At 37.4% G+C, this 57,671-nt stretch carries 60 protein-coding genes, 1 pseudogene and 1 riboswitch (2 of these 62 running past the window's edge); of the genes and pseudogenes, 12 read left to right on the top strand and 49 right to left on the bottom strand.

What is annotated here, in order from left to right; all coding sequences use genetic code 11:
• Positions 1–3,193: the 5' portion of a transcription-repair coupling factor gene (gene mfd / locus ACVWNY_RS01140; protein WP_438718967.1), read on the bottom strand. 320 nt of this gene lie to the left of the window's left edge; the window shows 3,193 of its 3,513 coding nt (coding positions 1–3,193); its start codon is at positions 3,191–3,193; the stop codon falls past the left edge of the window.
• Positions 3,194–3,205: 12 nt separating this feature from the next.
• A complete protein-coding gene (pth, locus tag ACVWNY_RS01135) occupies positions 3,206–3,763 on the bottom strand; it encodes an aminoacyl-tRNA hydrolase (RefSeq protein ID WP_218326964.1) in 558 nt (185 codons plus the stop codon).
• Between the two features lie 305 nt (positions 3,764–4,068).
• Here pth and ACVWNY_RS01130 point away from each other — a divergent pair, with 305 nt between their 5' ends.
• A complete protein-coding gene (locus ACVWNY_RS01130) occupies positions 4,069–5,049 on the top strand; it encodes an L-lactate dehydrogenase (RefSeq protein ID WP_218326965.1) in 981 nt (326 codons plus the stop codon).
• Positions 5,050–5,192: 143 nt separating this feature from the next.
• Entirely contained in the window at positions 5,193–6,605 is a 1,413-nt protein-coding gene (locus tag ACVWNY_RS01125) for a L,D-transpeptidase family protein (protein WP_438718969.1), read from the top strand.
• A gap of 92 nt (positions 6,606–6,697) precedes the next feature.
• Here the strand turns inward: ACVWNY_RS01125 and ACVWNY_RS01120 are convergent, their stop codons facing one another.
• From ACVWNY_RS01120 to ACVWNY_RS01025, 20 genes and pseudogenes are all read right to left on the bottom strand, one after another.
• On the bottom strand, positions 6,698–7,420 hold the full coding sequence (locus ACVWNY_RS01120; RefSeq protein ID WP_454071558.1) for a YebC/PmpR family DNA-binding transcriptional regulator: 723 nt from the start codon (positions 7,418–7,420) through the stop codon (positions 6,698–6,700).
• Between the two features lie 68 nt (positions 7,421–7,488).
• Positions 7,489–7,992 carry a VanZ family protein gene (locus ACVWNY_RS01115; protein WP_218327157.1) on the bottom strand — a complete coding sequence of 168 codons (504 nt, stop codon included), beginning with the start codon at positions 7,990–7,992 and terminating at the stop codon, positions 7,489–7,491.
• A gap of 83 nt (positions 7,993–8,075) precedes the next feature.
• On the bottom strand, positions 8,076–9,422 hold the full coding sequence (locus tag ACVWNY_RS01110) for a C40 family peptidase (protein ID WP_218326968.1): 1,347 nt from the start codon (positions 9,420–9,422) through the stop codon (positions 8,076–8,078).
• Between the two features lie 228 nt (positions 9,423–9,650).
• Positions 9,651–10,178 carry a rod shape-determining protein MreD gene (gene mreD, locus ACVWNY_RS01105; RefSeq protein ID WP_218326969.1) on the bottom strand — a complete coding sequence of 176 codons (528 nt, stop codon included), beginning with the start codon at positions 10,176–10,178 and terminating at the stop codon, positions 9,651–9,653.
• A complete protein-coding gene (gene mreC, locus ACVWNY_RS01100) occupies positions 10,175–11,035 on the bottom strand; it encodes a rod shape-determining protein MreC (RefSeq protein ID WP_218326970.1) in 861 nt (286 codons plus the stop codon). Before mreC ends, mreD begins: the two co-directional genes overlap by 4 nt.
• A gap of 135 nt (positions 11,036–11,170) precedes the next feature.
• On the bottom strand, positions 11,171–11,812 hold the full coding sequence (locus ACVWNY_RS01095) for a thiamine diphosphokinase (RefSeq protein ID WP_218326971.1): 642 nt from the start codon (positions 11,810–11,812) through the stop codon (positions 11,171–11,173).
• Complete coding sequence (gene rpe, locus ACVWNY_RS01090; RefSeq protein ID WP_218326972.1) at positions 11,812–12,462, bottom strand: ribulose-phosphate 3-epimerase; 651 nt, start codon at positions 12,460–12,462, stop codon at positions 11,812–11,814. Before rpe ends, ACVWNY_RS01095 begins: the two co-directional genes overlap by 1 nt.
• Before the next feature lie 5 nt (positions 12,463–12,467).
• Positions 12,468–13,346 carry a ribosome small subunit-dependent GTPase A gene (gene rsgA / locus ACVWNY_RS01085; protein WP_343214732.1) on the bottom strand — a complete coding sequence of 293 codons (879 nt, stop codon included), beginning with the start codon at positions 13,344–13,346 and terminating at the stop codon, positions 12,468–12,470.
• 120 nt (positions 13,347–13,466) lie between these two features.
• The gene (pknB, locus tag ACVWNY_RS01080; RefSeq protein WP_218326973.1) at positions 13,467–15,581 is read right to left on the bottom strand and encodes a Stk1 family PASTA domain-containing Ser/Thr kinase; all 2,115 of its coding nucleotides are present in this window, start codon (positions 15,579–15,581) and stop codon (positions 13,467–13,469) included.
• Positions 15,578–16,321 carry a Stp1/IreP family PP2C-type Ser/Thr phosphatase gene (locus ACVWNY_RS01075; RefSeq protein WP_246601552.1) on the bottom strand — a complete coding sequence of 248 codons (744 nt, stop codon included), beginning with the start codon at positions 16,319–16,321 and terminating at the stop codon, positions 15,578–15,580. The genes pknB and ACVWNY_RS01075 overlap by 4 nt, the downstream gene beginning before the upstream one ends.
• A 21-nt stretch (positions 16,322–16,342) precedes the next feature.
• Positions 16,343–17,692, bottom strand: a pseudogene (gene rsmB / locus ACVWNY_RS01070) (16S rRNA (cytosine(967)-C(5))-methyltransferase RsmB); the annotation flags it as partial.
• Entirely contained in the window at positions 17,692–18,633 is a 942-nt protein-coding gene (fmt, locus tag ACVWNY_RS01065; protein WP_218326975.1) for a methionyl-tRNA formyltransferase, read from the bottom strand. The pseudogene rsmB and the gene fmt, both read right to left, overlap by 1 nt.
• Positions 18,626–19,117 (bottom strand): peptide deformylase, encoded by a 492-nt coding sequence (def, locus tag ACVWNY_RS01060; protein WP_218326976.1) that lies wholly within the window; start codon positions 19,115–19,117, stop codon positions 18,626–18,628. Before def ends, fmt begins: the two co-directional genes overlap by 8 nt.
• 10 nt (positions 19,118–19,127) lie before the next feature.
• Positions 19,128–21,527, bottom strand: a complete 2,400-nt coding sequence (gene priA, locus ACVWNY_RS01055; RefSeq protein ID WP_218326977.1) for a primosomal protein N' — start codon at positions 21,525–21,527, stop codon at positions 19,128–19,130.
• A gap of 124 nt (positions 21,528–21,651) precedes the next feature.
• Positions 21,652–21,951, bottom strand: a complete 300-nt coding sequence (rpoZ, locus tag ACVWNY_RS01050; protein ID WP_218326978.1) for a DNA-directed RNA polymerase subunit omega — start codon at positions 21,949–21,951, stop codon at positions 21,652–21,654.
• A 5-nt stretch (positions 21,952–21,956) separates the two neighbouring features.
• Complete coding sequence (gmk, locus tag ACVWNY_RS01045; RefSeq protein ID WP_218326979.1) at positions 21,957–22,571, bottom strand: guanylate kinase; 615 nt, start codon at positions 22,569–22,571, stop codon at positions 21,957–21,959.
• Positions 22,572–22,674: 103 nt separating this feature from the next.
• Positions 22,675–23,556 carry a YicC/YloC family endoribonuclease gene (locus tag ACVWNY_RS01040; RefSeq protein WP_454071557.1) on the bottom strand — a complete coding sequence of 294 codons (882 nt, stop codon included), beginning with the start codon at positions 23,554–23,556 and terminating at the stop codon, positions 22,675–22,677.
• A 12-nt stretch (positions 23,557–23,568) separates the two neighbouring features.
• A complete protein-coding gene (locus tag ACVWNY_RS01035; protein WP_218326981.1) occupies positions 23,569–23,784 on the bottom strand; it encodes a YdbC family protein in 216 nt (71 codons plus the stop codon).
• Between the two features lie 24 nt (positions 23,785–23,808).
• Positions 23,809–25,305 carry a patatin-like phospholipase family protein gene (locus tag ACVWNY_RS01030; RefSeq protein WP_454071556.1) on the bottom strand — a complete coding sequence of 499 codons (1,497 nt, stop codon included), beginning with the start codon at positions 25,303–25,305 and terminating at the stop codon, positions 23,809–23,811.
• A gap of 72 nt (positions 25,306–25,377) precedes the next feature.
• The gene (locus ACVWNY_RS01025) at positions 25,378–26,094 is read right to left on the bottom strand and encodes a class A sortase (RefSeq protein WP_438718974.1); all 717 of its coding nucleotides are present in this window, start codon (positions 26,092–26,094) and stop codon (positions 25,378–25,380) included.
• Positions 26,095–26,362: 268 nt separating this feature from the next.
• Between ACVWNY_RS01025 and ACVWNY_RS01020 the strand changes: the two genes are divergently transcribed.
• Positions 26,363–27,133 carry a hypothetical protein gene (locus tag ACVWNY_RS01020; protein WP_218326984.1) on the top strand — a complete coding sequence of 257 codons (771 nt, stop codon included), beginning with the start codon at positions 26,363–26,365 and terminating at the stop codon, positions 27,131–27,133.
• A gap of 72 nt (positions 27,134–27,205) precedes the next feature.
• Here the strand turns inward: ACVWNY_RS01020 and thiT are convergent, their stop codons facing one another.
• The 3 genes from thiT to ACVWNY_RS01005 form a co-directional block, all read right to left on the bottom strand.
• Positions 27,206–27,793, bottom strand: coding sequence for an energy-coupled thiamine transporter ThiT (thiT, locus tag ACVWNY_RS01015; RefSeq protein ID WP_438718975.1), 588 nt, complete (start codon positions 27,791–27,793; stop codon positions 27,206–27,208).
• Positions 27,794–27,844: 51 nt separating this feature from the next.
• A riboswitch (TPP riboswitch) is annotated at positions 27,845–27,943 on the bottom strand.
• 62 nt (positions 27,944–28,005) lie between these two features.
• Positions 28,006–28,362, bottom strand: a complete 357-nt coding sequence (locus tag ACVWNY_RS01010; RefSeq protein WP_218326986.1) for an SAM domain-containing protein — start codon at positions 28,360–28,362, stop codon at positions 28,006–28,008.
• A gap of 65 nt (positions 28,363–28,427) precedes the next feature.
• A complete protein-coding gene (locus ACVWNY_RS01005) occupies positions 28,428–28,889 on the bottom strand; it encodes a low molecular weight protein-tyrosine-phosphatase (RefSeq protein ID WP_218326987.1) in 462 nt (153 codons plus the stop codon).
• A 66-nt stretch (positions 28,890–28,955) separates the two neighbouring features.
• Between ACVWNY_RS01005 and ACVWNY_RS01000 the strand changes: the two genes are divergently transcribed.
• Complete coding sequence (locus tag ACVWNY_RS01000) at positions 28,956–29,924, top strand: 2-hydroxyacid dehydrogenase family protein (protein WP_218326988.1); 969 nt, start codon at positions 28,956–28,958, stop codon at positions 29,922–29,924.
• Between the two features lie 26 nt (positions 29,925–29,950).
• Here ACVWNY_RS01000 and ACVWNY_RS00995 read toward each other — a convergent pair whose 3' ends face one another.
• From ACVWNY_RS00995 to ACVWNY_RS00950, 10 genes are all read right to left on the bottom strand, one after another.
• Entirely contained in the window at positions 29,951–30,529 is a 579-nt protein-coding gene (locus tag ACVWNY_RS00995; RefSeq protein WP_218326989.1) for a TetR/AcrR family transcriptional regulator, read from the bottom strand.
• Positions 30,530–30,541: 12 nt separating this feature from the next.
• Complete coding sequence (ruvB, locus tag ACVWNY_RS00990) at positions 30,542–31,543, bottom strand: Holliday junction branch migration DNA helicase RuvB (RefSeq protein ID WP_438718976.1); 1,002 nt, start codon at positions 31,541–31,543, stop codon at positions 30,542–30,544.
• Between the two features lie 18 nt (positions 31,544–31,561).
• Positions 31,562–32,149, bottom strand: a complete 588-nt coding sequence (gene ruvA, locus ACVWNY_RS00985; RefSeq protein ID WP_438718977.1) for a Holliday junction branch migration protein RuvA — start codon at positions 32,147–32,149, stop codon at positions 31,562–31,564.
• Between the two features lie 88 nt (positions 32,150–32,237).
• Positions 32,238–32,666 (bottom strand): peptide-methionine (R)-S-oxide reductase MsrB, encoded by a 429-nt coding sequence (gene msrB / locus ACVWNY_RS00980; RefSeq protein WP_218326992.1) that lies wholly within the window; start codon positions 32,664–32,666, stop codon positions 32,238–32,240.
• A 61-nt stretch (positions 32,667–32,727) separates the two neighbouring features.
• Complete coding sequence (locus tag ACVWNY_RS00975; RefSeq protein WP_454071555.1) at positions 32,728–33,282, bottom strand: Maf family protein; 555 nt, start codon at positions 33,280–33,282, stop codon at positions 32,728–32,730.
• A 16-nt stretch (positions 33,283–33,298) separates the two neighbouring features.
• Positions 33,299–35,263, bottom strand: coding sequence for a DNA mismatch repair endonuclease MutL (gene mutL, locus ACVWNY_RS00970; RefSeq protein ID WP_454071554.1), 1,965 nt, complete (start codon positions 35,261–35,263; stop codon positions 33,299–33,301).
• Positions 35,264–35,280: 17 nt separating this feature from the next.
• On the bottom strand, positions 35,281–37,833 hold the full coding sequence (gene mutS, locus ACVWNY_RS00965; protein ID WP_454071553.1) for a DNA mismatch repair protein MutS: 2,553 nt from the start codon (positions 37,831–37,833) through the stop codon (positions 35,281–35,283).
• Positions 37,833–38,198 (bottom strand): YlbF family regulator, encoded by a 366-nt coding sequence (locus ACVWNY_RS00960; RefSeq protein WP_454071552.1) that lies wholly within the window; start codon positions 38,196–38,198, stop codon positions 37,833–37,835. Before ACVWNY_RS00960 ends, mutS begins: the two co-directional genes overlap by 1 nt.
• A gap of 3 nt (positions 38,199–38,201) precedes the next feature.
• A complete protein-coding gene (locus ACVWNY_RS00955) occupies positions 38,202–38,996 on the bottom strand; it encodes a TIGR00282 family metallophosphoesterase (RefSeq protein WP_454071551.1) in 795 nt (264 codons plus the stop codon).
• A gap of 115 nt (positions 38,997–39,111) precedes the next feature.
• The gene (locus ACVWNY_RS00950) at positions 39,112–39,888 is read right to left on the bottom strand and encodes an HAD family hydrolase (RefSeq protein ID WP_438718983.1); all 777 of its coding nucleotides are present in this window, start codon (positions 39,886–39,888) and stop codon (positions 39,112–39,114) included.
• 340 nt (positions 39,889–40,228) lie between these two features.
• Between ACVWNY_RS00950 and rpsD the strand changes: the two genes are divergently transcribed.
• From rpsD to ACVWNY_RS00930, 4 genes are all read left to right on the top strand, one after another.
• A complete protein-coding gene (gene rpsD / locus ACVWNY_RS00945) occupies positions 40,229–40,840 on the top strand; it encodes a 30S ribosomal protein S4 (protein WP_218326999.1) in 612 nt (203 codons plus the stop codon).
• Positions 40,841–41,003: 163 nt separating this feature from the next.
• The gene (locus ACVWNY_RS00940; RefSeq protein ID WP_218327005.1) at positions 41,004–41,489 is read left to right on the top strand and encodes a nucleoside deaminase; all 486 of its coding nucleotides are present in this window, start codon (positions 41,004–41,006) and stop codon (positions 41,487–41,489) included.
• 134 nt (positions 41,490–41,623) lie between these two features.
• Positions 41,624–42,166, top strand: coding sequence for a biotin transporter BioY (locus ACVWNY_RS00935; RefSeq protein ID WP_438718984.1), 543 nt, complete (start codon positions 41,624–41,626; stop codon positions 42,164–42,166).
• Positions 42,167–42,229: 63 nt separating this feature from the next.
• A complete protein-coding gene (locus ACVWNY_RS00930) occupies positions 42,230–42,961 on the top strand; it encodes a TraX family protein (protein ID WP_454071550.1) in 732 nt (243 codons plus the stop codon).
• 11 nt (positions 42,962–42,972) lie between these two features.
• Here the strand turns inward: ACVWNY_RS00930 and ACVWNY_RS00925 are convergent, their stop codons facing one another.
• From ACVWNY_RS00925 to ACVWNY_RS00915, 3 genes are read right to left on the bottom strand one after another with little or no spacing between them, the layout of a single operon-like run.
• Positions 42,973–43,461 carry a hypothetical protein gene (locus ACVWNY_RS00925; protein WP_454071549.1) on the bottom strand — a complete coding sequence of 163 codons (489 nt, stop codon included), beginning with the start codon at positions 43,459–43,461 and terminating at the stop codon, positions 42,973–42,975.
• 6 nt (positions 43,462–43,467) lie between these two features.
• Positions 43,468–44,079 (bottom strand): DUF1054 domain-containing protein, encoded by a 612-nt coding sequence (locus tag ACVWNY_RS00920; protein WP_438718988.1) that lies wholly within the window; start codon positions 44,077–44,079, stop codon positions 43,468–43,470.
• Between the two features lie 17 nt (positions 44,080–44,096).
• Positions 44,097–44,306: a hypothetical protein gene (locus ACVWNY_RS00915; protein WP_218327010.1), complete on the bottom strand. Its 210-nt coding sequence runs from the start codon at positions 44,304–44,306 to the stop codon at positions 44,097–44,099.
• A 264-nt stretch (positions 44,307–44,570) separates the two neighbouring features.
• Here ACVWNY_RS00915 and ACVWNY_RS00910 point away from each other — a divergent pair, with 264 nt between their 5' ends.
• Both ACVWNY_RS00910 and ACVWNY_RS00905 read left to right on the top strand, forming a co-directional pair.
• Positions 44,571–45,302, top strand: coding sequence for an MIP/aquaporin family protein (locus ACVWNY_RS00910; RefSeq protein WP_218327011.1), 732 nt, complete (start codon positions 44,571–44,573; stop codon positions 45,300–45,302).
• 74 nt (positions 45,303–45,376) lie between these two features.
• Positions 45,377–46,084 carry a demethylmenaquinone methyltransferase gene (locus ACVWNY_RS00905; RefSeq protein ID WP_438718990.1) on the top strand — a complete coding sequence of 236 codons (708 nt, stop codon included), beginning with the start codon at positions 45,377–45,379 and terminating at the stop codon, positions 46,082–46,084.
• Positions 46,085–46,287: 203 nt separating this feature from the next.
• Here the strand turns inward: ACVWNY_RS00905 and ACVWNY_RS00900 are convergent, their stop codons facing one another.
• Both ACVWNY_RS00900 and ACVWNY_RS00895 read right to left on the bottom strand, forming a co-directional pair.
• The gene (locus tag ACVWNY_RS00900; RefSeq protein ID WP_438718991.1) at positions 46,288–46,881 is read right to left on the bottom strand and encodes a VTT domain-containing protein; all 594 of its coding nucleotides are present in this window, start codon (positions 46,879–46,881) and stop codon (positions 46,288–46,290) included.
• Between the two features lie 3 nt (positions 46,882–46,884).
• Positions 46,885–47,772, bottom strand: a complete 888-nt coding sequence (locus ACVWNY_RS00895; RefSeq protein ID WP_218327014.1) for an alpha/beta hydrolase fold domain-containing protein — start codon at positions 47,770–47,772, stop codon at positions 46,885–46,887.
• Positions 47,773–47,837: 65 nt separating this feature from the next.
• Here ACVWNY_RS00895 and ACVWNY_RS00890 point away from each other — a divergent pair, with 65 nt between their 5' ends.
• On the top strand, positions 47,838–48,878 hold the full coding sequence (locus ACVWNY_RS00890; RefSeq protein WP_454071548.1) for an acyltransferase family protein: 1,041 nt from the start codon (positions 47,838–47,840) through the stop codon (positions 48,876–48,878).
• A 30-nt stretch (positions 48,879–48,908) separates the two neighbouring features.
• Here ACVWNY_RS00890 and ACVWNY_RS00885 read toward each other — a convergent pair whose 3' ends face one another.
• From ACVWNY_RS00885 to ACVWNY_RS00860, 6 genes are all read right to left on the bottom strand, one after another.
• Positions 48,909–50,108: an ABC transporter permease gene (locus tag ACVWNY_RS00885; protein WP_218327016.1), complete on the bottom strand. Its 1,200-nt coding sequence runs from the start codon at positions 50,106–50,108 to the stop codon at positions 48,909–48,911.
• Positions 50,105–50,791, bottom strand: a complete 687-nt coding sequence (locus ACVWNY_RS00880; RefSeq protein WP_454071547.1) for an ABC transporter ATP-binding protein — start codon at positions 50,789–50,791, stop codon at positions 50,105–50,107. Before ACVWNY_RS00880 ends, ACVWNY_RS00885 begins: the two co-directional genes overlap by 4 nt.
• Before the next feature lies 1 nt (position 50,792).
• On the bottom strand, positions 50,793–51,998 hold the full coding sequence (locus tag ACVWNY_RS00875; protein ID WP_454071546.1) for an efflux RND transporter periplasmic adaptor subunit: 1,206 nt from the start codon (positions 51,996–51,998) through the stop codon (positions 50,793–50,795).
• A 3-nt stretch (positions 51,999–52,001) separates the two neighbouring features.
• Complete coding sequence (locus ACVWNY_RS00870) at positions 52,002–52,484, bottom strand: hypothetical protein (RefSeq protein ID WP_218327019.1); 483 nt, start codon at positions 52,482–52,484, stop codon at positions 52,002–52,004.
• Positions 52,485–52,624: 140 nt separating this feature from the next.
• Positions 52,625–53,812, bottom strand: coding sequence for an iron-containing alcohol dehydrogenase (locus tag ACVWNY_RS00865; RefSeq protein WP_454071545.1), 1,188 nt, complete (start codon positions 53,810–53,812; stop codon positions 52,625–52,627).
• 83 nt (positions 53,813–53,895) lie between these two features.
• Positions 53,896–54,636, bottom strand: a complete 741-nt coding sequence (locus tag ACVWNY_RS00860; protein WP_454071544.1) for an alpha/beta fold hydrolase — start codon at positions 54,634–54,636, stop codon at positions 53,896–53,898.
• A 118-nt stretch (positions 54,637–54,754) separates the two neighbouring features.
• Here ACVWNY_RS00860 and ACVWNY_RS00855 point away from each other — a divergent pair, with 118 nt between their 5' ends.
• Positions 54,755–55,663, top strand: coding sequence for a magnesium transporter CorA family protein (locus ACVWNY_RS00855; RefSeq protein ID WP_454071543.1), 909 nt, complete (start codon positions 54,755–54,757; stop codon positions 55,661–55,663).
• A 10-nt stretch (positions 55,664–55,673) separates the two neighbouring features.
• Here the strand turns inward: ACVWNY_RS00855 and ACVWNY_RS00850 are convergent, their stop codons facing one another.
• The 3 genes from ACVWNY_RS00850 to alsE all read right to left on the bottom strand — a co-directional run.
• Entirely contained in the window at positions 55,674–56,426 is a 753-nt protein-coding gene (locus tag ACVWNY_RS00850) for a helix-turn-helix domain-containing protein (protein WP_454071542.1), read from the bottom strand.
• Positions 56,427–56,501: 75 nt separating this feature from the next.
• Entirely contained in the window at positions 56,502–57,257 is a 756-nt protein-coding gene (locus ACVWNY_RS00845) for a helix-turn-helix domain-containing protein (protein ID WP_454071541.1), read from the bottom strand.
• 98 nt (positions 57,258–57,355) lie between these two features.
• Positions 57,356–57,671, bottom strand: the 3' end of a protein-coding gene (gene alsE, locus ACVWNY_RS00840; RefSeq protein WP_454071540.1) for a D-allulose 6-phosphate 3-epimerase. It continues 374 nt past the right edge of the window; the window shows 316 of its 690 coding nt (coding positions 375–690); the start codon falls outside the window, past its right edge; its stop codon occupies positions 57,356–57,358.

Raw genomic sequence — 57,671 nt, 5'->3', positions numbered from 1 at the left:
AACGATCAATCATATCTTCTTCTACTTCATTTAGCATATCGCTACTTTCCAATTCACGAATCCGTTTGTAGATTTCAATTTTTTGTCGTTCGTCTTCAATATAGTCACCAGGAATATACGCATCAATGCCCAAATTAATTTCAACTGAAGTCTTTTCAATTTGAACATTTTTTCCTTGTTTACGACTGACTGCTTCACTGAGCATTTGTGAATACATATCAAAACCAACGGCATCAATAAATCCATGCTGTTGTGCGCCTAATAAATTCCCAGCGCCACGAATCGATAAATCCCGCATGGCGATTTTAAAACCAGAGCCCAACTCAGTAAAGTCTTTAATCGCTTGTAGTCGTTTTTCACTGACTTCATTTAAGACTTTTTGCTGTTCATACATGAAGTAAGCATAAGCTACTCGATTACTCCGTCCTACACGACCACGTAATTGATACAAAGTAGATAAGCCCATATAGTCGGCGTTTTCAACAAACAAGGTATTCACATTAGGGATATCCACACCCGTTTCAATAATCGTCGTCGTCACCAAAATATCATATTGGCCATCGATAAAATCAAGCAAGGTATTTTCTAACTGAACTTCCGTCATCTGTCCATGGGCAAAACTAATTCTGGCATCAGGAACCAACATTTGCAGCTCTTCGACTTTTCGTTCAATTGTTTCCACCCGATTATATAGATAGAATACTTGACCACCACGTGCCAACTCCCGTTCAATCGCTTCTCGAATCGCCCCCGGGTTAAATTCCATTACATATGTTTGGATCGGATAACGATTTTCTGGTGGCGTTTCAATGACAGATAAATCTCTCACACCTAGCATAGACATATGCAAAGTTCGGGGAATTGGCGTAGCTGTTAAAGTTAAAACATCGACTTGAGAGCGTAATTGTTTTAAACGTTCTTTATGTTTTACACCAAAACGTTGCTCCTCATCGACGATTAGTAAGCCTAAATCGGCAAACTGGATATCTTGTGACAACAAACGATGGGTACCAACCACAATATCAATTTGACCTGTGCGTAGTTTTTCAATCGTTTCATTTTGTTGTTTTTTTGTGCGGAACCGACTTAATACAGCAACATTCACTGGGAAATTCTCAAAACGTTCCAGCATGGTTTCATAATGTTGCTGCGCCAAAATCGTTGTGGGCACTAAAAAGGCTACCTGTTTATTTTCTTTGATGGCTTTAAATGCTCCCCGCAAGGCCACCTCAGTTTTACCAAAGCCGACATCTCCTACTAACAAGCGATCCATTGGTCGTTTCTTCTCCATGTCGTGCTTAATTTCGGCACTAGAGCGTAATTGGTCATCGGTTTCGGTATAAGGAAAAGCATCTTCGAATTCCTTTTGATATTCATCATCTGGACCAAAAGCATAGCCAACTTCAGCCTCACGTTTGGCATACAATTCGATTAAATCATCGGCAATATCTTCAATTCGAGCAGAAACCTTACTTTTGGTTTTGCCCCATTCACTGCCACCAAGTTTATTAACTTTTGGCGGTTTTGCTTCAGAAGAAACATATTTTTGGATCAAGTTTAACTGAGTAACTGGAATAAACAATTTATCATCTTTTTGGTAAAGAATCGTCATGTAATCTTGGTGAACGCCATCGATTTCAATTGTCTCCATACCGATATACTTACCAATCCCATGATTAGCATGAACAACAAAATCTCCGGCTTTTAACTCATTATAACTTTTCAAACGCTCTGCATTAGAAATTGTCTGACGGCGTGCCCGTTTTTTTGTTACCTTTTGGAAAATTTCTCTTTCTGTTACGACCACCAGTTTTTCTTGAGGTAATTCAAAACCACTTAAAACAGTTCCTTGCATGATTTGAGTCTGTTCAACTAACAAATCATCTGGTGTCGTTTGAAGGGCTTTGATTTCAACATCATGAAATTCTTGGGTTAATTTTTCTTTACGTTCATCATCGGAAACATAGAAAATTACCGTTTGGCCTTGTTTTTGCCAACGGTCTACCTCAGTTTTTAGTAAGTGCATTTGTCCAAAAAACTGTTGCATCGAACGATATTGAAAATGATGCAATCCTTCAAAACGCAGATTGCCCATTCCTTTTTGAAAGAGTGAGAAGAAAGTGGTCGTCAAGTTTGTTTGCTTTAATAAATCAAGTAAATTCTCACCAAAAACTTGTTCTGAAAACACACGCAATTCAGCAATTTTTTGGGTTTGCCATTCAGCTTCTTCTCGTTCGATTTCACGATTGGTTTCCAATAAGCGGGTATAATCATCCACATAAAGGAAACTTTCTGAATTAAAATAGTCCAATAATGAATTTTTCTTACTATATAATAGGTCAGTATAGAAACGTGCATTTTCTGTTGGAATCCCGTCTTGCCAGCTAGCGATCAGTTGACCATAATAATCACTTAAAAAATCCTTATCATTTTGATCTTTCGTAACTACTAAGCGGTTCGATAACAACTGATTAACTTTTTCAGCGCCTTGCTTCAAATCTTCATCTGAAAAAACCAATTCCGTTGTCGGTGCAATCAAGACTTCTTGTAAATTCTCCACTGAACGTTGTGTATCAGCTTCAAAATATCTCAAGGAATCTATTTCCACATCAAATAACTCAACACGAACAGGGTATTCGGTAGTTAACGGGTAAATATCAATAATACTTCCCCGCATACTGAATTCACCGGGTTTTCCAACCATACTTTGACGTTCGTAACCCATTAAAACCAATTTTTGCGGTAAATTTTCTAAGTCAATTTCACTACCAATTTCCCATTTAAGCTGGCTAGCTTGCCAAGTTTCTGGGGTGGGTAAATATTTCCGCAAGGCAGCAGCTGGCACAATATAAATACCCTTTTCTTGCTGACTTAATGCCGTTAGGGTTGCCACCCTTTCACTTCGAGCTTCTGGTGAAGCAAAAGCCATCTCAGCTGACAACACTTCATCCACTGGGAAAACATGAACATCCTCAGTCAATTGGCGTAATTCTTCCGCCAATTGACCGCTGTAATACAAGTTAGGCACAACAATTATTATTTGATTTTGGAAAGTTTGAAAACTTCCTGCCATTACTAAAGCTTTAGCTGAACCAGACAATCCAGTGACTAATTGACGTTTGGCTTTTGCGGCTAATTGTTGTTGCCACTCTTTAACCAAAGAACTTTGATTAATAAATTCTACTATATTCATAAAAGGACTCTCCTAGTTAAAACGATTCATCGTTTGGACGAAGTCGTCAGTCTCTATGTAATCTTCAATTGCTTCTTTAGCCCGCATAACTGTATCAGTGATAATAGCTGTTTCTTCATTATTAAAAGAGCTTAATACATGATTGACAACTGTCTTATTATTCGACCGTCCAATTCCAATTTTCACTCGATCAAAAACAGATGTCCCTAAATGAGAAATTATACTTTTTAAACCATTATGTCCACCGGCACTACCTTTTTGACGCAAGCGTAATTTTCCTAAAGCCAAATCCAAGTCATCTGATACAACCACCAACTCTTCTGGATAAACACCAAAGTACGTCATCAACGGTCCCACCGCACGACCAGATTCATTCATAAAGGTTTGCGGCTTCACCAATAAAATCTTTTCACCATTAATAAAAAAGTCAGCTACTTCTGCTTCAAAAGTATTCTTTTTAAAAGTTGCACCATGAGATTTAGCTAATTCATCTACCACCATAAAACCCACATTGTGTTTGGTATTTTCATATTTCCTACCAGGATTTCCTAATCCAACAATCATTTTCATTTATTTTTCCTCACTATCTTAAACATGACAAAAGGCTGGATAATCAAAATGATTATCCAGTCGACTGGTTCATTATAGCACAAACTGCCACTTTTTGACGGTAAACGCTCCTGCTAAAATAGGTTTTTTTTACTAGATTTTCCAAAAACTTTATAATTCTTCTATCCCTTTTAATCGATACTAAAACGGTTTCTTATGAAACAGCAAAAAAAACTGTACTAATTGATGTGTTATTACGTGACAAATTTCATAAACTAGTGTTATTATCACACCAGTGAAAAGTTTATTTGAAGGGATTGGTCTAAATGACTGCCAACACAGTTAAAAAAGCACATCAAAAAGTGATCTTAGTAGGGGATGGCGCTGTCGGGTCAAGTTATGCGTTTGCTTTAGTCAACCAAAACATCGCACAAGAAATTGGCATTATTGATATTGATAAAAACCGCACAGAAGGAGATGCTATTGATTTATCACATGCATTAGCTTTTACTTCTCCTAAAAAAATATATTCAGCAAGTTATGCTGATGCCCATGATGCCGATTTAGTTGTCATCACAGCTGGCGCGCCACAAAAACCAGGTGAAACTCGTTTGGATTTAGTAAACAAAAATTTACGGATCAACAAAGGTATTGTAGAACAAATTGTTGCTTCAGGTTTTGACGGTATCTTCTTAGTTGCCGCAAATCCAGTCGACATTTTAACTTATGCCACTTGGAAATTCTCAGGTTTTCCTAAAGAACGCGTAATCGGTTCTGGTACTTCATTAGATACTGCTCGTTTCCGTCAAGCCATTGCTGAATTAGTCGACGTGGATGCACGTAACGTCCATGCTTACATTTTAGGTGAACATGGTGATTCAGAATTCCCAGTTTGGTCACACGCAAATGTTGCCGGCTTGCAAATTTACGAATGGATTAAAGACAATCCAGAAGTTAATGAAGAAGAATTAGTCAACCTATTCTTTGGTGTTCGAGATGCAGCTTACGAAATTATCGAGAAAAAAGGCGCAACTTTTTATGGAATCGCCGTAGCTTTGGCAAGAATTACTCGCGCTATCTTAAATGATGAAAATGCAGTTTTCCCATTGTCTGTTTATTTAGAAGGGCAATATGGACAAAATGATATCTTTATCGGAGCTCCCGCTGTTGTTAACGCCAAAGGAATCCAAAATATCATTGATGTACCATTAACTGATTCTGAACAAGAAAAAATGGATGCTTCGGCAAAACAATTAAAAGAAATCATGGATAAAGCTTTCGCTGATTTAGAAAATGAAAGTAAATAAATGAAGCTATTAGAAACTGTTGAGAAAATTCTCAACAGTTTTTTTAAATTTTACATTTAATTCAGACAGATGGCTCGCTTTTTCATATCAATATGTTATAGTAAATTGCGTACATATCTTTTTAGAATAAGGAGTTATTTCTAATGAGCCGAGCAGAAAAAAGAAAAAATTCAAGAGGCAAAAAAGGACTAATCATTGGATTAGGTTTAGTAGCCGTTGTGATTGTTGGTGGTTACTCCATTCGCAGCGTCCATTATAGTCAAAGATTTTTACCTAATACTGAAGCTAGTGGCGTTGATATCAGCAATTTAACTGTTGACGAAGCCAATCAAAAATTAGAAAAAGAACTTTCTGATACAGCTTTCATGATCAAAATTGATGGTAAAAATTGGAAAGAAATTAACCGTGACGATGTTGGTTGGAAATCTGATTATACTTCTGATTTGCAAAATATTAAATCAGAACAAAATCCATTTTCATGGGGCACTCAATTGGTTTCAGCGGCTAGTACCACTGATCTAGAAAATACAACAGTAGATTCTGATCAATTAAATGCCGTTGCTGCAGTAGTTAGAAATGATATACAAGCAACGAATGAAAGCCGCACACCCTCGACTGATGCAACCATCAATCAAAACGATAGTGGTGACTTTGAAATTGTTGCCGAAAAACAAGGAACCCAGATCGATGTAGATAAGGCTGCCAAAGCTTTCGAAAGTGCCGTTGAATCTGGAAAATCAACTATTGATTTTTCAAATTACTATACCAAGCCAGCTGTTACTAGCAATTCAACTAAGTTAAAGAATACTTTATCTAGCATTGATAAAATTGCTAATGTCAAAGCAACTTACAGCATCAATGGAGAATCGATTCAGATACCGTCAGAATCAATTAAAAGTTGGTTAACTACTGATGAAGCTGGTAACGCAACATTGGATCAAGAACAAGTCACAAACTATGTCACAGAATTAGGCAACAAATATAACACTAGTACGAACCCAACTAAATTTACTAGCACTAGACGTGGCGAAGTAGAAGTCCCGGCTGGAACTTACGGTTGGACGATTGATACAGAAGCAGAAGTAACTGCTTTAACTGATCAAATTTTAGCAGGCGAAAGCTTCACTCGTTCACCAAAAACAAATGGTTCAACAACCGCTGATCATAAATTAATTGACAACACTTATGTTGAAGTCGATTTAGAAAATCAGCACATGTGGTTCTATCAAAATGGTGAATTAAAACTTGAAACTGATATTGTCAGCGGAAAACCAACCACACCAACTCCTGCAGGTGTAAATTATATTTGGAGCATGGAAACCAATACAACTCTACGAGGCACAAATGATGATGGCAGTAAATATGCCAGCCCAGTAAGTTATTGGATGCCGATTGATTGGACCGGTGTTGGTATTCACGATTCAGACTGGCAAAGTGCTTACGGTGGTAGCCGTTGGTTAACTTACGGATCTCACGGTTGTATTAATACCCCACCAGGTGTAATGAGCCAATTATTCGGGATGGTTTCTGTCGGTGTACCAGTCTTAGTCTTTTAAAAATAAACGCTTAGTCCATTGTGACTAGGCGTTTTTTATTGCTGCAAAACACAATAAAAGGACTGATCAACGACCAATCCCTTTTGCCTTATTTATTCTGCTGAAGTAAAGACCTCTGACACATCATCGTCATCTTCCAGTTTATCAATTAATTGTTCGAGTTTTTCTTTTTGCGGAGTTTCTAAAGCAACTGTCGTTTGCGGCACCATTGTTAATTCTGCTTGTGCCAAAGTTAAACCGTCAGCTTCCAACTGATCGCGCACAGTCGTAAAGTCTTCAGGTGTTGTATAAATTTCAAAAACCTCTGGCGATACTTCCAAATCTTCCCCACCAGCTTCTAACACATCTTCAAACATTTGATCTTCATCAATAGCTAGTCCCTCACGCTCAATCACAATATATCCTTTTCGATCAAACATATAACTAACCGAACCCGTTTCACCTAAATTGCCACCATTTCTGGTGAAAGCTACTCGGACATTGGTTCCGGTCCGATTACGATTATCTGTCAAAGTGTGAACTAAGACGGCTACACCTCCAGGTCCATAACCTTCATAAGTAATTTCGTCATAATTTTCATTATCGCCAGCAGAAGAAGCTTTTTTTATTGCACGATTAACATTATCGTTTGGCATGTTCGCCGCTTTAGCTTTATCCATTACCAATCTTAATGAGGGATTATCGGACGGATCAGGACCACCAGCTTTGGCAGCCATATAAATTTCTCGCGATATTTTTTGGAAAATCTTCCCTCTTTTGGCATCTTGTGCATTTTTTCGCCCTTGAATATTGTGCCATTTGCTATGTCCTGACATACTTCATTCCTCCTAAATTATTCATCTTAATAATTGTCTCGCGAACCAGCATTTCCGTCAAGAATAAATCATTTTCTTCGTTGTTTGAAAGATAATATTATCGTAAGAATGACCGTTGCTGTTAATGCACCCACCGCATCCAGCATAACATCTTGAAATAATGGTGTTCGTCCACCAGTTAGCATTTGGTGAAATTCATCTGTTGCTGCATATCCAGTAGCTGCCAATGTAGCAAAAATCAGACTTAAGCCCTTAGCGGAATTTTTCAAATTTGGATATAATCCTAAATATAAGCTACCACCTAATACAAAATAAGTGAAAAAATGCGCGCCTTTTCGAATGAAAAATTCGATAAATTTACTATAACCTTGTGCCTGAATACTTACTTCGCTATCTCCATACTGAAATGCAATTTGGCTCAGTTGAGTTTTAAAAGGTTGCGTAGTTAAAAATTGCTGAATCGTCGATACTTGACTTTGTTCTTGATAAGTCATCGATGAACTATAAAATAAAATTATCATTACTGCTAAAGCAACAACAAAATAAAGTCGCCCATTACGATGGTTTTTTATAAATAATTCCTTCACTTGATACTCCTTCTAAGATACAAAAAAACTGAGCCAAGAAGACTTGGCCCAGTTTGTATAGTTTTGAATTAACCTAAAACATTCACAGCAAAGCTTGGTGCATAATAAGCAGTGCTTCCGATTGTTACGCTTTCGCCTGGTTGAGGTGCATGGATATATTGTCCTCCACCTAATGCGATTGCTACGTGGTAAGAACCACCTTGGCTACCCCAGAAATATAAATCTCCCGGTTGAGCAGCACCTACTGAGATAACTGTTCCAGCTGATTCTTGAGGAACTGTCCAGCCACCGATACTCATGCCAACTTGTGCAAATACGTAAGAAGTGAAACCTGAGCAGTCAAATCCTGAAGGAGTTTTTCCGCCCCATACATAAGGAACACCGATATATTGTTGTGCAATTGAAGTAATTGATGCGCGTGATGCACTTGCTCCAGTACTTGGTGCTGGTGTAGGAGTTGTTGGTGCTGGCGTTTCAACTACAGGTGTTTCTACTGCTGGTGTTTCAACTACAGGCGTTTCTGTAGTATTTGTATTGTCATTGCTTACTTCTGGTGTTGAAGGTTCAGTCACACTCGGTGTAGTTGGTTCAGTTACACTTGGTGTTGTTACTTCAGTTGCTGGTGCTTCAGTTGTAACAGAAGTAGAGCTTTCACTTGATGCTTGTTGTTGTGCTGCTTCAGCTGCTGCTTGCGCATTTGCTGCCGCTTGTTGTTCTGCTGCAACTTGTTGTTGCTCAGCAACTGCTGCTTGTTGTTCTGTTTGTAGGCTTGCTTTTTCATCTTCTGCTGTTGCTTGATCAGCAGCATAAGTTGTTTGTTGTACTTTCAAATCAGCTTGCGCTGAGATTAAGTTACCTTTTTGTTGTTCTAATTCAGCTTGGTTAGCTTGAATTTGTTGTAATTGTTGTTCGTTTTCAGCTTGCTTTTGTTGAACTGCTTCTTTATCCGCTTTTTGTTGTTCAACTAAATCATTGTTCGCTTTAACAATTGTTGTCATCGCTTGAATGCGACCAACAGCATCTGAGAATGATTCTGCATTTAATACCACGTCAACTACATTTGTAGAATTTTGTCTTACTTGGACTTGACGTGCTTGTTTTTGGATCATTGCAGAACGTTTGTCAATGCGCTCTTGTAAAGTAGTAATTTGGTCTTGCAAGTCTTGAGAATTTGCTTGCAATTCTGATTGTTGGGCTAATAAATCTTGTGCCTTTGTATTAATGTCTGCAACGTCTGATTCTAATGAACTGATTTGAGACTGAGCGTCAGTCTGTTGGTTTTGTAAACTAGAGATTTTTGAATCTTGATCGGCTATTTTACTATCAAATTCATCGGCTGAAGCTGCATATGGAGCTGCTAGGGCACTTAATGTTACTGTAGTTAGCATTAATGCTGATAACAAACTTTTTTTCACTTTATAAATCCTCCGACTACTGTTTAAGTTTTTTATTTTTGAATTTTATTAGACTTTTTTTCTAACACAATGCAAAGGATACCACAGCTTTGTGTCATAGAGATAATAGCTTTGTTACAAAAGTGTTTCATTTCAAATATAAATTGTTGAGGGTTTGTCACAATAAAAAAAACAAAGGATTGCCCTTTGTTTTTTTCTCTTCATACGATTTGATCAATGACTGCTAAATCAGAAATTGGCATCCTCGTCTGGGTTATTTAAAATCGCTTCGATTGGAATAATTACAATAATAAAAACCACAATGTTGGCAATCAAACTTGGCCACAAATTTTGAGTAATAAAGTACAACAGATTCACTGAGACCAACCTAAAAACTAGCTGCAGCAATAACAACGCCACATTCCAAATTGTCACAAAAATAATCATACCAAAAAACATGGTAAAAATATTTTGATGAATTATCTTGCCAAATTTATACATTAACCAAACAATAAGTGGCATCACAGCCGCATAAATACCAATCATACCTGTGTAATAAATATCGATAATCATTCCGATAACAATCATAGTAATGATTAAAAATTGTTCGTTGACTAATTTAGAAATAACTAATAAAAAAACCAAGGTAAGATGAACACTTACTAAATAGCGGTTATCAAAAAAACTAGCTATTACTGATGAGATATGGGCATCTAGCAGTAGTGAGAGAAATAAAATGAATGGAGCTAAAATTTTTACTTTGTCTTGTCGAATCATTCGCTAGCATCCACCGATCGTTGAATAATTGTCACTACTGAAAAATCAAACATATCGGCATAAGGTTTGATATAAATTTCTTTTGCCAAACCATAACCAGTCGTTTTGACTTCGGTTACTTCACCAATTGGCAAGTTCGCTGGCGAGTTACCTCCCAAACCTGACGTTTGCACGATATCCCCTTTTTTAATATCAGAAGTTTCTGTTAAGTCATCAGCGATCAACTCTTGTTTTTTCTTACGATAGCCAGACAAAACTCCATAACTATCACCATCATCCGTTGAAATTTTAACTGGGAAACGATTGACGTCATTGCTGTCAGTCGTTAACAACTCCACTTTAGAAGAATTTGCACTAGCTTCTACTACTCTTCCTACTAGTCCCGCTTGAGACATTACCGCCATATCTTTTTCAATACCATCGGTGGTTCCTTTATCCACCACCAAATTATCTTGCCACGAATTTGGTGAGCGGGTAATGACATTGGCAGTTACTTTATCGTAATCGCTCAAAGTTTCGTTTAATTCTAATTCATCTTGTAATTGACTAATTTCTTTTTCTTGGTTCTTATTACGCTGTTCTAATTCTTCGTATTCATCAATTTTTTCTTTTAAACGTTGATTTTCAGTATATGTTTCAGTCAAGTTTGAGACTGTGTCGATTCCCTCAACAATCCAACGACCAGGCGCAGAGATAACTTTATCGACCGCACCGACGATGTCATTGACACCAGATTGGAGCACATTTGTTTTAGAACTTTTCGAGCGCGAATACGCCGTCAAGCTTACTGTTGCAATCACCACGATGATAATGATCAAGATGATGATGATATTTTTATTTGGATTGAACTTTTTCACGTAGGCACCTCAAGATATTATAAATATAGATTAAATTTTACCACTAAATTAGGCTTAACTAAAGGATTGACAGTCGCCTTTAAAGAATTTTATTATCTCAAAAAATAAAAAAAGATTGAGCAAAAATTCTCAATCTTACGCGTCTTTATTTTGGGTGATCGCCACAATTCCACTAGTAAATGAAACCGTTGCGGGTTTTCCAATAAATTCGTTGCTTCCTAAACTGATCGGAGTGGCAAAATTAGTTTGAGTCAAAGTATATTTGGCCTCATTGATTATTAAATTATCAACAGCAGTCAAACAAATAATACCTAGATATTTGGTTTCAGGTAATTGCTGAATCAAATGTTCGCCTGGCGGTAAATAAGAAAAATGATTTTGTTTATCTTGAATGACTAATTGTTGTAGAAACGGAAAAAAGCGTGGTTCCAATCCTAACCACAAATTCGACAACAGATGATCTAAGCGGCCACCCGTTGCGCCGATTAATTTAATTTTAGCGTTTGGAAATTTTTCAAAAACCTTGCTCACAGCTAATTGCGTATCCGTTTCATCTTTTTCTGCCGGCGAAGTAAGAATCTCTTTGGCTTGCGCAAATACAAACCCCTGCTCTTCTTCGGTCAGTGAGTCGAAATCACCAATTGTTAGATCAGGAATGATATTTCGCTCTAGTAAAAATAAATTTCCGCGGTCAATTCCTACAACATAATCAAACCCATCAACGGAAAAAGCTGGCCAGTCTTCCGGACTTCCGCCAGCTACTAATAACACATTCATTACTGAATCACTTCTCTTAAATCATCAATCGCTTTTTTAATATCTTTAGCGCCGTAGATGTAAGAACCTGCTACAAAAACATCGGCGCCCGCTTGGCGACAAAGTTTTGCTTCTTCTACTTTGATGCCACCATCGACTTCGATTTCATAATGATAACCTTGTTCTTTTCGCAACGCTGCTAATTCGGCAATTTTATCTAATTGATTTTCAATAAAGCCTTGACCACCAAACCCTGGGTTAACAGTCATAACTAAAACTTGATCACAGTCAGCCAAAACGTATTTTACATCTTCCACTGGTGTACCTGGATTCAGCACTACTCCTGATTTAACACCAGCTTGTTTAATCATTTGAACAGCGCGGTGTAAATGAGGTGTTGCTTCTGCATGCACCATGATAATATCTGATCCTGCTTTAGCGAAATCCTCAATATATTTTTCTGGATCGCTGATCATTAGGTGGACATCCAATGGTAATTTGGTAATTGGGCGTAACGCTGCAACCACGCTAGGACCAAAAGTAATATTCGGTACAAAATGACCGTCCATTACGTCGACATGAATATAATCCACACCATAACCTTCCACAAGTTTTACATCTTCTCCCAATTTGGCAAAATCCGCGCTTAAAATCGATGGTGCAATTTTCATAATACCTACTCCTTTTTCTTTTTATATACTGGACGTCGTTTTTCGATGTCCTGTAAAAATTGTAAATAATTATCATAACGAGATTGGGCAATTTCCCCCTGCTCTACTTCGGCTTTGACCGCACAACCTGGCTCTTTCACATGACGACATTCTCTAAACCGGCAATTGACAGAGGCTCGCACAAATTCAGGAAATTCTTTAGGTAAAGTTTCAGAGGTTAAATCCAAAAACTCAATCGAGCTAAATCCCGGTGTGTCAGCTACTAAGCCACTAAATATAGCTAGTAACTCAACATGTCGAGTAGTGTGTTTACCCCGTCCCAGCGCTTCCGAAATTTCTCCAGTAGCCAAATCTAACTCGGGCACCAATTCATTTAAAAGAGTTGATTTTCCAGCACCTGATTGACCCATAAAAACTGTCAGTTTATTTTTAAATAACGATATTAATTTATCTTTTTCATCTAGCCCCGCGATTACAGAGTAACCAATGCCTTGATAGAGTTGCTTAATTTGATTAGCTAATGGCTGATCTTTAGCCAAATCAACTTTTGATAAATATATAACTGGTTCGATATTTTTTTCCTCTAAGGTGACTAAAAAACGATCCAGTAAATTATAAGAAAAATTCGGTTCAACTAAACTAATAACTACGACACCCAAATCAACATTTGCCACTGGTGGTCTGACTAATTCATTTTTTCGCGGTAAAAGTTCCAGCAAATATCCCTCACTGTTTTTTTCACTACTAAAAACAACTTCATCACCAACCAGCGGTGTCAGCTTTCTTTTTCGGAAATTTCCTCGACCTCGCGTTTGATAAGTTTGACCATTACTGTATACATAATAAAAACCACTTAGCGCTTTGCGAATCTGTCCTTCGATGATATCGCCTCCGTTCTTTTCACTTCGTATTGTATCATAGTTTGTTGATTTATTATTTGAATTTAATCATTTAAGTAAAAAATACCTTCCGCCAAATCAAGGCGAAAGGTATTTTAAAAGAAATTAACTACTGCTTGAAGAACTACTTCCACTGGAGACAACGACATTAATTGTTTCTCCTGATTTAATTGTGGCACCACCACCTGGGCTCGTTCGAATAACATTGCCTACTGGAACTGAGTCCGAGGCTTCTTCACTAATTGAAGCAGTTAAGCCTAAACCTTGTAAATAACTTTCAGCGGCTGCGCGACTAGAACCGACCAAATCTTTTAAGGTAAGTTCGCCTGAACCGCTTGAAACGACAACATTTACTGTGCCGCCCTTTTGAACAGTTCCACCACCGCCAGGGCTCGTCCGAATGACTATACCAGCCGCAACAGAATCAGAAGCTTCTTCACTGATTGAGGCGTTCAGACCCAAACCTTGTAAATAACTTTCAGCAGCCGACTGACTAGAACCAGTTAGTTCATTAATCGTGATGTAGTTTGAACCAGAGCTCACTTTTAAAGTCACTGTATCTTCAGCTGAAACTTTACTACCGTTTACTGGCGATTGACTAATTACTTGTCCAACAGGCACCGTTTCACTACCTTCATCCGTTCGATTAATCTGACTATCACTCAAACCTAATTCGATTAATGCTGCATAAGCTTCATCGTAGGTCATCCCTTGATAATTGCCTAGTTTATATGTTTTAGGTCCACTAGAAACTCTGAAAGTTATTGTATCTTCCTTAGGATCTAGCTTTTCTCCCGCTTTTGGTGATTGACTAATAATATCCCCTTCAGCAACTGTATCACTAGCGCTACGTCTAACTTTGATATTTCTTAAAACAAAACCACGTTTTTGCAAGTCACTTTGAGCAGAGGTTAAAGATTCTCCCTTATAATCTTTCAAAGTAATTTTTTTCGAGCCTGTACTAACAAATAATTGAACTTCAGAATTACGATTGACACTTGTTCCAGCTTCGGGACTAGTGCGAACTACATTGCCTTCGTCGACAGTATCATCAGCGATTTCTATAACTTCACTGTCGACCGTAAGATGAGCATTTTCTAGGGTTGAGGTTGCTTGCTCGACCGTCATATTCTGTACTTGCGGTACCGAAATATCTCCTCGGCCAAAAGCAAAATAACCAATCCCTAGCAGGGCTATTAAAGCGATAATCCCACCAATAATCAATCTTTTTTTCCGTTTATTTTTCTTTTTAGGCTTATTGTTCTTTTTTGGTTTTGTCGATTTTTCCAGTTCAACTTTAGGTTCTGGCATTACTTCAGCTTCGGCTTCAATTGGGGTAATTGCTTTCGTTTCCCCCATCATTGCCATCGGTGTCCAAGGCATTTGGTTGAGCCCCGCACTAGTTAATGCTACTGACAAATCAGCTGCCATCTCATCCACCGTTTTATAACGATCTGCTGGATCTTTAGCAGTTGCTTGTAAAACAATATTTTCAAGAGATTGAGGAATTTTAGGGTCCAATTGTTTTACTGAAGGAATCGGTTCTTGAAAATGTTTTAAAGCAATTGTTACCGCTGATTCCCCATCAAAAGGTACATTACCAGTAATTAATTCGTATAAAATAATCCCTAATGCGTAAATATCTGATTGTTTGGTAGCCATACTTCCACGGGCTTGTTCTGGTGATAGATAATGCACTGAACCCAGTAAAGAATTGGTCTGAGTTAATGAAGTCTCTGACAATGCAATGGCGATTCCAAAATCAGCAATTTTCGCGACGCCTTCTTCATCAATTAACACATTTTGTGGTTTTAAATCCCGATGAATAATGCCGTGTTCATGAGCCAAACTAACTGCTGATAAAATCTGCTCCATGATATCCACAATTTTTGCATAAGGAATTGGGCTGTGGGTTTGAATATATCGCTTCAAATCCATTCCTTGCACAAATTCCATAACTAAATATTGCATGCCACCCTCTTCATCAACGTCATAAACACTGACAATATTCGGATGAACTAATTCGGTTGCAGCTAAAGCTTCCCGCTGAAAACGTCTGATAGCTGTCTGGTCATTTTGAAAATCAAATCTTAGTACTTTGATTGCAACGTCACGATCTAATATTAAATCATGCGCTAAAAATACATTCGCCATGCCTCCACTACCAATACTAGCCAAAATTTTGTAGCGTCCATTGACTAGCGAGCCGATGTTTATCATGACTGATCCTCCTTCTCAAAGTGAATCAGCAAAACAGTAATATTATCAGAACCGCCCGCTTCATTAGCCGCTGAAATGAGACTCTTGGTTTTTTCTTCGATTGTCAAATCACTCGTAATCGTCACTAAAATGTCTTCTTCACTGACCATATTAGTCAAACCATCTGAACATAATAACAAGTAATCGCCTGTCTGATAAGTAAACTCAGAAACATCCACTTCCACACTTCCGAAAACACCGATGGAACGAGTCAGAATATTCTTTTGTGGATGGACCGCCGCCATCTCTTCAGTAATTTCTCCTGACTTCACTAACTCATTGACTAGGGAATGGTCATCCGTTAGTTGAACGATTGTGTCTTCGCTAATTTGATAAGCGCGACTATCTCCCACATGAGCCAAGGTAAAGCCATCTTCAAATAAAGCAGCTGAAACAATTGTTGTTCCCATTCCCTTGAGACTTTCATTAGTGTTTCCTTCATGATAAATTGTTTCATTCTCTTTTTGAATTTCGGTTACAAACCATTCATTGATTGTCTGATCATCAGAGATATTTGATTGGCTCCATGCTTCTCCTAAACCATCAACAATCATCTTACTGGCAACATCGCCAGCTTGATGCCCGCCCATACCATCAGCTAAAATTGCTAATTTCAGATCTGCCTGATTAGTAAAAACATTCGCGTAATCTTGATTAGTGTGGCGTCTTTTGCCAATATCTGATTGAAATTGAATTTCCATAACAGGTACTTCACCTCTACTCTTTTTTTTCATTCCGCAAATAAAAAAGCCGTCAGTCATAAAATCTTGTGGGTACAAGGTTAACATTTGATCTTTGATTTGCTCAGCAAGTGTCTCATTCACAGCTAAATCAATCTTCTCGAATTCTGGATGATCTTGCAAAAAGCCAGCAACCACTTGTTGATTTTCTTCAGGTGCAATTGTACACGTACTGTAAACTAAAATACCATCAACTTTTAAAGTTGGCGCACAGCTGTCTAAAATAGCCCGTTGAATTTTTGGTAATTGGACAAAGTCGGCCGATTTTTTTTGATATTTCAAATCGGGTTTACGACGCATTAAGCCTAAACCTGAACAAGGCGCATCAATTAAAATACGATCAAAAGATTCTCGCTGAAACCGATTTTCCACCTCTCTTGCATCCATCTCGATTGTTTTAATTTGCTCTGAGACGTGTAGACGTTCGGCATTTTCTCTTACTAATTTTAACTTATGGGCATGAATATCTAAAGCGGTAATTTCTCCAGTGCCATCTAACAGTGCTGCAATATGGGTGGTTTTTCCTCCAGGTGCAGAACAAGCATCTAGAACTTTTTGCTCTTTTTCCAATTCCATTACTGGTGCAACCAGCATTGAGCTTTCATCTTGAACCGTTATCAGGCCTGCTTGGTATAATTCACTACCTGCCAAAAAGCCTTTTTCAGCAACGATTCCGTAAGGTGAAACCAAGCTTTCCCAAGCATCAATGCCTTCTTCCGCTAATTTATTCAAAGCCGCTTCCCGACTAATTTCCCTTAAGTCTACTCGAGCACTAACATGACTAGGTTCTAATAATGACAAACCTAACTCTCTAGTCTCTTCTTTGCCGATTTCTTTAATGAATTTTTCGACTAAAAAGCGAGGCATACTGATTTCAGTCGCCAAACGCTCGATTGGATCTTTGATCGCTTCAATCTCTGGAAAGCCACGTCGCTGCATGCTACGTAATACACCGTTAACGAATTTACCAATTCCAGCATTTCCCTTGGCTTTGGCAATTTCGACGGCCTCATTTAAAATGGCGTGGTCTGGTACCCGATCCAAATAAATCATTTGATAAGCAGATAATTGTAATAATTGATTGACCCAAGGTTCAACTTTTTTTGCTCGTTTGATGAAAGGGGCCACAAAATAAGCCAACGAAATTTGACGGCTTAAAGTGCCGTAAACAATCTCTGTTAACAAAGCTGCATCTCTTTTATCAACTTGATTTTTTTTAATTAATTCATTTAATAATAAATTAGAGTAGGCACCGCCATGGTTGATTCGCTCTAGAGCTTCCAAAGCGGTAAATCTAACGGAGTGCAATAATTTTTTAGGAACTTTTGCCATTATTCTACCTTTTGTCCTTCTTGAACTTTTTGTCCACTACCATTTAAAAACGCTTGAATTGTTTGTTGCGCCTTGCCTGCTGGTTGTAATTCATCGATTTGTAAAACGGTCCCTTCACCACTAGCTATTTTCAAAGCTTTTTTACTCCGTTCGATAATTGTACCAGGAGCTTGATCGGTTTTTTCAGCTGTGATTGTGGCTTTAAGAATTTTCCAGTGGGTACCTTGGTAAGACGTATAAGCAACTGGCCAAGGATGCATGCCGCGAATTTGATTATTAATTTCAGTTGCTGTTTTTTGCCAATCAATCACTTCTTCTTCCCGCGTAATATTTGGTGAGAAAGTCACTTGGCTTTCATCTTGCGGAGTAGGTTGCAAAGAACCAGCCACAATCTTTGGTAAAGTAGCTAATAATAACTCTTTTCCGACACTACTTAATTTGTCAAACATCGTACCAACATCATCTTGATCAGTAATCGGAATACTTTTTTGACTGTAAACACCGCCAGCATCCATTTTTTTGATCATTTCCATGATGGTTACACCGGTTTCTTTTTCGCCATTAATGATGGCGTAATGAACTGGCGCACCACCGCGATATTTTGGTAATAAAGAAGCATGCACGTTGATTGCACCAATTTTTGGGACTTTCAATAGTCGTTCTGGTAAGAATTGACCAAAAGCAGCTGTCACGATTACATCCGGCTGCAATTGTTCAATCTGATCTAATTCTTCTGAACCACTAATTTTTTCTGGCTGTAAAACCAATAAATCGTGTTTCAACGCAGCCTCTTTAACAGGCGTCGCAGTAATTATTTTTTTACGTCCCACTGGTCGATCTGGTTGCGTGACGACGGCTAAAACCTCATAGCCTTCAGTCAACAAACCTTCTAAAATAGGCACAGAAAAAGCTGGTGTACCCATAAATACTATTTTAGTCATCTTCGTGTTCCTCCATATATTTTTCTAAATCGGCTGGCGCAATTTTTTCAATCATTTGGTCGATAAACAATTTACCATCTAAGTGATCAATCTCATGTTGGAAACAACGAGCTAGATATCCATAAGCAGTCACTTCCATTTGATCACCCTCACGATCGTAATAACGGATCGTAATTTCATCTGCTCGCTTGACCGTTCCAAAAGTTTCTGGAATCGATAGACAGCCTTCTACATCAATTGTTTCCCCTTTTTTTTCGATAATTTCAGGATTAATCAGATCAAAGCGGTCGCCCTCTTCGATTTCAACTACCGCAATCCGTAAGTTACGTCCAACTTGTGGTGCCGCGATGCCAATCCCATCATGAGCCAGCATTGTTTCATACATATTATCTAATAAATCAATCAATTCGTCCGTCATATAAGGGACTTCTTCCGCAACTTTTCTTAATTTATCATCCGGATGCAGTAAAATTGGTAAACGCATATTTTCTCCTTTAAATAAAATACATCGGTTCATTGTCTAAGGCAATTAACAGTCCTTGTCGTTGATCCTTTTGACTCGTCTGTAAAATGTCTTCCAGCACCGCATGTAAATTAGGTTCGTGTTTATATTTAATAATCATTTGGTAATAGTAACGATTTTTAATCCGCATAATAGCCGCCGGAGAAGGTCCTAGCACAATACTTTGAGGACTAAGCGAACTTTTTAGTTGTTCCGCCAATTGGAAAGCCTTTTGGGCTGCTTTGATTTCTTCTTGGTGAGAAACGGTTACTTTGACAGTGAAATAATAGGGCGGATAAGCTGTCTGATGGCGCATCCGCATTTCCATTTGATAGAACTTTTCATAGTCATGTTCTTTTGCCAACTGAATTGTATAATGCTCCGGATTAAAGGTTTGAATGACTACTTCACCGGCTTTTGCACCCCGGCCTGCACGACCGCTAACTTGGGTAAGTAATTGGAAAGTCCGCTCGCTAGCTCGAAAGTCAGGTAAATTTAAAGCCGTATCGGCATTCAAAACACCTACTAACGTTACATTAGGATAATCCAGTCCTTTCGCAATCATTTGCGTCCCTAGTAAAATATCAGCCTCTTTATTTTCAAAAGCAGTTAAGATTTTTTCGTGAGCTCCTTTACGGCGTGTCGTATCGACGTCCATTCGTAAAATTCGTGCCTCTGGAATGAGCTGTTCTAACTCTTCTTGGACTTTTTCGGTACCTGTACCAAAATAACGAATTTTATCTTTGCCACAATTGGGACAGCGATGAGGAATTCCTTCTTCATGTCCACAATAATGACAACGCATCGTTTTCGTATCCATATGTAAAGTTAACGAAATATCACAATTGGGGCAAGGTAAAACATAGCCACAATCCCGACACATCACAAAGGAAGAATAGCCACGGCGGTTTAATAGTAAAACACTTTGTTCACCCTTAGTTAAGCGATCTCGAATTTTCATTTCTAAACTGGCTGAAAACGCCGAATTCAAGCGATTTTTCATTTCTTCCCGCATATCAATAATTTCTGTTTGCGGTAAGGTAGCTTGCGGATTGGCTCTTTTGGTTAACGTTAATAATTGATAAACACCTTTTTGGCTCCGGGCCCGCGATTCTAGTGAGGGTGTTGCTGAACCTAAAATGACAGGACAATGATGAAATTTTCCTCGCCAAATAGCTAAATCTCTGGCATGATAGCGAGGTGTTTCATCTTGTTTATAACTTGTTTCATGTTCTTCATCAATAATAATTACACCCAGATTGGTTAGCGGAGCAAAAACTGCTGAACGAGCGCCCACAACAACTTGAGCTTCGCCCCGTTCTAGTTTACGCCATTCATCATACTTTTCACCTTGTGATAAACCACTATGTAAAACTGCAACAGCTGAGCCAAAACGCGATTTAAAGCGGGTCACCATCTGAGGTGTCAAAGAAATTTCCGGTACTAACATCATGGCTGTTTGTTGCTTTTTCAAAACATCAGCAATTACTTGTAAATAAACTTCTGTTTTACCACTACCGGTGACTCCTTCTAGTAAAAATGTCCGGTGTTCCTCTGTTTGAACCTTCTCAGTTATCGCTTGATAAGCAGTTTGCTGTTCATCATTTAATTTAATCGCCGTGGTTTTTTGAAAATCTCTTTCAGCAAAAGGATCACGATAGGTTTCGATTTCTTCAAAAGCCAACCAGCCTTTTTCTTCAGCTTGATTTAAAATACTCAAACTAAAATTTTCTTTAACCTCTTTGACAGCAATTTTCTCTGCTTCTGACAAATTAGCTAAATAATCTAACAATGCCAGTTGTTTTTTTGCACCTTTGCGGATCGTTGCAACCAATTCGTCTTTTGCTGATAAATCAAAAGTCCGTTTGAGATAACGTGTAGTTTTTACTTTATTTTTGGTATGAACTTCATACCGCAGTTCAACCAAGCCATCCTCTCGTAATTGAGCCATTTCTTTTAACCAACCATTATTTTGTGCTTCATCAAAATCAATAAAATCGCCGTTATTGAAATATTTTGCCTTTAATTCAGCAGCATCATTCAATAAGTATAAGCGTTTTTGGTAATTGGCTTTCATAACACTTGGCAACATGGTTTGTAGACAAGTAATTTTAAAAGCGAAAGTTGTTTCTTTCATATAGTCAGCTAATTGTAATAATTCTTCAGTTAAGACTGGCGCTAAATCTAACACTCGGGTAATTTCTTTTATGTTATCTGGTAACGGTTGTGGGGCTGGTTGAATCCCAATAACAAATCCTTGGAGTTGTCTAGAACCAAAACCAACTTCTACCCGCATACCTGGTATTACTTTCATTTGAGGCGGAATCAAGTAACTGAAAGGTTGATCCGTCTGCATTGCTGGGACATCGACTATCACATCTGCTAAATTCATTTTTCCGCCTCCATTCTTATGTAGTGTACTAAATAATTACAAATTTTTCGTAAAGTTGTGAAAAACTTTTTTTCATAAAAAAGGGAGCTGGAATATTTTAACAACATCCCAGCTCATTCTTTGATTATTTTTCGTTGTTTACACGGTTTTCAACTTCACGTTGTTCCCGTTCACTTTGTAAGCGGCGTTCTTCTGCTTCTAATTTCATTCGTTCACGTTTAATTTCTGGATGCGGATCATTGATTACTGTGCCAGCATCAATTTCTTCTAATGCCTGGCCGACACTTTTAACAGATTCGAATGATTCAACCGTTGGCTGTGCTCCGGAATCTATTTCATGAGCTCTTTTACTAGCAAGAATCACTAATGAATACTTTGAATTTACTTTATCTAATAAAGTATCGATGGAAGGTTTTAACATCATAAGCTTTAAATCTCCTTTAACATTTTAATATATTTTCCGATTACCCGATCAACTCGGTAATGTTCTGCGACAATAATATCTTTGATTCGGTCAACTGCTAAGGGTACTTGATCATTGACCACAGCATAATCATACAGAGACATCATCTCAATCTCTTCACGAGCAGCTGCCATTCGTTGATCAATTACTTCTGGGCTGTCCGTCCCGCGTCCAACAATACGGGCTTTTAATTCTACTAAATCAGGCGGTGTTAAAAAAATAAATACGCCGTCAGGAACTTTTTCTTTGACTTGTCCGGCTCCTTGGACTTCAATTTCCAAAAAAACATCTTTGCCCTCGTCTAAAGTTTGATTGACATAATTTAGTGGCGTACCGTAGTAATTGCCGACATACTCTGCATATTCCAGCATTTCGCCAGCTTCAATAAGTGCCTCAAATTCTTCTTTCGTACGAAAATGGTAATCAACTCCGTCTACTTCTCCCGGCCGCATTTGGCGCGTCGTCATGGAGACAGAATATTGAAAATCATTGTCGTCTCGTTCAAAAATTGCTTTTCTGACAGTGCCTTTTCCGACACCAGAAGGTCCAGACAAAACAATTAAAAGTCCTCTTTCAGACATAAAAACGCCCTTTCATAGTCTTTTTTAGCTAAGTTGTATTGTGCACTTTTTTTTCAAAGATTTCAAGTGGCATTTTGCTGTAAAGAGCGTCCTTTCGGAAAACTTACTCGACATTTTGAATTTGTTCACGTATTTTTTCTAGAATCGTCTTTAATTGTACCACAATATCTTTGATTTGAATGGGACTCGACTTAGAACCGATGGTATTCACTTCACGATTAATTTCTTGTAATAAAAAGTCTAACTCACGCCCAACAGGGATGTCTTTTTGTGAAAGTTCCGCTAATTTAGTCAAATGAATAGTTAGACGATCCAATTCTTCGTGAATATCTCCTCGTTCCAATAAGATAGCCAATTCAGTCAACAAACGATCTTGATCGACTGTATTTCCAAGATATTCCTGCAATTTGGCTTCGTAACGCTTTTGATAATCTGCTTCGTAAAGGGTGACAAAAGATTTTAATTCTTCTACTAACTCAAAAACCTTTTGCTGATAATCTACTAAGACTGTCAAAATACCAGTACCTTCTTGGCTGCGGCTGGCAATCAGTTGATCAAAAGCTTGCTCTGCAGCTTCAATCACTAAATCTGCTAACGAATCTGAGTCCGTTTTTTGTTCCTCCAGCTTGATATAATCTGGTTGACCCACCAGCTTGATTAAAATATCTTCTGTCGATAAATTAATGGCCCCTATATGTTTCGCACCTGCTTGCATTTTTTCAATCAATTCTGTAATCAGTGACCAATCAATCGCAACTTGTTTGGCACCGCTATTGATTGGTGTTAAATTTAAATATAGTTCCACTCGTCCTCGCTGCACTTTTTCTTTGGCAATTTGCCGCAAAGCCGCTTCGTGAGGATTTAATTCTTTAGGTAGCCGAATTTGTAAATCTAAAAATCGATTGTTAACACTTTTTATTTCTAAAGATAATTCGTAAAAATCATTGCTAACAACTGCTTGGCCGTAGCCAGTCATACTTTTCATCAAGATAGCTCCTTACATTTTAGTTAACTGCTCTTTTAGTGCTTCGAATTCTTCATTGGATAAAGTAACTCCCTTACCCATTTTTTCATGATTTGGTGCCCAATCTCTTAAATCAAACTTCGGTGGTCGCCCATTCCAGCTAATTAAATTTAGCTCTTTACGCCAGCCTTTGGGATTTTCTGATAAAACCACAATTTCTTCTACAATTTCATAGCTAAAATCTGCCATGAGCATTCCTCCTCAAATAAAATTCTATAATTCTTCAATCATCAACGCGATCAATTGATAGCAATCAAAATAATTGGTTCTTTGGGCTCTGCCAAAATGCCAGCGCACCCGATCATTTAATTTTGCGCCAACTTCCAGTTGATTTTTAATCGCTTTTTTAAAGGTATCTATATCATACACTTTAACTGGATCAACTTGTAATCTGGCGGCTAAATATTCTAAAATAACCAGACTGATTTCTTCAATCTCGGTTGCCTCACCAAAAAAATCACTGACTTTTTTTTGCAGTTCATTCAGAGAAACAATTGGCAATTGCTGCTTGGCTTTTTTCAAAAAGTCGCGACTAGCTTTTACAAAGTCTGTTTCTAAAGTAAAACAATAACGTCGGCCTTTAAAATCACCTAAGCTTCGTTTTGCTTCTAAATAGCCTAGTTGCAAATTCTTTTGTGCCGTATTTTTTTGGAAGATTAAAAAATCACCTAAATTCCAATGACTTTTCAAACTGACATCGACAATCTCTTTTGAAAAAACCGGACGTTTGTTAAATCCTGGGCCTTTTACATCGATACTAATAAGCCTTGTAGCACCTAAAGAAACTGCCACATCCTGCGGAAGATTATTACGATAGCCACCATCAATATATTTATTGCCGTCAATTTCCGTTATAGCCATGACTGGAAAAAAACTAGAAGAAGCCAGCATCCACTGAATTTCTTGCTGTGGTTTATCTAACAAATTGACGATTGTTTCTTTAAACTGCGGAAGTTTGGTTGTCACAACATAAACAGGACATTTCAATGGTCCCTTGGCTAAGAATTTTTCCAACAGTTCTTTTAAAGGTGCTGTTGAGATCCCTCGTTGTTCCAATGACGCACTCACCAATTGCTGAATTTGTTTTCTTTGAGTCGCATAATCAATCTCTTCCGCTTTTTCAAAGGCTAACTCTAGGACTTGCTGAGTAGAAATTTGTTGCCATAATTTTTGTGCTGCTGAAAAATCCCCTTGCGCAATCAACGCGCCGTTCAAGGCACCAACTGACGTTCCCACAATAAAATCAAACTTGATTCTTTTTTCCAACAACGCTTGCCAAACACCTATTTGATAGGCTCCTCGGGCACCACCGCCCCCCAAAACTAAAGCCGTTTTATCAAACAGTTCTTTTTGATAGCTCCCATTAACAAAAGTATAATTATAGTTTTGCAGTAAATCTGTCACAACGATCTCTTCTGCTAGTTCCAATGAAATTTTTGAAATAAACTGTCTGCGAGCAGCTTGTTCAATCTGTTGCAACCCCTCACTAAGATTGAGATTGGCTAAAATTAAAATATTTTCAATTTTCCAGCTTTGAGCAGTTTGTTTTACCACTAGCCAAAGATCTTTATTAATAGCAAAGGCCTTCTCTTGTTTCACTGCGACTGAAAAAGCTTCCCGGCCTTTTTGATGAGAAGAAAAAAAAGGTAAAAGTAGTTTTGCTTCAGAAAAGCCAGCCATTATTAATTGCGAACCAAATACCTGCTTCATTTTTCTCCTCCTTTTTTAGTTAATTATAGCAAAAAAAATCAGAAATTTAGTTGGGCTAAATTTCCAATTTTTTTAGAAAGTTTTTTGTTCCATTTCAAATGCTCGCTTCATTTTTTTGGTAGCTTTTTTTATTGGAGTGGTTTTCTTTAAATCCCCTTGAACAATAATTCGAGTGACACCATTCATCTCACCACAAGTAATCAAAGTAATTTGTTTCTTGCCAGGTGTTGTCTCGATGTACTCTACTTGAGTTGGCTGAACTCGTACTTTCAGACTCACCTTATATGTATAAATCTTTTTTAAATCAGTAATATAAACGATATTTCCGGCTTCAACATTTTCCAACGGAGTAAACAATAAATCCTTCCGCGAAGCCCGGTGACTGGCTAACACATAATTGCCTTTTCCCATTTTTTGATCTTCGGCCAGCGTTCCCGCGCCATAAAGCAGCGCTTCATTAGATAAACCTTTGAAGATTGGCAAACTTATTCCAACGTTGGGTACGGCGATACCACCAATTACCGGCAAACGTTTATTACTTAGCTGCGCCCGCAAAACAGCTTCTGTACTAGCAGGTTCAACCGCATCAAAGTCAAAAGACGCATTAGCATTTTCATTTTTTCTTAGTTGGTCTTCATCGAGGTTGGAAATACCATAACGATCCCCGTTTAATTGAATTAAAAAATCTTTGATTTGATTATTAAAAATCAAAGCCAATCCAACAATAAATAATAAAACTAAAAAGCTATTTAATAGCCAATTTCGCTTTTTCTTCTTAGTTTTCGTCATTTTCCCACCTCATTTCGATTTAATCATAACATATTTTTTCAAGTTGTCCTATAGTCTACGACTTAAAATGAAAGCGATGTTTTATGAAAATATCATCGTTATCTTTTCAAAACAAGTAAGAATTTCACTAATTAATTCACACGGATTCAGCTCTTTTTTCTCTAATTTAAATATATTTGTAATGTAATTTTAAAATAAAAGTTACAAGCTTTTTTTTGATGCATGAGGTAAAATAAAATTAACGAAAGAAAAAGGAAGCGTGAAGAGTGTGGCTGAAATGTTATTTGTATATATTGATACAACCAGTAATGCTGTTTTTTCTAAAGGGCTCTCACCACAAGATTTTGTTGAAGGGATCGTCCACCAGCCGGAACATCTATTACTGTTAAATCCTGCAGCAAGCGCCGGCGAATTTGATTCTCACACCGGGTTAAAAATTATTAACGGTACTAATGCTGTCAGCAATTTTTTTAGTATCCGTCAATTGAATAGTCCCAGTGCAGCAAAATGGATTGATTTCACTGATCCAGCATTGCTAAAAGAATTATCTCCTTTAGAGATTTCTGAGTTGTTGTATTTTGGTCATATGAAGACCCACTTACATTCACCTTTTTTTTACAAACTTCAAAATAACTTTGTCTATTTTAATTTTGGTAACGATACAATGCGGGTTTATTATCGCTATTTAGATGAGTTCTATCGGATTTTGGCCAACAAGCTTAGTAAGATCGTTTTAGAAAAAAACAATTTTCGTAGAACACTTTTTGCTCGTGGTCCACAAGTTGCAAAATTGGATGGCGAAATTTTAAAACAACTTTATCCTTTCTTTCAAGAAGGAGCAATTTTTAATATTCCGCAAGAGCCAGTTGAAAACCAACAATTCCACATTCCGATTTACTTATCAGATGAAAAAGGCTGGCGCCGTAGTCAAATCAACTTACGGAAAGAACAAAAAGTAGCTGAATTAACTTATGATTTAAATAAAAAAATCTGGCATTTAGAGGTTGAAGATGATGATTTAGCCTTTTCATTCCACTAAAAACAATCTGGAAAAATATTTCTGGATTGTTTTTTTGCAGCAAAAAAACGCCATCTGATGGCGTTTTTCCAATTAATTAGTAGTTTTTTCTAATTTAGCTGCAGACTTTGGTAAAAATAATTGTGGTGTTTTTTTGGCAATGATGACAATGACGATGCTAGTAACCGTTCCTGTGGCAATAAAATTGATCCCGTTAGTGACGAAAGAAAATAGTACTGGTCCCATACCCCAAACAGCATAGCTGCCCCAAAAGACAACACCGGCAATAAAATGCCAAAAGAAACGGGCAAAACTTCCAGCAAAACTTCCTAAAATGACACTTCTTGTTACGCCACGACTATCTTCAGCAATTAAAGACTGTTTTAAAGAGTCTGAAAAAAGTCCCGCAAAGCCTGCAAAAGTAAAGGCAATCGGATATTCAATCAAGACTTGCGGTACGCTTAAGAAAAAAACATTCCCCATTGGAAAATGTAAAATCCCCCAAATGAATGCTGCGATTAAGCCAGCCTTCAAGCCTCTTCGTAAAGCGAAAATAGTTAATGGAATCATTCCTAACGAAACCGTTAAGCTACTACCAATGTTGGTTGGTACCATCGACAATAATAGTGATAATGCGGCAAAAATTGTAGCTTCCATCATAATTCTAGTTCTTTCATGCATAAAAAAACTCCTCCTTTTTTGAACATACAGCTCACAAAGGAGAAGCAACAGCTATTACTTCTTCACAATTCCTACGTTCGAATTACCGAAACAGGTTCTAGGGTTTAGAGTAGACTCAATCTCAGCCCGAAGGCTCCCCTTTGCGAAAGTATTATTCTATTTTGACAAATTCATTGTAACATAAGTTGAAAATTTCACCAATATTTTTACAATTAACGGGAAAAAGTTTTTTGATCATCACTGTCTAAACGAGTTGTCACTTTTTTTACATCTGCTAAATTCAACATTAATAATTGCTGATCAGTAGTTTTTAACATAAAAGTTTCTCCTCTAACATGGCTTGGCAGCCAGCCAGAAACAGTTCTAAATTTTTTATTCTTTTTAGGTGCTTCAATTTGTAAAATCACATAGCTTTTCTGCAGAGACGCTAACTGTAACTGACGAAAAATCGTCGAAGTTGCTTCAGCTGCCTGCTTCTTTTCCGCAGTGTCATTGACAAAATCTGAAATAAAACGCAACGGAGTGGCAGAAAGTTTTTTGAAAAAATTTTCTTTTTCGGATTTTTTCATCTAGTTAACCTCCTCTAAAAAGTTACGATTATTTTAACATGGATACTTATTTTTTTTCAAGATTTCTAAGCCTGATTAAAAAAACTTAACCAAGGCTTTAAACCTGCCGTAATCAATCCGTATGTCTCCTCAAAATCACCAGTGTACCATGGGTCTGGAATGCTTTGGCCTTGTTTTTCTGGCAAAATATCTAAATATAATAAAATTTCAGCTTTACTATCAGCTGGCGCCATTTCCTTTAAATCAGATAAATTTTCGTTATCCATTGCAATAATATAATCAAAGCGATCAAAATCAGTTAGTTTTATCTGACGAGCCACAATCCCTTTAGTTGAAATATTGTGTTGTTTTAATATTTTTTGTGTCCCACGATGCGGGGGATTTCCTACTTCCCAAGAACTGGTGGCAGCAGAATCAACTAAAAAATCAGCTTGCTGTCTTTCTTTCACAAAAGCATCACGAAAAATCGCTTCGGCCATTGGTGAACGACAAATATTTCCCATACAAACAAATAATATCTCTTGCATATCTTTCCTCCATTTTTTTATTTCGTGCTATCATGAAAGCAATTCAATCAAAGCGAGGTCCTTTTCATGAGTCAAATTTTTATTTCTGCAGAAATCCCAGTCGCCGGCTATCAAGTCCTCGATCAAGCCAAAGTTGACTATCGAGTTTTTCAAGGTGACGGTTTAATTTCAAAAAAAGAATTACTAGAAAATGTAGCTGATATTCAAGTTTTGATTACGCCACTTTCAACTACTGTTGATCAAGAAGTGATTGACGCGGCACCCCATCTAAAACTAATTGCTAACTACGGGGCTGGATTTAATAATATTGACAGTGCTTATTCTGCCACAAAAAATATTTACGTCACCAATACACCGCTAGTTTCTACTAACGCCACTTCTGAGTTAGCTGCTGGTTTAATTATCGCTTTATCCCGTAGAATTGTCGAAGGTGATGACTTGATGCGGCACGAAGGTTTTTCTGGTTGGGCACCTTTATTTTTCCGCGGTCATGAATTAGCTGGGAAAACTTTAGGCATCATTGGTATGGGACAAATTGGACAAGCTTTAGCTGAAAAAATGCTGGCTTTTGGCATGAACATTATTTATACCCAACGCCATCCATTAACTGATGCGCTTGAACAAAAATTACACGCCCGTTACGTCAGTCAATCTGAAGTGATTGAACAAGCAGATATTATTTCAATCCACGCACCGTTGACTGATCAAACACAACATTTATTCAACCAAGCTACTTTTGCGAAAATGAAAAATTCTGCCTTTTTGATTAACGCAGCCCGCGGGCCCATCGTTGATGAAGTAGCCTTAGTGGAGGCACTTAAACAAAATGAAATCGCCGGTGCTGCCTTAGACGTTTTTGAATTTGAACCAAAAGTTACCGAAGCTTTAAAGGATTTTAAAAATGTCATTTTGACTCCTCACATCGGCAATGCCAGCTTTGAAGCCCGTGATGCCATGGCAGAAATTGTGGTTCAAAATGCCCTAGGTGCTTTAAATAATCAACCCATTAAATATGTCGTCAATGACGTAAAATAATTGCCAAAAAAGTGATTAGGACTATCTTAATCACTTTTTTCTGTCTCTGATTGATACAATCGATAAGCAAAAAATTCAATATCTTTGGCGAAACGAAAAAGCTGGGCGGCAATTTCCATCGGTGTCGCCTGAACCTTTTTCAATAACCAATCAACTAAGATGCCCCCACAACCGTATGCTAGAAAACGCGAATAAAAATCTTTATCAGCTGCACTCAATTGGGCTTCATGATCGACGTCTTCAAACAAACGGACAAATAATCCTTGAGTCAAAGCGGTAAATTCTCGAACCAATACCTCAGAATCACTAGTAACAGTTTTAAAATAAAAAGTTTGATACTTTTCCATTGTTCGCAACATCTTTAAAACGGCCTCTTCCCAGTTGTCTAAAGATAAATCATCCGCTTGTAAATAATTTAACCCTGTCACAAAATAGCTATAATGCAATAAATCCTCTTTATCTTTGAAATGATAATAAAAGGTTTGTCGATTTAATCCCGTCGCTTGTGTAATATCTGAAATCGAAATTTTTGCAAAATCTTTTTTTTCGATCAGTGTAAGTAATGCTTGTGCTAATTTATCTTTGGTCTTTTTTCCTTCAATCATCCATTCACCTGCTTAGTTGGGATAAGGATAGTTAAAATGCTGATAGGCAAGTTCAGTCGCTACTCGACCACGAGGAGTCCGTTTGATAAAACCCTTTTGAATTAAGAAAGGCTCGTACATATCTTCTACCGTTTCTCGTTCTTCACCAATATTTACAGCAATCGTACTTAATCCCACTGGACCACCATGATAAAGTTCAATCATCGTTTTCAATAATTTTTGATCAACTAAATTTAAACCAGCTTTATCCACTTGTAGTAATTGCAACGCCTGATCAGCAATTTCTTGATCAATAACACTATCTGACTGAACCTCTGCGTAATCCCGAATTCTTTTCAACAAACGATTGGCAATTCGGGGAGTTCCCCGTGAGCGACGGGCAATTTCCACCGCACCGGTATCAACAATTTCCGTTTGAAAAATATCAGCTGAACGTAAAACGATTTCCCGCAAATCACTTTCCTGATAATATTCCATGTGACTGATAATCCCAAAACGATCTCGTAAGGGTGCAGATAACATACCTGCTCGCGTCGTAGCCCCTACTAATGTGAATGGCGGTAAAGGAAAATGCACTGGATGTGCCGTCGGACCTTGCCCTACCATGATGTCTACATAATAATCTTCCATAGCTGAATATAATGTTTCTTCTGCAATGCGAGGTAGCCGATGAATTTCATCAATAAATAAAACATCTCCAGGTTCCAATTCATTTAAAACCGCTACTAAATCCCCTGGACGCTCAATCGCAGGTCCACTAGTTGAACGGATTTGTACGCCCATCTCATTGGCAATCACCATCGCCATAGTCGTTTTACCTAAACCAGGAGGTCCATATAATAAAACATGATCTAATGCTTCTTCACGATTTTTAGCTGCTTCAATATAAATACTTAATTCTTGTTTGACTTTATCTTGGCCGATATATTGCGCCAAATACTGCGGACGCAAAGATTTTTCCAGACTTTTATCACCAGTTTCTAGCTCTGGGGAAACGATCCGTTCTTCTTCCACTACTGATCCTCCTGACAATTATTTTTTCATCATTAATTTCAATGCTTGTCGCAAGTACTCGTCTGTGCCAGAAAGTTCTTCTTTCTCTAAGACTTTTTGGACTTTGCCGATTTCTTTGGCAGAATAACCTAAAGCGGCCAGAGCTTCCATCGCTTCTTCCAAATCATTGCCAGTCATTTTCATAAACAGTTGGCTATCATTTAATAATTCAGCTAATTTGCCTTTTAAATCTAACACAATTTGATTGGCAGTTTTTTTACCGACGCCGGGGAATTTAGTTAAATAAGTAATATCCCCTGCTTCGACAGCGCCAATTAATCCTTGCTGATCATCATTTGCTAAAATAGCTAGCGCACTTTTCGGTCCAATGCCAGAAACGGAAACTAACCGTAAAAATAATTGTTTTTCTGCTAAATCTTCAAATCCATATAATAATTGCGCATCTTCCCGCACAATTTGTTGTAAATAAATCGTCACCACTTGTTCTAGCTTACCGGTATAGCGATAAGGATTGGCTAAATAAATGAGATAGCCTAAACCATTGACCTCTATTACAACATAGCTTGGTGTAATTGCAGTTAATTTTCCCGTAATATATTCGTACATGACTATTCCTTTCTGCACATATGTTCTCATTATTCTAGCACAAAAAATCATGAAAAGAAAAAAGCTGTGACCGCAGCCACAGCTTTCATTATTTGACGATATCTTTATATTCTCCGTAACCGGCTTTTTCCATTTCCTCCAATGGAATGAAACGTAAGGCTGCGGAATTAATGCAGTAACGTAATCCGCCTTGATCTTGGGGACCATCATTGAAGACATGCCCTAAATGCGAATCAGCATCTTTACTGCGGACTTCTACTCGGTGCATACCATGAGAGAAATCAGCTTTTTCTTTGACACCGCGTTTTTCAATTGGTTTTGAAAAGGCTGGCCAGCCACAACCAGCATCATATTTATCACTGGAAGAAAACAAGGCCTCACCACTAACGACATCTACGTAAATGCCTTTTTGATAAAAATCATCGTATTTACCAGTAAATGGTTGTTCAGTCGCACTTTCTTGAGTCACTGCGTATTCGATATCTGACAAATTTTTCTTTAATTCATCTTTATTCATTGCAATCCCTCCTTAGTGACACCAATCATAATCCTTTTTTAAAAAAAATCGAGTTATTTGCTTAGACCTCAAAATTTTTTAACATTTGATTTACTTCACCGACCGGAAAACCGACAATCGCATAATAATCGCCAGTAATTTTTTCAACGAACACGCCAGCTTCATGTTGAATGCCATAGCCCCCAGCTTTATCAATATAGTCATCCGTGTCTAAATAACGATATATTTCTCCATCCGTTAAAGGGAAAAACTTCACCTCGGCTTGCGTTAATTTTTCAGCCATTTGTTCACCTTGACGTAAAATTACTGAAGTATAAACTAAATGACTGCGATTACTTAACATTTTCAACATTTTATAAGTATCAATTCGATCTTTCGGCTTACCCAAAATAATGTCGTCCGCCACCACAACTGTATCACAAGCAATTACTAAATCTTCGGGATGCTCAGCAGCAATTGCGGCTGCTTTTTCTTGCGCCATCTTCATGACATATTCTTTTGGTCCGTATAAATCTTTAACGTCTTCATCGATATCCGCTGGTTGAACTGAAAAATCCGAAACTAGCCAACGTAATAATTCTTGGCGACGTGGAGACTGTGAAGCTAAAATAATCATAAGTTTTCCATCCTTTTTAATGGGGATCTTGAATTCGTTTAAACATATGCTCCATATCTGTATTACTAAAATGAATCAACACTGGACGACCGTGGGGACAATTAAAAGGATTTTCACATTCTGCTAAATCTCTTAATAGAACTCGCGCTTGTTCTGGATTTAGATGGTGATTGGCTTTAATTGAACGTTTACAGCTCATCATAATCGCTGTTGCTTCACGGAATTTTTTTACACTGACACTACCAGTAATCAGCAACATATCGATCATCTCACGAATAATACTTTCTTCTTGTCCGGCAGGATACCAAGTGGGATGTGCTCGCACAATAAAACTATTAGCGCCAAATTCTTCCAAATAAATTCCAACATCTTGTAATAATTCCAACTGTTCCTTTAATTTAATTGCATCACTGTTAGGATAATCTAAAACAAACGGAACCAATAATTCTTGTAAATCATTGCTGACATCACCTATTTCTTCACGGAAGTATTCATACTTGATTCGTTCTTGTGCTGCATGCTGATCGACAATGTATAACCCATCCCGACTTTGTGCAAATAAATAGGTACCATGCATCTGACCAAAATACTCTAACATCGGAAAACGTTCAGTTGGTACTTCTTTATCTAATTTTGTCATTGCTTGTTCGACTAATTTTTCACCAGCCGCTGTACTTAAATCAAATTCAGGATGCTCAAAATTTTCTTCCACTTCAATCTCAGCTTCAGAAAAATCAGTTGACTCATTTACTGGTACCGGTTCATCTGTTGTTTCAAAGACTGGCGTTTTTTCTGGTGCAATTGTCGTTGTTTCTTCAACAGTGACTTTCGGTTGTTCCTGCTCCACATAAAAAATGCCGGTAGTCGGATCAAAACTAAGATCGCTTTTCTTTTTTTCACTCGGTTTTTCCAGCGGCAAGTTTATTTGTTCCGTTTGAATTTGTTCGACTTTTCGTTTAAAGGTCGCATTTTCTGCCACATCAGGGATTAAATTAATCTCTCGTAAAGCTTCCGCGATGCTTTGAATGATCAGTGCTGTTAGTTCTGTTTCTTTTGACAAACGAACTTCTTGTTTTGTTGGGTGCACATTGACATCCACTAACAGCGGATCCATCTCAATTTCAATCACGGCAATCGGAAAACGGCCCACCATTAATTTAGATTGATAACCACTGACAATCGCTTTATTTAATAGGAAATTTTTAATGTAGCGACCATTAATCATGACCGACAAATAATTGCGGCTTGCTCGCGTGACTTCTGGTAAAGAAATATAACCATTCAGTTTAAAATCCAAATCTTCAGCTTTAATCGGGATCATTTTTTTTGCAGTTGCTACTCCATAAATACCGGCAATTGTCTGTTTCAAATCTCCTTGACCACTTGTCGTCAACATTTTATGACCATCATGAACTAAACGAAAGGCAATTTGCGGATGACTCAGTGCCATCCGGTTCACAATATCACCAATATTTGATAATTCTGTTTGTAAGCTTTTGACGTATTTCAAACGGGCTGGTGTATTGTAAAACAAATTTTCCACAGTAATTTTGGTACCCGTTCGCGTAGCAGTTGGACGTTCTTCTTCAATTTTACCGCCTCGTAAAAAGATATACGAGCCCACTGTTTCATCTGCCGTTGCTGTTTCTAAGGTTAATTCAGAAACAGAAGCAATCGAAGGTAAGGCTTCTCCGCGAAAACCTAATGATCGAATTCGAAACAAATCATCACGACTATGAATTTTACTGGTGGCATGACGTTTAAAGGCATTTTTTACATCCTCTTGCGGAATACCTTCACCATTATCGGTAATTTGAATTTTTTTCAATCCGGCTTCTTCCAACAACAAATCAATTTGTGTAGCTCCAGCATCAATCGCATTTTCAATTAATTCTTTTACTACTGAGGCTGGGCGTTCCACCACTTCCCCGGCGGCGATTTGATTGGCTAGTTGTTCTGAGAGTTCTTGAATTTTTGCCATGAAAACCCTCCTATTTTTTAAATCCGTTTTTGCAACTCAATTAATAAAGTAAAGGCATCGATAGGGGTCATATTTAATAGATCTGCTTTTTTCAATGCATCCACTACACTAAGTTCAGCCGTCGAAACTTCGCTAAATAAAGATAATTGCTCATTTTCGGGTGTTTCTTCAATTTTTTCTACCGGACTATCAGCTTCTAGCATAGTTAAAATAGTGGTTGCCCGTGACAATAGTTCTGTTGGCATTCCAGCAATTTTTGCTACGTGAATCCCATAACTCTTATCAGCGGGACCATCCATCATTTTATGCAGGAAGACCACCTCGCCATTTTGTTCTACTGCACCTACATGAATATTTTTTAAATGAGGCAAGGCTTCTTCTAAAACAGTTAATTCATGATAATGGGTTGAAAATAAAGTTTTTGCCTGTACATTTTTATGGATGTACTCGATGATTGCTTGCGCCAATGCCATCCCATCATAAGTAGCTGTTCCACGACCTAATTCATCAAATAAAATCAAGCTGTTGGGTGTCGCATGGCGTAATGCTTGATTGGCTTCCATCATTTCCACCATAAAGGTTGATTGACCGGCAATTAAATCATCACTGGCACCGATCCGAGTAAATATTTGATCAAAAATCGGCAGTTCAGCTTTTTCCGCTGGAACAAAACAACCCATTTGGGCCATAATAACCGTCAACGCCAATTGTCGCATATACGTACTTTTCCCAGACATATTTGGACCAGTGATTAATAAAATCATTTCGTCTTTATTCATTTTAACGCTGTTAGGAATATACTCTTGATGTCCTAAGACTTTCTCAACGACGGGATGACGACCTTCAATAATTTGCAACTCGTGACTGGCAGCTTTCATTTCTGGTTGAACATATTGATAACGTTCACTGACAGTCGCAAAGCTTTGTAATACATCGGTGGCACTGATACTTTTTGCTAATTTTTGTAATTGGGTAATTTCTTTTTTTACTTCTTCTCGGACACCTAAAAATAGATTGTATTCTAAAGTCACCGATTTTTCTTCGGCTTCTAAAATCAAAGTTTCCAGACGTTTTAGTTCTGGTGTGATAAACCGTTCTGCATTGGCCAGGGTTTGTTTACGCTCATAGCGACCTTCTGCTAAATTAGCAAGATTAGATTTTGTAATCTCAATATAGTAACCAAAAATACGATTATAACCAACTTTTAGATTCTTAATGCCAGTTTCTGCCCGCTCTTTGGCTTCTAATTCTGCCAGCCAAGTTTTGCCATTTTTCATCGCTTCACGATATTCATCTAGCTGCTGATTAAAACCATCTTTAATCACATTTCCTTCTGTGATTTGCAGTGGTGCATCTTCATTAATGGCATGATTGATTAAATCCACTAGTTCTTCCATCGGATTCATATCAACCAATAAGTCATTCCATTCTCCTTGGTTAATCCCTGTTAATAATCCACGAATTTGCGGAACTTGGGCTAAAGAAGTTTTTAGCTGTAATAAATCGCGGCCATTAACACTACCAAAAGCTACTCGACCTGCAAGTCGTTCTAAATCATAAACTTTAGTCAAGGCTTCTAATAAATCCATCCGTTCAAAATATGCATTCAATAAAGAAGCCACCATTTTTTGGCGAGCATCAATCTGACGTTTTTGAATCAAAGGACGGTCAATCCATTGTTTTAATAATCGTCCTCCCATAGCCGTTTTGGTTTCATCCAATAACCATAAAAGAGTGCCTTGTTTTTTTCCAGTTCGAATTGAACGTGTTAACTCCAAATTGGTTTTAGAAAAATAATCCAATTTCAAGAAATGTTCTGGCTGATATTCCTCAGCTTTTTGCAAGTGACCTAGGCTACGTTTTTGCGTCACGGCTAAATAAGTCAGTAAGATACCCGTAGCTTCTTTTTCCCATTCATCTTGAATATCTGCAGTTAGAAAATTAAACTCGGCATTATCTTCGACCGTTTCCTGAATAGAAAAAACTAGTCCCAATCGTTCTGCCAAATTTTTCTTCAAGGTTTCATCAATTTCAGTGCCTAAGACAATTTCTTTTGTTTGTAGAGCTGTAGCTTCATTCATGACTGTCTCGTTATCGGCTAGTAGGGCAGTTTTTAATTCACCTGTCGATAAGTCTACATAAGCAAAACCAAATTTATCTTTTTTCTGAATTAAAGCCGTTAGAAAATTATTGGTCTTTGCTTCAATTCCTTTACCTTCCATTAAGGTTCCAGGAGTTATTAATTGGACAACTTCCCGTTTCACCATGCCCTTGGCTTCTTTGGGATCTTCCATTTGTTCGCAAATAGCGACTTTATATCCTTGCTCGACTAGAGTATCTATGTATCCTGCCGCTGAATGGTGGGGAACACCGCACATTGGAATTGGATCATCAGCGTTACGATTACGACTAGTTAAAGTTAATTCCAATAATTGTGACACATCTATCGCATCTTGATAAAAAAGCTCGTAAAAATCACCCAGCCGATAAAATAAAAAGGCATCAGGATATTGGGCTTTGATGGCTAGATATTGTTCCATCATCGGCGTATTTTTAGTTTTTTGAGGCATTAATGCTCCTCCTCCATTGCGTCATTGACTTCTTTTTGGATCATTGTAGTTAAATGTTGTAATAAATCATTGGCTTCATATAAAGCATCCCGATAAGCAACTACTTGTGGATGCGTATCAATCTGTTTTTTCAAATCATCTGCTCGTCTAATTGCTGCTTGTTCGGCTTCTGGTTTGCCATAATGAGCAAACTGAACCGCTTCTTTTTGAGCTGCTTCCATCGCGTCTTCTAGTGCTCGTAAATTTTTATTTTGATCGACTCGCTGTTTTATTTGCTGGTAGTTTTGAATGATTTCATTTTCTTGTAAAAGGTTGGTCAACTGTTCTAAAACTTCATTTACTGCTTGCTCATCTGCTAAACTCATCGCTTACTCCCTAAACGAATGGTCTTCATTAATTAAAATATTTTCAATTTTTTTAGCACGACCATCTTTATCTAAATCAATTACACAGCCGGACAAAACAAATCGGCCTTCTTCTACTACTTCAAAACGTTTTGGCAAAGCTGTCATAAATTTCTCAATCACCGGCCCACGCTTCATTCCTAAAATACCATCATAGGGTCCAGTCATACCCACATCCGTTAAATAAGCCGTTCCTTTTGGTAAAATTCTGGCATCATTGGTTTGGACATGAGTATGGGTACCAACAACGGCAGAAACTTGCCCATCTAAATACCAACCCATCGCTTGTTTCTCACTAGTCGTTTCTCCATGAAAATCAATAAAAATGTATTCTGTCCGCTTGCGAGCTTCAGCCACCAATTCATCGGCTTTTCTAAAAGGATCATCCAAATCGTTCATGAATACCCGACCTTGCAAATTAATTACCGCTAGTTCTAATTCATTTATTTTAATAAACACAATTCCTTGACCTGGCGTTCCTGCTGGAAAGTTTGCTGGTCGAATCATTTTTTTTGCATCACCAATAAATTCAAAAATATCGCGATTATCCCAAGTATGATTGCCTAAAGTCACCACGTCGACACCATCTTGTAAAAACTTTTTATAAATTTTTTCAGTAATCCCCCGACCGCTAGCTGCATTTTCGCCATTGACAATTGTTAATTGCGGATGGTATTTCTTTTTTAACCGTGGTAAATATTCTGTTATGGTGTTACGACCTAAAGAGCCTACAACATCGCCAATAAATAATAAACGCACATCTTTTCCTCTTCTCTAGTTAACTTCTTGCCCCATTATAAAGGTTTTTCTTTTTAAATAAAAGGCAATCAAAAAAAGCAACCGAGTGATTAACAAACGGCTGCTCTTACTTTACTTAAACTAATTCTAACTCTACTAATGCGTTCCAAATACCATCATGGTCATTTGTGTCGGTCACAATATCCGCGGCCGCTTGTACGTTTGCACTAGCGTTACCCATCGCCACACCGAAACCAGCTGTCCGTAGCATTTCAATGTCATTGTTACCATCACCAAAGGCAATCACATTTTTTTGTTCAATGCCAACTTTTTTTGCTAAAGCTAAAATGGTTTCTGCTTTAGAACCTCCGCGAGGAACAATATCCACACTATTTTTATGCCAACGAACGAATCTAAATTCTGGAAATGCTTCTTTAAACTCGGCATCGCTTGATTCATCAAAGTATAAACAACCTTGATAAACATTATGTTCAGTTAAAAAATCTGGATCTAATGGTGGTAGCGGTCCACCAAAAGATTTCATCGCATCTGATAGTAAAGGGAAGTTGTAATCTGTCACACGTCCCACTGAATCTAAACCAAATAAAACCGTATCAATTTGTTTTGAACTAGCGTAATCAATCAAACGTGTCAAAGCTTCACGATCTAATAGATGTTGATAGACTTGTTCATGTTCTAAGAAGGCCGCCGAACCATTGCAAACAACATAATTGCCACAAGCCAGTTGATGAATCACTTCGTTAGCTAATAAACGAGAACGTCCTGTTGCGATTGTTACTAAATGTCCCGCTTTTCTTAATTCACGAATTCCTTTTAATGTACTATTCAACGGTTCCTTTTGACTATTTAACAACGTACCATCAATATCCAATGCGATTAATTTTCGTTCCATCATTATTCCCCATTATATGTATTTACCTAGATAGGCAATTTCCATTGTATGAAATTTTAAAGCAGATTGCAAAATATATTGCATAACAATCTTTATTATCCCCCGATAAATCCGTTTCTTTTAAAGAATATCCTTGACTCTCCACTAGAAAATCGCTTATACTGGAACTTGTGTAAAATAATGCAGCAGAAAAGTAATAGCCCGTCCCCAGTTTCTTGCCGTACTCGGTTCAATTGCGTAACCGCGGCTGCAAAGGTGAAGATTGAAGAAGGAACTGCACGGATATGAATTTTTCAACGGATTATTTTACTCCAAATAAACTTATTGGAGGAATTTTTCAATGTCTCGTTATACAGGACCATCTTGGAAACAATCTCGTCGCCTAGGCATTTCATTATCTGGCACAGGTAAAGAATTATCACGTCGCCCATATGCACCAGGTCAACATGGACCAAACAGCCGTGGTAAAAAATCAGAATACGGCTTGCAAATGGCTGAAAAACAAAAATTACGTTTCACTTACGGTTTAAATGAACGTCAATTCCGTAACATGTTTATGCGCGCTAGCAAAATCAAAGAAGGTAAACACGGTGTTAACTTCATGATCTTACTAGAACGTCGTTTAGATAATGTTGTTTACCGTCTAGGTTTAGCAACTACTCGTCGTCAAGCTCGTCAATTAGTAAACCACGGTCACGTGACTGTTGATGGCAAACGCGTAGATATCCCTTCATATGAAGTGGAAGTTGGCCAAGTTATTGGTATCCGCGAAAAATCTAAAAACAATTCTTCTATTAAAGAAGCAGTTGAATCAGCTTTAGGTCGTCCAGCTTTCGTAAGCTTTGACGATGAAAAATTAGAAGGTTCATTATCTCGTTTACCAGAACGTGAAGAACTAAACCCAGAAATCGACGAAGCCCTAGTCGTAGAATACTACAACAAATTACTTTAAGATTTCATGCAAAACATCCCAAATCCTCTCGAGGATTCGGGATGTTTTTTTGTTTTAAAAATATCTGAAATATTGCTGTTTATTATATCGGATATTATAATAAAAGAATTCAAACGGAGAAAGTTTATAGTTCCAAATATCTATACTAGAACGGAGGCTTATCTTGGAAGAACGAGTGAAACATCTTCAGTTTTTAAAAAGAGCAATTGAATTGTCAAAAAAAGCACGAGCACATGGAAATACGCCTTTTGGTGCACTGTTGGTGGACGACCAAGGAAATATTCTATTAGAACAAGAAAATATTGAAATTACGGAACATATTTGTACTGGACATGCGGAAACGAGTTTAATGCAACGCGCTTCCCAACAATATGACAAAGATTTTTTATGGAATTGTACAATGTATACGACTGCCGAGCCTTGTGCAATGTGTGCTGGTGCCACTTATTGGACTAACGTAGGTACAGTTGTTTTTGGGATGACTGAAAGAAAGTTACTGGAATTAACTGGCAGTAATGAACAAAATCCTACCTTTGATTTGCCTTGTCGCGATGTTTTTGCAAAAGGACAAAAAGAAATTACCGTCATTGGACCCTTTCCCGAAATCGAGAGAGAAGCTGCGGCTGTCCATGAAGGCTATTGGCAATAAAATAATTGATCCTCTCTCGCTATTTTTTTAGCGAGAGCTTTTTTTGGTTATGAAAAATTAAAAAAAATTTTCTTTACATATCGTTAACCTTATTTTATAATTTGGTTAACGTTTTTCAGAAAGAAGGTTATCATTTGAAATTATCCACTCGGGAACTTGTATTAGCAGGATTATTTGCTGCAATAATTAGTATTTTGTCACAATTTACCATTCCTTTAGGCACCATTCCCTTAACTTTACAAACTTTTGCAGTCGGTTTTGCCGTAACTTTGTTAGGGAAAAAAACTGGTACCATTGCTGTACTTATTTATTTATTACTAGGATTGATTGGCTTACCTGTATTTGCTGGAGGTAATGCTGGATTTGCAGTCTTATTTGGACCGACTGGTGGCTTTTTAATTGGTTTTATTTTTAGTGCCTTTGCTACTGGCTGGATTCTTGAAAAAACGCATTTAAATTTTTTCAACGCTATTTTGGCAAACTTGGTGGGTACTTTTATAACGCTACTATTTGGCGCTGCCTGGTTAAAAGTTAGCGGCAGTATGACTTGGACCGGAGCTTTCGCCGCTGGCTTAATTCCTTTTATTCTCCCTAGTATCATTAAAGCTTTTGCGGCTGGTTATTTGGCTGTAATAATTGGACGTAGACTAAGTTACACTCGGATGCTTTATCAATAAAATTTTGCTCCTGCTTTTGTAGCGGGAGCTTTTTTCCTGTAAAATACTCTACAGGAGGTTGTCATGTCTAAAAAAATTAATGGGTTTCACTTAAAAATTATTGCAATCATCGCCATGACCTTAAACCATATCGGGACTGGTTTTCATTTGGGTCAGTATTCTCAAGCCGACTACTTTTTCACTGAAACAATTGGTAAGCTGACTTTTCCCATCATGGCGTATCTACTGGTGGAAGGATTCCACTATACCCGTAATCGAAAAAAATATGCTTTACGGCTAGCGGCTTTTTGGCTAATTTCGATTGTTCCTTTCCAGCTGCTTTTTCATCCAACTCAGCCTTTTTTAGTTACCAGCTTAGTGAATAATATCTTCTTTAGTTTGTTGATGGGCTTGTTGCTGATGATGGTCACAGAAAAAATCGAGAGCTCTGCTATTCGCGGTTTGTTAGTTTTCCTTTTTGCTTTTGCGACAATGGTATCTGATTGGTCAATTATTGGCGTTCTGATGATTTACGGTTTCTATCGGATCAAGGATCCTAAAAAGAAAATCATTATCCCTGTCCTTTATACGACTGCTGGTTTAGTTTTTCTATACTTCAGTGCCTATTTAGTTGAGCCGGCAACAGTACCGTTGTATATTGTCCTCTCGGGATTAGGTATTTTATTAGTTATTCCGTTGCTACTTTCTTATAATGGTAAGCGAGGATACTCGCCAGCTTGGGTAAAATGGGGGTTTTATCTTTTTTATCCAGCCCACCTATTACTATTAGTCTTGATCCGTTTTTGGCTAAGTTAAAAGGAGCGAATTTATTTCGCTCCTTTTTGATATTTCTGTAATTGTTGCGATTGACGTCTTTTACTAGATCGATAGATTACTTGTAAAATACCAAAAACAATCAATACTAAAATAAGTAAGATAAACAGCTGCCAAGGTAACTCAACTTTGAACTGTTCCAACAAATCATTGGTAGCGGCAATACCATTCAATAGTCCCGCTATCGCTACAAAAAACCAAGCAGTTGCCTTGTTCATAAATGGCTGCATCACAAAAAAGTTTTTTTCACTATCAATACTATCTCTCAATATCCGCTTTATTCGTTGCCGTTCCAAAAAAATTTTATATGGTGGCAGCAACCAATACCAAAGAGAAATATCTGGGTACTTCTTCCCTTTTTTCATGAAACGCCTGAGGGCTTTTTTTTGTTCCGTAATTTCTAAAACGCCTTGGTACATCGGGAAAATGAACAACAACCAATCTCCTAAAAAGGCCAATAATGCCATCACTTGATCTTTCATGCTTTTCTACTCACTTTCAGTGCTGACTAATTGATAAATAGGCAATAATGCTTGATAAGTTTCTAGCATATATTTTTGTGCTTCCTCCGGTTGCTGCCATAACTCGCTTTCTTTCGGAATTATTCGTCCAATTTGAAACTCACCTTTTTTAACATCACGAAAACGAATCAATGTCTTTTCGATATTTTCAATTGTTGCCGGTAATACTTCTGGCTGAGTATGGTCTTTTGAAACGACAAAATCAGCTGGTAATTTCGTAAACAACTCTAAATGATCCAGCATTTTTTGGGCGATTACTTTTTCGTTTTTTGGCTGATCAATCAAAGATAACCACATAAATACATACTCCGGCCAAATACCTAATTGAAAATGAGGCTCCATTTTATAACCGCGTTTTTTTCGACTAATGGCTGACCATGTATTTTCTGGAGGATAAACACTACGACGACGGTGCTGAGCGATATGAATATACAGCTCCTCGTTAATTACAGGTTCCAAATTAACTTTAAAATATTCATTTAGTGTTTGAAAAACTGGCTGGATTTGACTGCGAATAACGGTCATTCGTTCATCTAATCCGTCCACTTCGAAAACTTTAAAACTTTCTTGATTAAACATTTATAGACTCCTCCAACTTATTTCTGATTTCGACGATACAAATAGTATAAACTCCCAAACAAAAAACTCAATGCTAACCAAATACCTAACAAACTGACTAAAAATAAGCCCTTATTACCAATTAAACTGGCAGAAAAGTTAGGTTGAAACAGCAATCTGCGACCTATGACCAATAATAAAATAATCAACAAAAGGACGGCTGCTTTTTTAAGTGAATTGAAATACATGAATGTCTCCTTTTTCTTCCATTATAGGCTAGAGTTTTTTTATCGGCAAAAGTTTTCATTGTTTTATTTATGAACATTTTTTCACAAAATTATTTATTCTTTTACGAAAACGTTTTTTTATCCGATTAACTCTTTGTTTTACTCTTCACCTATCATTTTTTAATTGTTTTTTTATATATTTTTATTTGCCATTGGCGTCAATAAAGCTTATAGTATAAAATGGAATTTTCATAATATTTTCATGATTTATTTTAGGAGGAAAAAATGGATTATTCACTGACAACGCGCTTAGCAGCCGAATTTATCGGAACAGCGCTTTTAGTAATGTTAGGTAATGGCGCAGTAGCAAATGTTGACTTAAAAGGAACTAAAGGACACGGTAGTGATTGGATGCTGATTGCTGTCGGTTATGGTGTCGGGGTAATGTTACCAGCAATGATGTTTGGTGCGATTAGCGGCAATCATATTAACCCTGCGTTTACTTTAGGTTTAGCAATGAATGGATTGTTCCCTTGGGCAGAAGTTTTACCTTATATTGGTGCGCAACTTTTAGGAGCTTTCATCGGACAATTAATTGTGGTTATTACTTACAAACCTTATTTTGATCAAACGACGAATCCTCGTCATATTTTAGGAACATTTTCAACAATTGACAATACCGACTCAAAATTATTTGGCTTCATCAATGAATTTGTCGGTTCATTTATATTATTTTTGGGCGCGTTAGGAATAACAAAAGCTCCTTTCTTCCAAGACAATCTGGGAACAGCTCATTTGGCTTTAGGTTTCTTAGTTTGGACTTTAGTTGCCTCTTTTGGCGGGCCAACTGGACCAGGTCTAAATCCTGCCCGCGATTTTGCACCACGGGTTTTACATGCTATCTTACCATTGAAGCACAAAGGTAGCTCGAATTGGGACTACGCTTGGGTACCAGTCGTTGCACCAATTGCTGCATCTATTTTAGGTATTTTCATTTATAAAAGTTTATTCATGTAGTCTTAGGATTTTCCTAAGGCTTTTTTTTTTGCTGTCATTATGATAATTTTAATAAAGAAAAAGGAGTGACGCAGATGGCTTTAACCAATCAAACTTCAAAAAAAGAAGTCAATCAAATTTTTGATGGGATCGCTAACAATTACGATAAAATGAATAACCTGATAAGTCTTGGCATGCACGACCGTTGGCGAAAAAAAGCCAATAGTAAACTTGATTTAGTTGAAGGGGCACAAGTTTTAGATGTATGTTGCGGGACCGGTGATTGGAGCTTGTCTTTAGCCGAAATGGTAGGAGCTACTGGTAAAGTGACTGGTTTAGATTTCAGTCGTGAAATGTTAAAAATTGCACAGCAAAAAATAAAAGTCAAACAATGCAAAAATGTCACATTAATAAAAGGCGATGCCCAACAACTGCCTTTTCCTGATGATAGCTTTGATGCTTGTGTGATTGGCTTTGGATTACGAAATGTTCCTGATGCTGGATTGACTTTGGCAGAAATGCGAAGAGTCGTCAAACCAGGCGGAAAAGTCATTGTCTTAGAAACCTCGCAACCGCAAAAAATTGTCATTCGTTTCGGGTGGAAATTATATTTGGAAAAAATCATTCCTTTAATGGGCAGCTTGATTCATCAAATGTCGGCTTATGATTATTTACAAAGCAGTACACAAAAGTTTTTGACTCCCGTTGCCTTAGATAAATTATTCCTGCAACAAGGCTATCAAAAAGTACAGCATCAAAGTCTAGCTTTAGGTGCTGCTATGATTCACACAGGAGAAAAATAAAAAAGCCCCAACACCTAAATGTTGGGGCTAAACCAGTATCTAAAAAGATAGAAAAAGATTTCTCCACAAAAACTTTTTCCGACACCCTGCAAATCCGGCAGGTGAAATAAATTTCGTGTGCCTCTGGGTAAACGAATCAAAAATGATTCATTCGGCTCATCGCATGAAGCTAATATTAACAGATTGCCCAACAATTGCAAGCTTTAAAAAGCTTTATGTATGATATAAACAACTAAATAGCCATAACTAGCTACCGACCAAATTTTAAAGGTCAAAACAATCTGCAAATAATTTTTCAGTGGTAAATCTGTCATCCCGGCAACCAGACACATAATATCATCTGGTAAAAACGGAAAAATAAAACAAACAATCAGTGTTCGTTTAATTTTTTTTTCGTGTTTTAAAAGTCCCGTTTCAAAAGTTTGATAATTTTTTGGCGATAAAACAAAGCGAGCAAATCTTCGCCCAAATCGACGGATAAGTAAGAATAACAGCACCTCACCCACCACTAGTCCAATGTAGCTATAAATAATTCCCGGTAGATTGCCAAACATCCACATCCCTACGACGGTCGCAATCCCCCCAGGTAAAAATGGAACAATCGGCTGAATCACTTGGATAATAATAAAGACTACTACCGCAAAATTGCCAAACTGTTTAATAAAATTTTGTAAATCTTTCGCAGTAGTAATACCGCTGTTACGAACATATAACAAAATTACCACGAAAGCGATCAAGCCAATCACTGGCAATATTTGAATCAGCTTCTGAGACCATTTCGTACTCCTTGAATCCATCCATTATTTCTCCTGTTTCTCACTAAAAAATTCACCGATTTGATCGATGTAAGTCAATGATTCTTTTAGGGGATAAACCACAAAATCATGCATCATATCGGGAACCACCGTCAATGTCATCTCTGTATTTTCACTCCGTTTAATTCGCTCTTGCAAACGTAAAACATCAGGATATAAAATTTCATCCGTTCCAGCAATTACAAACAACCGACCCAAATCGTCAAAATTGCCATAAATTGGTGAAACCCGCGGATCAGTCACTGCCCAAGTTCCAGCATAGTTTTCCCCAGCTTCAGTTAACAAGTCTTTTTCTAACAAAACATCTTTTTCTTGCAATTCATTAGATCGCGGATCACTAACTGTTGCATCTAACCACGGAGAAACCAAAGCAATTTTTTCCGGACGCTGTTCCAAATCGATGTCCCGTAATAATTGTGCCAGACTCATTGCTAAACCGCCACCAGCCGAATCACCAAACAAATAGAACTTGTCATCTGGATAGAGAAAATTTAAATGACGAAAAGCTTTTTCTGTCAACGGTAAAGTTTTTTCAGCAGTATTTTCTGGTGCTAAAGGATAGTCAAAATAGCTGACCTTTAAATTATATCTTTTTACAAAACGTTCTTGTAAATTTTTATGAAAAGGTGAAGCTTCTAAAGCATAACCGCCACCATGCAAATAAAAGACGTGGCGCTTCGTCGGATGGGCCGGTAATAACGTAATCAACTGATGACCATCAAGACTTTGAACCTTTTGCGGAATATCGATCCGCTTTAATTGTTTGGCGATAATATTGCGGCGCTTAGGTGGATCAATCATAGAGATTCCTACAATTTTTTTCATATTTAAGACTTTAAATAAGCCTTTAACAAATTTAGCGGAATAACGCATTGCATACCTCCTGACAATCAACTAGAGTATTTTTTAGCCGCTCGTGCTAAAATAGTAAAAGAAAAATGTTTCTTCATTTTACCATACTATTAAAGGGGAAAGGAGAATCTGCTATCGAAAAAAATGGACGGGATTTGTCGTTTGATAATATTCGTGGTGTCTTAATTTCGTTGGTTGTTTTAGGACACGCGTTAGAATATTTTCGCTTAGATAGCCCGATTGGTGAATTTTTTTACGTCTTTATTTACCTATTTCACATGCCAGCTTTCATTTTTATTTCTGGCTACTTTTCAAAAAATTTAGCTAAGGGGCGAAAAACTGCGGTTGAAGCTTTTTTAATCCCTTATTTATTATTGAATTTAGTTTTAAGCATTATTTTATTACTGATGGGTAAAATTCAAGCCATCATGATACTAAGCCCTGGATGGACCCTCTGGTATTTGTATTGCATGTTCATCTGGCGATTGCTATTGCCAGATTTAGTGAAGGTGCGGCGCATTTTATTGTTAAGCTTTATCGTTGGTATTTTTTCTGGGTTCCTCACCGAGTTTGGAACGTATATGGCCATGGCAAGAACATTGAGCTTTCTGCCTTACTTTTTAGCCGGTTATTATACTACTCCAGAAAAAATCGCCCGTATTCGCAATATTAAATGGAATAAGCCCATCAGTGTCGGCGTGATTATCGCTGGTATTGTAATTGCTTATTTCTGGGTGCAAAGTCATCTACCACCAGAAATTTTATGGGGCGATCGCGCTTATAATCTTTTTACCTTACCGCTGTATCAAAATTTAATTGCCGATATTTTATTGTATATTGTTGGTTTTGCCTTTATCTTTGCCTTTTTAAGCTTGGCTAATAACAAACCCCACTTTTTTTCTTCTTGGGGACAAAAAACTTTAGCGATTTATCTGCTGCATATTTATCTCGTCGCACCCTTAGTCCAATTTACTCAGGGTGTCCGTAATCCTTGGATCCATCTCGGTTTGATCGTAGCTGGTTCTGCCGGTATTTTATACATTTTATCGCGACCAAAAGTAACCGTTACCTTAAACAAAACGATTGCCCGTATTTTACATTTTATTATGCCCGAAAAAAAAGAGTAGCTGATGAATTTTTTCATCAGCTACTACTTTTTATCTTAAAATATCAATCAAATCTTTCTTAGCTGCTTCTGATGCTGGCATAACTGAGAAGATTAACCCAATTCCACCAGAGACACCAACTGCTAACGCAACCGTAAAGAAGTCTACTGAAACAGAAATATCCATCGCACTACCAATTGCATAAGCGACAATCATACCTAATAGATAGCCAATAAAACCACCCACTAAAGTCAAGGTCACTCCTTCTAGTAAGAATTGCGTGCGAATCGCACCTCGTGTAGCGCCTAAAGCACGGCGAATTCCGATTTCCTTGGTTCGTTCAGAAACTGAAATGTACATCATGTTCATAACACCGACACCAGCAATAAATAATGAAATACCTGCTACGGCACTAATGAATAAAGTAATCGTATTTAAAACACTACTGATGCCATCCGTCATCATCGCCATATCAGAAACACTGTAGGTTCCTTGATCTCGCAGGGCGCCATTTTTTTCTAAAAGTTTTACAGCTTTATCAGTTACTTGAGAAGGTTTGGCTGCTGAATCCAAAGTTAAAACAACCGCGCTAGTTTCTTGAACGTTTTGGAAGAATTTTTCGTAGGTTTTTTTAGGCATCTCAATGCTGGCTTCCTCTGCCGAAAACATCGTCATCCCCGCACCTGTCGGATACACACCAACAATCGTATAAACCTCCCCGTTAATTTCCAGTCCACGACCAACGGCAGAATTTGCATGGCTAAATAAATCCTTGGCCGTATCGGCATCAATTGTAATTACTTTGTTGCCCACTTGATTATCATAACTAGTTAATTTACGACCACTTTGGACACTTTTCCCATTACTGGTAATGGCACCGATTCGTTTATTACGAGTTTTTCCACGAACATTAATATCTTGATAGATATATTCCAAATCTGTTTTAGGATAGCTAACTTTTTCCACACCATCAATTGTTTCCAACAAAGAAAAATCTGAACTTTGAATCAAATCCATATTGGAATAATACAAGGCTGGATCATCAGGTGCAAATTGTAAATTAATTTCAATTTCTTCAGACTCGTTAGGTGTCAAACTTTCAATGGTATCTTTTTCAAAACCACGACCGATTGACAAAATTGCTATTACCGCCGCAATCCCAATCACAATCCCGAACATTGTTAAAGCACTTCTTTTTTTATTTTTAAAGATCGATCCTAGAGATGACCGCCAGTTTACATAAAGTTTCACTCATGAATCACCGCCCGATCTTCAATAATTGCCCCGTCACGAATACTAATCAGACGGTCACAGTAAGGAACAACCTCCGGATCGTGGGTCACTAGAAAAATTGTCGCACTTTCTTTGCGATTCAACTCACGGAAAAGTTCCATAATCTCAGTTGAGGTATGCGTATCTAATGCACCGGTTGGCTCATCAGCAATAATAAAACTAGGCTGATTTATCAAAGCCCGCGCAATTGCAACCCGCTGTTGTTGCCCCCCAGAAAGTTGTTTGGGATGTTTATCTGCTTTATCAGCAATCCCAACTTTAGCTAAAGCATCCATAACTTTTTCTTTAGTCTCATGAAACCCGTAACCATTATACAAAAGTGGCAATTCAACATTCTCATAAACGGTATTATTTTCAATTAAACTAAAATTCTGAAAGACAAAACCGACAATTTGATTCCGAACTTTTGATAGCCGATCATCAGAAGAAGTCACTAAGTTTTCTCCTTCAAACAAGTATTCGCCGTCAAATTTTGTATCAATAAAGCCTAAAGTATTAATCAAAGTCGATTTACCCGAACCTGATGGGCCCATGACAGCAATCATTTCACCAGCTTCAACCGACATATTAATATCTTTTAAAACATGTAGTTCCTCTTCATCATTGCGGTAATACTTGTTAACGTGTTTTAATTCAATCATTTTAGTTCACCGCCAATGTTTGACCATCAGAAATCTCACTATCGGGATTTGACACAATACGGTCATTTTCTTTCAAACCGCTGACTACGATTAAATAGCCGTCTCTATCTTCTGTTTCGACTTTTGTTCGTTTCGCTTTGCCATCTTTAACTAAATAAACGTATTGTTCGTCGTCAGCATTTACTACAGCTTTTCTCGGCAGACGAATCTCATCGACTGGTAAAGAAATTTGTACATTGTAGCCATACTGAAGATTTTCAGCTGGTTTTACGGTAAAGCTATAATTTGAAACACTACTACCAGAACTTGCTTGTGTTGTAGTAGCTGGTGCCTGTTCAGGTAACTGCCCAACTCGAGTGATTGTCCCGGCAATTTCTTGATCGGTTACATTCGGACGAATGATCACACTCTGATCTTGTTGCAAACGTGAATAATCATATTCTGTTGCCGTTCCTTCGATTGAAACTTCATCGCTGATCACTTGAACAACTGGTGTCGTAGCATCATTTTTTCCTTTTTCATTGACGTAGACCTTACCAGCTGAATTACTAGTCACCGTTTGTGTCACTTTTTGTTGTGCTTGAGCGACACTTTGGTTAGCAGAATTAAGATCAACATTAGCTAGATCCAATGCTTGACGAGCTTGTAAAACACCATCTTGTGCTGTTTCCAATGATGCTTGATATTGGTCTCTTTCTTGCTTGTACATTTCTTTTTGAGTAGGGTCACTCGTCACATTATAATTATTAGTAGCTTCGTTTACTTGTTGTTGTACACGGGCTTGTCGCGTTTGAGCTGCAGCTAAACTTTCTTGGGCACTTGTAACTGCTTGGGTCAACTTAGCAATCGTTTCGCTTTGTTGTTCTGCTTGGTTTTGATATTCTTGATTTTCATAAGTTAATAAAACCGTATTTTCTGCAATTTCTTGTCCATCAGTTACATTAATCGTAGTAATTTTTCCTAAACTTTGGTCCATATAATAATCTTGAGTAGTGGTTGCTTCCACCACACCTTTAAAGGTCAGATCATCTGCTTTTTTCAGCTCCACAGTATCATAAGTGTCTTCTGTGGTTTGACTGCGGGTCTGAGAGAAGATTACAGCCCCAATCAACAAGACTAATAAAACCACTCCCCCGATGATACTGTAACGAATTTTTTGTTTTTTCGTTAATGGTTTTTTTAATGATGGTCGTTTAATTTTTTTCATGTTTTACTCCTCTGGTTCAATTTTAAACAATTGGATGATTACAATGACTGCTGGGACTAATAAAATAATTTGAAAAATAAGACTAGGAAGCACTGAAGCAATTGAGGTCTGAGCGCCAGTAATATTCACATTTGGTTGTGTTAAATAAGTGATTACAGTATTGATTATGCTCCAGCCGATCTTTAAATAATATGGCCATTTAGCTGGTGCATTGCCTTCTTTCAATGTTTTGTTTGCTCTCACAAATAAAATGACAATCACAATTGATATTATTACACTAACAATCGTAATCACTTTTGTCATGGGACTTTGGAGGTATTTATACAATATTTCTCCAGCACTACCTAAACTGTAATACATATCACGATTAGGATTTATTACTGTTGGTAAACCTATCAAACTAATAATTGTTACAATTAATTCGATTACCAATAAAACCATATTCCAAGTTTTTACCTTTTTTAAATGTTTTTGCAACTCTTCCATTTATAAACTCCCCTTAAAAAATATTTAATATTTTCCTATTTTACCACAACATTCTCGTTAAAAATAATCAATATTCAGACAACAAAATAAAGATAACAAAAAAACAGACCCCAATTTGAGATCTGTTAAAATTTATTTGCTTATTCGAAGTTTCTTTCTACTAAAGATTGGCGTAAAATTTCTTCCACAGCAGCTTCATCTAATGGTACATAACCATTTTTATCAATACTACTATGAGCTACAGCTTGTTTGGCCATCAAACTAAATTTCTCATCATCAATACCAACTTCTGGTAATGTCATCGGAATTTTACATGCCTTAAAATAATCATATAACTTTTGAATACCCATTCTTGCAGCCATCCGATCAACGCTTTCTTCAACACCGAAAACATTACGGGCAAACTGAGCCAATTTGCCAGCTGTTTGCTCATTTAAGACATATTCCATCCAACGAGGGGTAATAATTGCTAAACCAATCCCATGAGTAATATCGTAAAAGGCACTTAATTCATGTTCAATAGCATGACACGACCAAGACCCTTGTTTTCCACTACCAGTCAGACCATTTAAAGCTAACGAACTTGCCCACATAAGATTTGCTCGCGCATCATAATCATCTGGATATTTCAAAGCGATTGGACAATTTTTTATCACTGCACGCATAATTCCTTCAGCTACAAAATCTTGCACATCGGTTCCTTCAGTTTTATTAAAATAGTTTTCAATTAAATGACTCATAATATCAGCCGAACCCGCTGCGGTTTGATATTGATTTACGGTAAAGGTATTTTGTGGATCTAAGAAAGAAGCTTTCGGCAGCATCGATGGACCGGCTGTTCCTAACTTTTCCTTGGTTTTCCAGTTAGTAATTACAGCATTGGTATTCATTTCCGAACCTGTCGCCGCCAAAGTCAAAATCGTCACTAAAGGAAGTGCTGGACCTGCAAAACCTTTTCTTTCCAACACTAAATTCCAAGCACTGCCTTGATAAAAAGCTGCTGCCGCGATTACTTTAGCAGCATCAATAACAGAACCGCCGCCAATCGCTAAAATCACATCAACCTTTTCTTGACGACAAATTTCTGCTCCTTTTTCAACCGTTGTCACCCGTGGGTTAGGTTCAACACCCGCTAATTCAAACACTGTATTGCCGTTTTCTTTTAGTTCGTTAGCCACTTTATCGTACAAACCATTTTTCTTAATACTACCGCCGCCATAAACAATCAGAACTCTTTTCCCAAATTCGTTTAATACTGTTGGCAGTTCGTCTAAGCGATCTTTTCCAAAACGGATATCAGTTGTTACATGAAAATTAAAATTTTCCATGGTTGTTGCCTCCTCTTCAAATTGAAAAACTGGATTCATTGATTTCTTTAAAATTGTATCATACATCCAAAATTTTCAACAAATTAACCAAATAGATTTTGGTGGAAAAAATCTGTAATTTGGTCCATCGTTTGTCCTTTAACCATATGCCGCTCATCGGCACTTTCAAAAATCACATTTTCTTGTGGATTTCCCGATACAAATGTTGCTACATCCTCATAAGGAATTTTTTCATCTTCTCGACCATGCCAAAATAGTAACGGACGACCAGCTAAGCTTTCTGGTTGTTGTGACAAATCATACTCTTCAATCCAAGCCAATAATTTTCGATAATCCTTTGGTAAATAAAAACCCAATTGACTGGCATGTTCTTCAATCCGTGCACGATATGTCAAAGGTGCTGGCGAGCCCATTACGCAAGCTGCGACATTTATCTCCGGATGTTGAGTTAATAACATGCAAGTAGTCATCCCACCCATCGAAACACCACCAACGCCAATCTGTGCTGTAACTAAATCTAATTTTTTAAAATAATCCACTATGTAACCAAACTCAAACAAATTACCTTGAATACTATCAAAAAAGGTCAGCGATGGAATCTTAGAAACTGCTTGTCTGCGTTCACCATGATTAGGAGCATCAGGTAAAAGCACTCGCATTTTTTGTTTAGCAAGTTTTCGTCCTTGAGTCAGAACCAATTCTTTTGCCGTTTGCCAGCCATGATAATAAATCACTAATGGCAGCGGTGTGTGAACATACTCTTCTGGTACTACTTCTAGTAAAGGAATATTTCCCACCATTCGTCTGCGTACAGCAATTTTCATATTATATTTCACCTCTTCGTCTTCTTTTAAATTGTAACTAAGAATATCGATTAGGACAAATCTTAGCGCAGATTACAAACTCCTGCTATACTGGGACAGGATTTGATGAGGTGAGAAAATGACAAAAAAAATGACAACCGCAAAAGCACAAAATTTTAACTGGATTAATTTAGATTCTGATACATTTGGTGAGGATTCAAAAGTTTATCAAGAATACGGCATTGACGAAGAGGTCTTAAATTATGCCATCGATAAAAATGAACGTGCACGGGTGGAATATGACGATCAGCTACAAATGTTTATCTTGATCTACAATGTACCGAAATTGCAAAAAATTTATAATCACTATGAGACGGTTCCGCTAACTTTTTTAGTTCGAGGACAAAACTTAATCACTATCTCCAATCAAGAAAATGGCTATTTGGTCGAAACTATCAAAAATTTATTGATGAAACATCCAGACTTGTCTTTGTATAAATTTCTTTTTACGATTTTATTTATTATTTCTGATTTGTATTTTCCAATGGTAGAAGAAATGAATGCTGATCGCCAATTAATTAGCAATCGCTTAAAAGAAAAAACTAGCAAAAATAATTTGCTAGCTTTATCCGATTTAGAAACCGGGATTGTTTATTTAATTTCAGCTGCTAAACAAAATACGGTTCTACTAGAACAAATCAAAACCAATCCTATTTACCGTTCGATTAATGCTATCGAAAGAGAACAACTAGAAGATACTTTAATCGAAGCTAAACAACTAGTTGAAATGACTGAATTGGCCTCAGAAATTTTACACGGTATCTCTGGAACCTATAATAATATTTTGAATAATAATTTAAATGACACTATGAAAATCTTAACTGTCTTGTCTTTATTATTGACCATTCCCACCATCGTTACTGGTTTTTTTGGCATGAATGTACCCTTGCCCTTTGAGCATGATTTGTCCGGTTGGTGGTTCATTATTATCATTAGTGTTGTTGGCTGGTTTGGTTTTTCCTTTATTTTGCGGCAGATCTTAAAATAAACCAGATCTGCTATTTTTCTTTGTGAATTTCTTCATAGAGTGAAGCACCACTAAACATTAAATATAGAAGATTTTGTGGGTCTTCTAATTTCACACCATAAGAGCTTAGTAAAACTAACAACTGTGGTAAAAAGTCCCGTGGTTTACTTAAGATACTTAAACTATAGGTTTGATTATTTTTTGTCGTAATAACTAAATCAATCGGGTCTGAAAACCAAATATCAAATGCTGAAAACCGGCGTCTTTTGGTGTAAGACAAACAGGCAGTATCAATTTCTTCATAAGGAATAATTATTTTCTTCTCTGTATTAGTCAATCTTTGATATTGAACAACTAAAGGTGTGTAAGAAAATTCGTGAACCACTATTTGCTTTGCTTCTATCACCCAATAGTTTCGAATCAAGGCTGCCAAGCCAAAAATAGAAAGCAACAACATCAATACTAACCAGACAAACCACAAATGCGTAAAATCGAATTGCATAAAACTAGCTGAAATAAATCCAGCAACTAAAAGAAAAAATAACAAAGAAACCCCGCTAAAAAAATGACCCACTGTATAAGGTAGTTTTAATTGGTCAATTAGTTCATCACAAGATACATCTAGTGTAGTGCATAATTTTTCCAGTTCCATCTTGGTTGGAATAGCTTGATTTTTTATCCATTTTTCAACAAATGCGACTTCCACTTGTAAATCACTCGCCAATTCCTCAGTTGAGAGATGTAGAACTGCTTGTCTTTTTGAAATCAAATCTCCTAGCATCATTTCCCCCTCCTTTATTCAATTAAATAATAAGCCTATTAGATAAAAAAACCAATCAACTGACAGTTGATTGGCGATTTAATCAGCTTTATGGAATTCTTCATAGAGAGAAACATCTTTTAACAATAACTCAACAATCTCGTCATCGTCCTTGACCTTCACGCCTCGATGCTCTAAAAACATCACAAATTGAGGTAGATAATCTCGAGGTTGATTCAACAAATCAAACGAAACAAGCTTGCCATCTTTTTTTGTAACGTCTAAATACATCGGATCCGCACTCACATCTACAACGGAAAAACGAGCTTTTTTAGTATAACGTATCTTAGCTTCGGCCATCTCAGTATAGATGATTCTTGTTACTTTAGCTTTACGCATTATTAATTGAAACATTCCCCAAAAAGGAACGCTTGAATAACCTACTTGATAGATTTCCTTTTGATCAATCACCCAATAATCTCGAATCAAAAACGGAAGAATCATACCAGAAATTATGATAAAGTAGATCACACCCGCTAACCATAAATCGATTCGGAAACCAATCAAAAAACCCGTGACTAATACATCTAAAAGCAAAAAATTTCGCAACCGTTTCATAGTAAATTTTTTCCCCACGACATAAGGCTTTTTAAAAAAGGGACTCCCCCGTAAAAGCTCATCAATCGAAAGGTTAAACACTTCACTTAACGCGATTAAATTATCAATCGAAGGCACAGCTAAATTTTTTTCCCATTTCGAAATAGCTTGTGGCGTCACAAAAAGCTGCTGCGCCAATTCAACTTGGGTCAAGCCAGCTTTTGTCCGATATATTTGTAACAACTCCCCTAAACGCACAACTATCACTCTCCTGCTTTCATTATAAACTTTTTTATCCCCTAAAAGTAAAAAAAGACTGGATCAAAAGTTATTTAACTTTCAATCCAATCTAAAGGTTATATTAGTGCTTTCCCAGTCATATCTTCGTAATCTTTTTTCATGATTTCCCAAGATTTTTCAATCTTATCATCTAGTCCAAATAAACCGCTGCGACCAACAATATAGATGTCTGGTCCGGCTGCATCAATTCGTTTGAATGATTTCCGATTGGATGAACCGTCCATTTCGATAACATATTTGTAACCTTTTTCTTCTCGTAAATCCCGTAAAGCAACAATTTTATCTAAGGTACTTTCGATAAAGCGTTGTCCAGCAAAACCTGGATCAATAGTCATGATGGTAATTTTATCCAACAATTCGATGTATGGGAAA

The sequence above is a fragment of the Enterococcus sp. JNUCC 77 genome (assembly GCF_054819945.1).
This window is presented reverse-complemented; position numbering and strand designations above follow the sequence as displayed.

Coding starts and splice junctions, on each gene's coding strand:
- ACVWNY_RS00925 (WP_454071549.1), bottom strand. CDS start 43,461: ATGAAAGATCAAGTGATGGCATTATTGGCCTTTTTAGGAGATTGGTTG.
- ACVWNY_RS00850 (WP_454071542.1), bottom strand. CDS start 56,426: ATGATGCTAGGAGATTTGATTTCAAAAAGACAAGCAGTTCTACATCTC.
- ACVWNY_RS01035 (WP_218326981.1), bottom strand. CDS start 23,784: ATGGCAGATTTTAGCTATGAAATTGTAGAAGAAATTGTGGTTTTATCA.
- ACVWNY_RS00870 (WP_218327019.1), bottom strand. CDS start 52,484: ATGGAAGAGTTGCAAAAACATTTAAAAAAGGTAAAAACTTGGAATATG.
- mutL (WP_454071554.1), bottom strand. CDS start 35,263: ATGGCAAAAATTCAAGAACTCTCAGAACAACTAGCCAATCAAATCGCC.
- pth (WP_218326964.1), bottom strand. CDS start 3,763: ATGAAAATGATTGTTGGATTAGGAAATCCTGGTAGGAAATATGAAAAT.
- def (WP_218326976.1), bottom strand. CDS start 19,117: ATGCGTTTACCAATTTTACTGCATCCGGATGATAAATTAAGAAAAGTT.
- ACVWNY_RS00865 (WP_454071545.1), bottom strand. CDS start 53,812: ATGGAAAATTTTAATTTTCATGTAACAACTGATATCCGTTTTGGAAAA.
- ACVWNY_RS01075 (WP_246601552.1), bottom strand. CDS start 16,321: ATGGAAATTCAATTTCAATCAGATATTGGCAAAAGACGCCACACTAAT.
- ACVWNY_RS00875 (WP_454071546.1), bottom strand. CDS start 51,998: ATGAAAAAAATTAAACGACCATCATTAAAAAAACCATTAACGAAAAAA.
- ACVWNY_RS01030 (WP_454071556.1), bottom strand. CDS start 25,305: ATGAAGCAGGTATTTGGTTCGCAATTAATAATGGCTGGCTTTTCTGAA.
- ruvA (WP_438718977.1), bottom strand. CDS start 32,149: ATGTACGAATATATTACGGGAAAATTAACTGCAATTACACCAAGCTAT.
- ACVWNY_RS00890 (WP_454071548.1), top strand. CDS start 47,838: ATGTTTCTTCATTTTACCATACTATTAAAGGGGAAAGGAGAATCTGCT.
- ACVWNY_RS00895 (WP_218327014.1), bottom strand. CDS start 47,772: ATGCGTTATTCCGCTAAATTTGTTAAAGGCTTATTTAAAGTCTTAAAT.
- rpe (WP_218326972.1), bottom strand. CDS start 12,462: ATGAAAATTGCACCATCGATTTTAAGCGCGGATTTTGCCAAATTGGGA.
- pknB (WP_218326973.1), bottom strand. CDS start 15,581: ATGATAAACATCGGCTCGCTAGTCAATGGACGCTACAAAATTTTGGCT.
- ACVWNY_RS01095 (WP_218326971.1), bottom strand. CDS start 11,812: ATGAATGTGTTATTAGTAGCTGGCGGAAGTCCGGAAGACTGGCCAGCT.
- ACVWNY_RS00910 (WP_218327011.1), top strand. CDS start 44,571: ATGGATTATTCACTGACAACGCGCTTAGCAGCCGAATTTATCGGAACA.
- ACVWNY_RS00975 (WP_454071555.1), bottom strand. CDS start 33,282: ATGATTATTTTAGCTTCACAGTCTCCACGTCGCCAAGAATTATTACGT.
- ACVWNY_RS01040 (WP_454071557.1), bottom strand. CDS start 23,556: ATGAAAAGTATGACTGGCTACGGCCAAGCAGTTGTTAGCAATGATTTT.
- ACVWNY_RS00930 (WP_454071550.1), top strand. CDS start 42,230: ATGTCTAAAAAAATTAATGGGTTTCACTTAAAAATTATTGCAATCATC.
- ACVWNY_RS01130 (WP_218326965.1), top strand. CDS start 4,069: ATGACTGCCAACACAGTTAAAAAAGCACATCAAAAAGTGATCTTAGTA.
- ACVWNY_RS00920 (WP_438718988.1), bottom strand. CDS start 44,079: ATGTTTAATCAAGAAAGTTTTAAAGTTTTCGAAGTGGACGGATTAGAT.
- mreD (WP_218326969.1), bottom strand. CDS start 10,178: ATGATTCGACAAGACAAAGTAAAAATTTTAGCTCCATTCATTTTATTT.
- ACVWNY_RS00950 (WP_438718983.1), bottom strand. CDS start 39,888: ATGGAACGAAAATTAATCGCATTGGATATTGATGGTACGTTGTTAAAT.
- ACVWNY_RS01120 (WP_454071558.1), bottom strand. CDS start 7,420: ATGTCAGGACATAGCAAATGGCACAATATTCAAGGGCGAAAAAATGCA.
- ACVWNY_RS00915 (WP_218327010.1), bottom strand. CDS start 44,306: ATGTATTTCAATTCACTTAAAAAAGCAGCCGTCCTTTTGTTGATTATT.
- gmk (WP_218326979.1), bottom strand. CDS start 22,571: ATGTCTGAAAGAGGACTTTTAATTGTTTTGTCTGGACCTTCTGGTGTC.
- thiT (WP_438718975.1), bottom strand. CDS start 27,793: ATGCATGAAAGAACTAGAATTATGATGGAAGCTACAATTTTTGCCGCA.
- ACVWNY_RS00855 (WP_454071543.1), top strand. CDS start 54,755: ATGACAAAAAAAATGACAACCGCAAAAGCACAAAATTTTAACTGGATT.
- priA (WP_218326977.1), bottom strand. CDS start 21,527: ATGAATTTAGCAGATGTGATAGTCGATGTCCCAGCAATGCAGACGGAT.
- fmt (WP_218326975.1), bottom strand. CDS start 18,633: ATGACTAAAATAGTATTTATGGGTACACCAGCTTTTTCTGTGCCTATT.
- ACVWNY_RS01025 (WP_438718974.1), bottom strand. CDS start 26,094: ATGACGAAAACTAAGAAGAAAAAGCGAAATTGGCTATTAAATAGCTTT.
- ACVWNY_RS00900 (WP_438718991.1), bottom strand. CDS start 46,881: ATGGATTCAAGGAGTACGAAATGGTCTCAGAAGCTGATTCAAATATTG.
- msrB (WP_218326992.1), bottom strand. CDS start 32,666: ATGAATAAAGATGAATTAAAGAAAAATTTGTCAGATATCGAATACGCA.
- ACVWNY_RS01010 (WP_218326986.1), bottom strand. CDS start 28,362: ATGAAAAAATCCGAAAAAGAAAATTTTTTCAAAAAACTTTCTGCCACT.
- mutS (WP_454071553.1), bottom strand. CDS start 37,833: ATGCCTCAAAAAACTAAAAATACGCCGATGATGGAACAATATCTAGCC.
- ACVWNY_RS01000 (WP_218326988.1), top strand. CDS start 28,956: ATGAGTCAAATTTTTATTTCTGCAGAAATCCCAGTCGCCGGCTATCAA.
- rpoZ (WP_218326978.1), bottom strand. CDS start 21,951: ATGATGTTAAAACCTTCCATCGATACTTTATTAGATAAAGTAAATTCA.
- ACVWNY_RS00960 (WP_454071552.1), bottom strand. CDS start 38,198: ATGAGTTTAGCAGATGAGCAAGCAGTAAATGAAGTTTTAGAACAGTTG.
- ACVWNY_RS00995 (WP_218326989.1), bottom strand. CDS start 30,529: ATGATTGAAGGAAAAAAGACCAAAGATAAATTAGCACAAGCATTACTT.
- ACVWNY_RS00860 (WP_454071544.1), bottom strand. CDS start 54,636: ATGAAAATTGCTGTACGCAGACGAATGGTGGGAAATATTCCTTTACTA.
- ACVWNY_RS00880 (WP_454071547.1), bottom strand. CDS start 50,791: ATGATTGAATTAAAACACGTTAACAAGTATTACCGCAATGATGAAGAG.
- ACVWNY_RS01125 (WP_438718969.1), top strand. CDS start 5,193: ATGAGCCGAGCAGAAAAAAGAAAAAATTCAAGAGGCAAAAAAGGACTA.
- ACVWNY_RS01005 (WP_218326987.1), bottom strand. CDS start 28,889: ATGCAAGAGATATTATTTGTTTGTATGGGAAATATTTGTCGTTCACCA.
- rpsD (WP_218326999.1), top strand. CDS start 40,229: ATGTCTCGTTATACAGGACCATCTTGGAAACAATCTCGTCGCCTAGGC.
- ACVWNY_RS00905 (WP_438718990.1), top strand. CDS start 45,377: ATGGCTTTAACCAATCAAACTTCAAAAAAAGAAGTCAATCAAATTTTT.